General features: G+C 68.1%; 46 protein-coding genes and 1 pseudogene (1 of these 47 running past the window's edge). 14 read left to right on the forward strand and 33 right to left on the reverse strand.

All coding sequences use genetic code 11. The features are described 5' to 3' along the window. Positions 1-105: 105 nt before the first annotated feature. Positions 106-324: an ESPR-type extended signal peptide-containing protein gene (locus EAT51_RS19485; protein ID WP_130561922.1), complete on the reverse strand. Its 219-nt coding sequence runs from the start codon at positions 322-324 to the stop codon at positions 106-108. Positions 325-593: 269 nt separating this feature from the next. Further along, the gene (locus EAT51_RS19490; RefSeq protein WP_130518606.1) at positions 594-1,832 is read right to left on the reverse strand and encodes an EAL domain-containing protein; all 1,239 of its coding nucleotides are present in this window, start codon (positions 1,830-1,832) and stop codon (positions 594-596) included. Between the two features lie 308 nt (positions 1,833-2,140). Here EAT51_RS19490 and EAT51_RS19495 point away from each other — a divergent pair, with 308 nt between their 5' ends. Together EAT51_RS19495 and EAT51_RS19500 are read left to right on the forward strand one after the other, a co-directional pair. After that, the gene (locus tag EAT51_RS19495) at positions 2,141-2,734 is read left to right on the forward strand and encodes a recombinase family protein (RefSeq protein ID WP_130518608.1); all 594 of its coding nucleotides are present in this window, start codon (positions 2,141-2,143) and stop codon (positions 2,732-2,734) included. Positions 2,735-2,979: 245 nt separating this feature from the next. Then, positions 2,980-3,642: a recombinase family protein gene (locus EAT51_RS19500; protein WP_130518610.1), complete on the forward strand. Its 663-nt coding sequence runs from the start codon at positions 2,980-2,982 to the stop codon at positions 3,640-3,642. Positions 3,643-3,783: 141 nt separating this feature from the next. Here EAT51_RS19500 and EAT51_RS19505 read toward each other — a convergent pair whose 3' ends face one another. Genes EAT51_RS19505 through EAT51_RS19515 form a run of 3 tightly spaced genes read right to left on the reverse strand, consistent with a single transcriptional unit; the run spans position 3,784 to position 7,052 of the window. Beyond that, entirely contained in the window at positions 3,784-6,372 is a 2,589-nt protein-coding gene (locus EAT51_RS19505; protein ID WP_130561923.1) for a bifunctional aconitate hydratase 2/2-methylisocitrate dehydratase, read from the reverse strand. A 40-nt stretch (positions 6,373-6,412) separates the two neighbouring features. Continuing rightward, positions 6,413-6,811, reverse strand: a complete 399-nt coding sequence (locus EAT51_RS19510) for a type II toxin-antitoxin system VapC family toxin (RefSeq protein WP_130518614.1) — start codon at positions 6,809-6,811, stop codon at positions 6,413-6,415. 10 nt (positions 6,812-6,821) lie between these two features. Then, a complete protein-coding gene (locus EAT51_RS19515; protein ID WP_130518617.1) occupies positions 6,822-7,052 on the reverse strand; it encodes an AbrB/MazE/SpoVT family DNA-binding domain-containing protein in 231 nt (76 codons plus the stop codon). Positions 7,053-7,259: 207 nt separating this feature from the next. Here EAT51_RS19515 and acnA point away from each other — a divergent pair, with 207 nt between their 5' ends. From acnA to EAT51_RS19530, 3 genes are all read left to right on the forward strand, one after another. Beyond that, positions 7,260-10,028 carry an aconitate hydratase AcnA gene (gene acnA / locus EAT51_RS19520; protein WP_130518619.1) on the forward strand — a complete coding sequence of 923 codons (2,769 nt, stop codon included), beginning with the start codon at positions 7,260-7,262 and terminating at the stop codon, positions 10,026-10,028. A gap of 513 nt (positions 10,029-10,541) precedes the next feature. Then, positions 10,542-12,227: an AMP-binding protein gene (locus tag EAT51_RS19525; RefSeq protein ID WP_130518621.1), complete on the forward strand. Its 1,686-nt coding sequence runs from the start codon at positions 10,542-10,544 to the stop codon at positions 12,225-12,227. A 272-nt stretch (positions 12,228-12,499) separates the two neighbouring features. Next, on the forward strand, positions 12,500-13,375 hold the full coding sequence (locus tag EAT51_RS19530; RefSeq protein WP_130518624.1) for a crotonase/enoyl-CoA hydratase family protein: 876 nt from the start codon (positions 12,500-12,502) through the stop codon (positions 13,373-13,375). 95 nt (positions 13,376-13,470) lie between these two features. Here EAT51_RS19530 and EAT51_RS19535 read toward each other — a convergent pair whose 3' ends face one another. From EAT51_RS19535 to ndk, 17 genes are all read right to left on the reverse strand, one after another. Beyond that, a complete protein-coding gene (locus EAT51_RS19535) occupies positions 13,471-15,690 on the reverse strand; it encodes an ATP-binding protein (protein ID WP_130518626.1) in 2,220 nt (739 codons plus the stop codon). Between the two features lie 4 nt (positions 15,691-15,694). After that, positions 15,695-16,834, reverse strand: coding sequence for a response regulator (locus EAT51_RS19540; protein ID WP_130561924.1), 1,140 nt, complete (start codon positions 16,832-16,834; stop codon positions 15,695-15,697). A gap of 303 nt (positions 16,835-17,137) precedes the next feature. Continuing rightward, on the reverse strand, positions 17,138-18,655 hold the full coding sequence (lysS, locus tag EAT51_RS19545; protein ID WP_130518630.1) for a lysine--tRNA ligase: 1,518 nt from the start codon (positions 18,653-18,655) through the stop codon (positions 17,138-17,140). Between the two features lie 125 nt (positions 18,656-18,780). Further along, a protein-coding gene (gene prfB, locus EAT51_RS19550; protein ID WP_130518632.1) for a peptide chain release factor 2 occupies positions 18,781-19,906 on the reverse strand; the annotation gives its coding sequence in 2 pieces (ribosomal slippage) (positions 18,781-19,830 and positions 19,832-19,906; 1,125 coding nt in all). Between the two features lie 587 nt (positions 19,907-20,493). Then, positions 20,494-21,879, reverse strand: a complete 1,386-nt coding sequence (locus tag EAT51_RS19555; RefSeq protein ID WP_130518634.1) for an FAD/NAD(P)-binding protein — start codon at positions 21,877-21,879, stop codon at positions 20,494-20,496. A 127-nt stretch (positions 21,880-22,006) separates the two neighbouring features. After that, the gene (locus EAT51_RS19560) at positions 22,007-23,833 is read right to left on the reverse strand and encodes a monovalent cation:proton antiporter-2 (CPA2) family protein (RefSeq protein ID WP_130518636.1); all 1,827 of its coding nucleotides are present in this window, start codon (positions 23,831-23,833) and stop codon (positions 22,007-22,009) included. A 50-nt stretch (positions 23,834-23,883) separates the two neighbouring features. After that, complete coding sequence (locus EAT51_RS19565) at positions 23,884-25,104, reverse strand: low temperature requirement protein A (protein WP_130518638.1); 1,221 nt, start codon at positions 25,102-25,104, stop codon at positions 23,884-23,886. Then, a complete protein-coding gene (locus tag EAT51_RS19570; RefSeq protein ID WP_130518640.1) occupies positions 25,101-25,364 on the reverse strand; it encodes a hypothetical protein in 264 nt (87 codons plus the stop codon). The genes EAT51_RS19565 and EAT51_RS19570 overlap by 4 nt, the downstream gene beginning before the upstream one ends. A gap of 82 nt (positions 25,365-25,446) precedes the next feature. Continuing rightward, positions 25,447-26,541 carry a molybdopterin-synthase adenylyltransferase MoeB gene (moeB, locus tag EAT51_RS19575; protein WP_130518642.1) on the reverse strand — a complete coding sequence of 365 codons (1,095 nt, stop codon included), beginning with the start codon at positions 26,539-26,541 and terminating at the stop codon, positions 25,447-25,449. Between the two features lie 195 nt (positions 26,542-26,736). After that, complete coding sequence (locus EAT51_RS19580) at positions 26,737-27,951, reverse strand: molybdopterin molybdotransferase MoeA (RefSeq protein WP_130518643.1); 1,215 nt, start codon at positions 27,949-27,951, stop codon at positions 26,737-26,739. A gap of 4 nt (positions 27,952-27,955) precedes the next feature. Then, positions 27,956-29,356 (reverse strand): ribosome biogenesis GTPase Der, encoded by a 1,401-nt coding sequence (der, locus tag EAT51_RS19585; protein WP_130518646.1) that lies wholly within the window; start codon positions 29,354-29,356, stop codon positions 27,956-27,958. A 164-nt stretch (positions 29,357-29,520) separates the two neighbouring features. Further along, positions 29,521-30,708: an outer membrane protein assembly factor BamB gene (gene bamB, locus EAT51_RS19590; RefSeq protein WP_130518648.1), complete on the reverse strand. Its 1,188-nt coding sequence runs from the start codon at positions 30,706-30,708 to the stop codon at positions 29,521-29,523. Further along, the gene (locus EAT51_RS19595) at positions 30,708-31,349 is read right to left on the reverse strand and encodes a YfgM family protein (RefSeq protein ID WP_130518650.1); all 642 of its coding nucleotides are present in this window, start codon (positions 31,347-31,349) and stop codon (positions 30,708-30,710) included. Before EAT51_RS19595 ends, bamB begins: the two co-directional genes overlap by 1 nt. A 61-nt stretch (positions 31,350-31,410) precedes the next feature. Next, a complete protein-coding gene (locus tag EAT51_RS19600; protein WP_425478209.1) occupies positions 31,411-32,280 on the reverse strand; it encodes a RodZ domain-containing protein in 870 nt (289 codons plus the stop codon). Continuing rightward, positions 32,277-33,095 (reverse strand): type IV pilus biogenesis/stability protein PilW, encoded by an 819-nt coding sequence (gene pilW, locus EAT51_RS19605; protein WP_130518652.1) that lies wholly within the window; start codon positions 33,093-33,095, stop codon positions 32,277-32,279. Before pilW ends, EAT51_RS19600 begins: the two co-directional genes overlap by 4 nt. Next, positions 33,082-34,293 carry a dual-specificity RNA methyltransferase RlmN gene (gene rlmN / locus EAT51_RS19610; protein WP_130518654.1) on the reverse strand — a complete coding sequence of 404 codons (1,212 nt, stop codon included), beginning with the start codon at positions 34,291-34,293 and terminating at the stop codon, positions 33,082-33,084. The genes pilW and rlmN overlap by 14 nt, the downstream gene beginning before the upstream one ends. A gap of 7 nt (positions 34,294-34,300) precedes the next feature. Further along, the gene (ndk, locus tag EAT51_RS19615; RefSeq protein ID WP_130518656.1) at positions 34,301-34,726 is read right to left on the reverse strand and encodes a nucleoside-diphosphate kinase; all 426 of its coding nucleotides are present in this window, start codon (positions 34,724-34,726) and stop codon (positions 34,301-34,303) included. Between the two features lie 217 nt (positions 34,727-34,943). On the opposite strand from ndk, the gene EAT51_RS19620 reads away from it, so the two are divergent. The 3 genes from EAT51_RS19620 to EAT51_RS19630 all read left to right on the forward strand — a co-directional run bounded on the left by EAT51_RS19620 (position 34,944) and on the right by EAT51_RS19630 (position 39,397). Then, entirely contained in the window at positions 34,944-35,576 is a 633-nt protein-coding gene (locus EAT51_RS19620) for a TetR/AcrR family transcriptional regulator (protein WP_130518658.1), read from the forward strand. A 28-nt stretch (positions 35,577-35,604) separates the two neighbouring features. After that, entirely contained in the window at positions 35,605-38,025 is a 2,421-nt protein-coding gene (locus EAT51_RS19625) for a 3-hydroxyacyl-CoA dehydrogenase/enoyl-CoA hydratase family protein (RefSeq protein WP_130561925.1), read from the forward strand. A 163-nt stretch (positions 38,026-38,188) separates the two neighbouring features. Continuing rightward, positions 38,189-39,397 carry an acetyl-CoA C-acyltransferase gene (locus EAT51_RS19630; protein ID WP_130518662.1) on the forward strand — a complete coding sequence of 403 codons (1,209 nt, stop codon included), beginning with the start codon at positions 38,189-38,191 and terminating at the stop codon, positions 39,395-39,397. A gap of 313 nt (positions 39,398-39,710) precedes the next feature. On the opposite strand, the gene galU is transcribed toward EAT51_RS19630, so the two are convergent. The 8 genes from galU to cmk all read right to left on the reverse strand — a co-directional run bounded on the left by galU (position 39,711) and on the right by cmk (position 47,996). Then, complete coding sequence (gene galU, locus EAT51_RS19635; protein WP_130518664.1) at positions 39,711-40,610, reverse strand: UTP--glucose-1-phosphate uridylyltransferase GalU; 900 nt, start codon at positions 40,608-40,610, stop codon at positions 39,711-39,713. Continuing rightward, complete coding sequence (locus EAT51_RS19640) at positions 40,607-42,517, reverse strand: polysaccharide biosynthesis protein (protein ID WP_130518666.1); 1,911 nt, start codon at positions 42,515-42,517, stop codon at positions 40,607-40,609. The genes galU and EAT51_RS19640 overlap by 4 nt, the downstream gene beginning before the upstream one ends. Positions 42,518-42,524: 7 nt before the next feature. Further along, on the reverse strand, positions 42,525-43,496 hold the full coding sequence (locus EAT51_RS19645; protein WP_130518815.1) for an MraY family glycosyltransferase: 972 nt from the start codon (positions 43,494-43,496) through the stop codon (positions 42,525-42,527). Continuing rightward, positions 43,496-44,674 (reverse strand): lipopolysaccharide assembly protein LapB, encoded by a 1,179-nt coding sequence (gene lapB, locus EAT51_RS19650; protein WP_130518668.1) that lies wholly within the window; start codon positions 44,672-44,674, stop codon positions 43,496-43,498. The genes EAT51_RS19645 and lapB overlap by 1 nt, the downstream gene beginning before the upstream one ends. A gap of 6 nt (positions 44,675-44,680) precedes the next feature. After that, positions 44,681-44,962: a LapA family protein gene (locus EAT51_RS19655; RefSeq protein WP_130518670.1), complete on the reverse strand. Its 282-nt coding sequence runs from the start codon at positions 44,960-44,962 to the stop codon at positions 44,681-44,683. A 109-nt stretch (positions 44,963-45,071) separates the two neighbouring features. Then, on the reverse strand, positions 45,072-45,380 hold the full coding sequence (locus tag EAT51_RS19660) for an integration host factor subunit beta (protein ID WP_130518672.1): 309 nt from the start codon (positions 45,378-45,380) through the stop codon (positions 45,072-45,074). 81 nt (positions 45,381-45,461) lie between these two features. Beyond that, positions 45,462-47,153 carry a 30S ribosomal protein S1 gene (rpsA, locus tag EAT51_RS19665; RefSeq protein ID WP_130518674.1) on the reverse strand — a complete coding sequence of 564 codons (1,692 nt, stop codon included), beginning with the start codon at positions 47,151-47,153 and terminating at the stop codon, positions 45,462-45,464. A 162-nt stretch (positions 47,154-47,315) separates the two neighbouring features. After that, a complete protein-coding gene (cmk, locus tag EAT51_RS19670) occupies positions 47,316-47,996 on the reverse strand; it encodes a (d)CMP kinase (RefSeq protein ID WP_130518817.1) in 681 nt (226 codons plus the stop codon). 177 nt (positions 47,997-48,173) lie between these two features. On the opposite strand from cmk, the gene ykgO reads away from it, so the two are divergent. The 6 genes from ykgO to EAT51_RS19700 all read left to right on the forward strand — a co-directional run bounded on the left by ykgO (position 48,174) and on the right by EAT51_RS19700 (position 52,673). Next, positions 48,174-48,299, forward strand: coding sequence for a type B 50S ribosomal protein L36 (gene ykgO, locus EAT51_RS19675; protein ID WP_010342887.1), 126 nt, complete (start codon positions 48,174-48,176; stop codon positions 48,297-48,299). A gap of 101 nt (positions 48,300-48,400) precedes the next feature. Beyond that, entirely contained in the window at positions 48,401-48,727 is a 327-nt protein-coding gene (locus tag EAT51_RS19680; RefSeq protein WP_130518676.1) for a hypothetical protein, read from the forward strand. A gap of 122 nt (positions 48,728-48,849) precedes the next feature. Further along, positions 48,850-49,881 (forward strand): agmatine deiminase family protein, encoded by a 1,032-nt coding sequence (locus tag EAT51_RS19685; protein WP_130518678.1) that lies wholly within the window; start codon positions 48,850-48,852, stop codon positions 49,879-49,881. 109 nt (positions 49,882-49,990) lie between these two features. Continuing rightward, the gene (locus EAT51_RS19690; protein WP_130518681.1) at positions 49,991-50,875 is read left to right on the forward strand and encodes a carbon-nitrogen hydrolase; all 885 of its coding nucleotides are present in this window, start codon (positions 49,991-49,993) and stop codon (positions 50,873-50,875) included. A 22-nt stretch (positions 50,876-50,897) separates the two neighbouring features. Next, on the forward strand, positions 50,898-51,437 hold the full coding sequence (locus EAT51_RS19695) for a GNAT family N-acetyltransferase (RefSeq protein ID WP_130518683.1): 540 nt from the start codon (positions 50,898-50,900) through the stop codon (positions 51,435-51,437). Positions 51,438-51,440: 3 nt separating this feature from the next. After that, on the forward strand, positions 51,441-52,673 hold the full coding sequence (locus EAT51_RS19700) for a TraB/GumN family protein (RefSeq protein WP_130518685.1): 1,233 nt from the start codon (positions 51,441-51,443) through the stop codon (positions 52,671-52,673). Positions 52,674-52,710: 37 nt separating this feature from the next. Here EAT51_RS19700 and EAT51_RS19705 read toward each other — a convergent pair whose 3' ends face one another. The 3 genes and pseudogenes from EAT51_RS19705 to EAT51_RS19715 all read right to left on the reverse strand — a co-directional run. Further along, positions 52,711-55,791 (reverse strand): efflux RND transporter permease subunit, encoded by a 3,081-nt coding sequence (locus EAT51_RS19705; RefSeq protein ID WP_130518687.1) that lies wholly within the window; start codon positions 55,789-55,791, stop codon positions 52,711-52,713. An 82-nt stretch (positions 55,792-55,873) separates the two neighbouring features. Beyond that, entirely contained in the window at positions 55,874-56,743 is an 870-nt protein-coding gene (locus EAT51_RS19710; RefSeq protein ID WP_205953557.1) for an aspartyl protease family protein, read from the reverse strand. 179 nt (positions 56,744-56,922) lie between these two features. Further along, positions 56,923-57,671, reverse strand: a pseudogene (locus tag EAT51_RS19715) (efflux RND transporter permease subunit); its annotated part runs 2,656 nt beyond the window's last position; the annotation flags it as partial.

The raw sequence follows: 57,671 nt of genomic DNA on the forward strand, positions 1-57,671 counted from the left end.
GCTCGATCACCTGCTTCACCGCTTCGGCCTGGAACTCATCCGTGTACTGCTTGCTGTTGCCCATAAACACCTCGGTCATTGCCATCAATTATGGCAACCGGATGTCTACGAAAGGCTGGCCGGTCCACCCCCGGAAATGGTGACTTGCGCCAAGCCCTGCGAAATCCATCCTACGTAGGCAAGTGTGGCGAGCATCAGCACCCGCACCGGGCTGGACTTGCTGCCTTTGGATATCACACCAATGCGGCTACCACTGGCCAGTTCTGACGCCACCACGACCTGCGCGCGCGCGCGACTCCACACCTTGCGATAGATTTTGTTCACGACCCCTTCCCCCTGCTTAGTCCGTCAAAGTGACGCTGCACGTCCGCGACGTCAGCGTGGTTGCTCGAGCGAGGTTTGATGGCTCGCTCGGTTGCTACGAAAGCGACGCATCCATGCATGCGTGAACCAAACTGATGGGCCGCGCGTGGCCGTGGGCGTACGCCTCAGATGGCGTCTTTCGCCCGTGGGCTGAAGGCGTGAGGTGTGCGCGCTTGACGCGCTGATGTGAGAGGAAGTGCGCAGCGCGCCTTCCGATCGATTGGCTCGGCCTAGTCCCATGAGATCTGCTCGCAAGGCAGGCCGAGCACGACTGGCGGGCTGGGCAGAATGTGAGGCGCGGCGGCTTCGCCCTGCAGCCAATGGATGCCCGCCTCCCACGCGGCGTCCATCTGCCGCCGCGTCCCGATCCCTTCAGCGACGACCACGGGCGCGAATGCCGCCGCCATGGCCGCCAAACGCTCGAGCTGCTCGGCTGCGACCCGATTGACGACCGCGTCGTGCACCAGGTCAGCGCTGATCTTGATGACCGAAGGCCTGATGGCACGCACGAAATCCAGACGCGTGTGGCCCACGCCCAGATCGTCGATGGCAATTCGGCAACCCAGTGCCTTCAGGCGCCTGACCAAGGCGACCGCGCGGTCGAAGTCACGCAAGGGCGCGGTCTCGGTGATCTCGAAGGTCAGACGCGAGGCGACACTGGGCCTGACCCTGAGTCGGTCCAGAACGCTACCCCACCAGCCCTCGTCCGGGACGAGGCTCAATGAGGACAGATTGCAACCAAGATTCAGGTCCGGCTGAGACTCCAGCGCGAGGATGACCGCCGTAAGCACCGCCTGGTCAAACAGGCGGACCAACCCCAGGCGTTCGAGCGCCGCGACCAGTCTGCTGGTGGACAGCGGGACCTCGTCGCCAAGGGCGACCATCCGCAGCAACGCCTCCTGGTAGAGCGGAGCGGCGGTCGTCCCCAGCGTTGACGCGGACGAAAGCCGGGAGGCAAGTTGCGAGGAACTGACGATGGGCTGGAACACCAGATGCGCGCGCCGCTGCGCCAGGGCCTCGTGGAAGGCCAGCGCCGCTTCCATGTCCAGTTCGTAGCCCAAGCGCCAGGACCACCCGCACTGCGGCGGCAGCAGCAGCGGCGCGCTGCTGTGCCGGCATTCGATTTCCTGAAGCTGGAAATGGCCTCCATCCATTTGCCTTAGCCCCGCGCCGAGCGCCGCGCGGCTTACGCCGACGGCAAGCAGCGCGCGCTGCGGCCCGAAATCGAAAGGCGTGGCGCTGAAGGCGCGCTGCCACCGCTCCACCAGTGTTGTTTCCGAGCGATCTCGCTCACAGCCGTCGTCAGCCCGCACGGAAGGCGGCGCCACCAGGAAGCGCTTGTCATCCACGACCGAAACCGAACCGCCCCACGCGTGCGCGCACCGCTGCAGGGCGCGCAGCGCTGAAACGGCGAACTCCTCGCCGTACACCGCTGCCAGGTGATCGCGGTTGTAGAGCTCGATCAGCACGGGCTCCGCATAGTCCAGCGGCGCTCCTGCCGTTGGCCCCGTACCCACAAGGCGCTGCGCGTCAAGCTGGCCAAAAGTAGTGGGTGGGTACACAATGGATCGCTTGTGTGACGATCCGCACAGATGACGCAATTCGCTGTTATTTGCCCTGTTCAGCCTCGCAAATCACCCTGTGGCGATAAGGATCCGTTCTGTCAACACAAGGTGTGACCCCCGGCATACTTTGATCAGTCTTGTTCCATGGACAACGGACATTGCTGCTCGCCTTAGGGAAGCCACGCCTGCCTTCTCAAGGCGGTTCCCCCACCATGATCATTGGTTACGTCAGGGTCTCGACCGAGGATCAAAACCTCGATCTGCAGATCCAGGCCCTGCAGCGTCTGGGCTGCGCTCGCATCTATCAGGACCGCGGTGTCTCGGGCGCAACCCGATCCCGACCGGGTCTGGACAAATTGATGGCCCAGCTCAAACCCGGCGACACGTTGGCCGTGTGGCGACTGGACAGACTCGGTCGCTCGTTGCCGCATCTGGTCCAGATGCTCGAAGCGCTGGGCGATCGGGGCGTGGCCTTCCACTCCCTGACCGAAAACATCGACACCTCGACCTCAGGCGGGCGGCTGGTCTTCCATTTCATGGCGGCACTTGCCGAATTCGAGCGCACGCTGATCAGCGAGCGCACGCGGGCCGGGCTCGCTTCGGCGCGCATCGCAGGCAAACGCATCGGTCGTCAGCCGCTTCTCGATATCGGGCAGCTTCATGCGGCCGCGGTCCTGCGCGACGAAGGTCAACAGTCGTTGACAGAAATCGCGCGGGATCTTGGCGTCCATCCGCGCACGCTGCAGCGCGGACTGAGGAAGCTGAGCGCGTCGACGGATCGGGAGGGCATCGTTGGCATGCAGTAAATAACTCCGCGCCGATGTGGGCCGATAGACAGACTGAGCATCCGTATTCCGTGCGCGGATCCGGTTGACGGAGCTCAAAGCCCTGAACGCGCGTTTCGGCTTTGCTTGAACCTTGCTGTCGGCGATTTATTGGCACGGCTTATGCACGTGTCGCCCTGAAGGTTTTACCTACCAGGGCGCCTGGCGGCTTCTGTGTCCGCGCGCGTGCCTGCACCAGGAAGGACACTGAGGATTAGGATCCGATCATGATCGTCGGCTACGCGCGCGTTTCCACGCATGAACAGAATCTCAAGCTGCAGCTGCGGGCGCTGGAGGCCAGCGGATGCGCCGCAATTTTCTCGGACCAGGGCGCCTCCGGCAAACTCGCCACACGTCCCGGGCTCAGCCAGGCGCTTGAGGGACTGGAGCCTGGTGGCAAGCTGGTGGTCTGGCGACTGGATCGACTAGGCCGCTCGCTCGTGAATCTGGTCCGGTTGCTGGACGATCTGGGCCAGCGCGGCATCGGCTTTCAGTCGATCACCGAACACATCGACACCTCCTCCTCGGGCGGTCGCCTGGTGTTCCACATGATGGCGGCCCTGGCCGAGTTCGAGCACAACCTGATCAGCGAGCGCACGCGCGCCGGTGTCGCGGCCGCCCGCGCGGAAGGCAAGCGCCTGGGTCGGCTGCCCTCCTTGAGCCTGACGCAATGCCGGCAGGCCTGCCATCTGCGGGATCTGCACGCCTGGAGCACCAGGCAAGTCGCCGAACAGCTGGGGATTCATCGGCGAACGCTCCTGCGGCATATCGCGAAGGCACAGCAGTCCGGCCAGCTGTCTTACAAGGACGAACTCGTTTCACATGCGGACTGTCCCGTTTGCGCTTCAGGTGCGATTCCCTATTTCAGCGACTTGCGTGATCACCTTTAGCGGTCGGCCCGGTGCCTGAGAAGCGACCTGGTCTGGTGGATGAACTGAGCGTGCCGGGCCAAGGGACTGGGCTTGGACACCCCCTGCAACCAGAAAGCCCGGCGGATGCCGGGCTTTCTGGTGTCGCACTTCGCGAACGGATCAGGCGGCGGTCTTCTCGCCGGCCTGGTAATCCTCGATCTGGTCGAAGTTCATGTAGCGATAGATGTCCGCGGCATTGGCGTCGAGCACGCCGATGTCGGCCATGTACTCGGCCTTGGTCGGGATGCGGCCCAGGCGCGAGCAGATGGCGGCCAGCTCCGCCGAACCCAGGTACACGTTGGAGTTGCGCCCCAGACGGTTGGGGAAGTTGCGCGTCGAGGTGGAGAACACCGTCGCGCCCTCCTTCACCTGCGCCTGGTTGCCCATGCACAGCGAGCAGCCCGGCATCTCCATGCGCGCGCCGGCGGTGCCGAAGGTGCCGTAATGGCCTTCCTTGGTCAGCTCGGCGGCATCCATCTTAGTCGGCGGGGCGACCCACAGCTTGGTCGGGATGTCGCGCTTGCCTTCCAGCAGCTTGGAGGCCGCGCGGAAGTGGCCGATGTTGGTCATGCACGAGCCGATGAACACTTCATCGATCTTGGCGCCGGCCACTTCGGACAGGGTCTTCACGTCGTCCGGGTCGTTCGGGCAGGCCAGGATCGGCTCGTGCACGTCGGCCAGGTCGATCTCGATCACCGCGGCGTACTCGGCGTCGGCGTCGGCCTTGAGCAGCTGCGGATCGGCCAGCCAGGCCTTCATCTTGTCGATGCGGCGCTGCAGGCTACGCGGATCCTTGTAGCCCTGTTCGATCATCCAGCCCAGCAAGGTGATGTTGCTGTTGATGTACTCGATGATCGGCTCCTTGTTGAGGTGCACGGTGCAGCCGGCGGCCGAACGCTCGGCCGAGGCATCGGACAGCTCGAAGGCCTGTTCGACCTTCAGGTCCGGCAAGCCCTCGATCTCCAGGATGCGGCCGGAGAAGATGTTCTTCTTGCCCTGCTTGGCCACGGTCAGCAGGCCCTGCTTGATCGCATACAGCGGGATGGCGTTGACCAGGTCGCGCAGGGTCACGCCCGGCTGCAGCTTGCCCTTGAAGCGCACCAGCACCGACTCGGGCATGTCCAGCGGCATCACGCCGGTGGCCGCGGCGAAGGCGACCAGGCCCGAGCCGGCCGGGAACGAGATGCCCACCGGGAAGCGGGTGTGCGAGTCGCCGCCCGTGCCGACGGTGTCGGGCAGCAGCATGCGGTTGAGCCAGCTGTGGATCACGCCGTCGCCCGGGCGCAGCGAGATGCCGCCACGGGTGGAGATGAACTCCGGCAGGGTGTGGTGGGTCTTGACGTCCACCGGCTTCGGGTACGCGGCGGTGTGGCAGAACGACTGCATGACCAGATCGGCCGAGAAGCCAAGGCAGGCCAGGTCCTTGAGCTCGTCGCGGGTCATCGGGCCGGTGGTGTCCTGCGAGCCGACCGAGGTCATCTTGGGCTCGCAGTAGGTGCCCGGGCGCACGCCCTGACCTTCCGGCAGGCCGATGGCGCGGCCGACCATCTTCTGCGCCAGCGAGAAGCCCTTGCCGGTGCCGGCCGGCTGCTGCGGCAGGCGGAACAGGTCGGTGGCCGGCAGGCCCAACGCCTCACGCGCCTTGGCGGTCAGGCCGCGGCCGATGATCAGCGGGATGCGGCCGCCGGCGCGCACCTCGTCGAACAGCACCTCGGACTTCACCTTGAACTCGGCGATGACCTGGCCGTCCTTCAGCGCCTTGCCCTCGTACGGGCGCAGCTCGATCACATCGCCCTGCTCCATCTGCGACACGTCCAGCTCGATCGGCAAGGCGCCTGCATCTTCCATGGTGTTGTAGAAGATCGGGGCGATCTTGGAGCCCAGGCACACCCCGCCGAAGCGCTTGTTGGGGATGTAGGGAATGTCCTGCCCGGTCCACCACAGCACGCTGTTGGTCGCGGACTTGCGCGAGGAGCCGGTGCCGACCACGTCGCCGACGTAGGCGACCAGGTGGCCCTTGTCCTTGAGGTCCAGGATGGCCTGGATCGGGCCGCGCTTGCCGTCCTCCTCCGGCACGAACGGCGCGCCCTCGCGCTTGTTCTTCAGCATCGCCAGCGCGTGCATCGGGATGTCCGGTCGCGTGGTGGCGTCCGGAGCCGGCGACAGGTCGTCGGTATTGGTCTCGCCCGGCACCTTGAACACGGTCAGGGTCATGGAGGCCGGCACTTCCGGCTTGCTGGTGAACCACTCGGCCTCGGCCCAGCTACGCAGCACGGCCACGGCATTGGCGTTGCCGGCGTCGGCCTTTTCCTTGACGTCGTGGAAGGCGTCGAACACCAGCAGGGTCTGCTTGAGGCCGTCGGCGGCGATGGCGCCGACGGTGGCATCGTCCAGCAGCTCGATCAGCGGGTGCACGTTGTAGCCGCCGAGCATGGTGCCCAGCAGTTCGGTGGCGCGCTCGCGGCTGATCAGCGGGGTCTGCTCGCTGCCGAAGGCCAGCGCCGCCAGATAGCTGGCCTTGACCTTGGCGGCGTCGTCCACGCCGGCCGGCACGCGGTGGGTGATCAGGTCGACCAGGAAGTCGGCCTCGCCCGCCGGCGGGTTCTTCAGCAGCTCGATGACCTGCGCGGTCTGCTGGGCGGTCAGCGGCAGCGGCGGAATGCCCAGCGCGGCGCGCTCGGCAACGTGGTGGCGATAGGCTTCCAACATGTGCGACTCCGGTACGTAACGTGTGTGAAGAGGGAGCGGGTCAGACCCGCGGCGCGATCAGCTTCAATCCCTTGAAGTAGTCGCGGTAAAAGGCGTGGTTGTGGGTGATCAGCGCATCGCACTGCAGCAGCGCGTGGGCCCCGATGAGGAAATCGGGCAGCGCATGCGGCCCGCCGCCGCGCTGGCGGTAGCGGCGCTGCATCTCGCCGGCGCGCAGGGCCGACTTGGATTCCAGCGCGCTGAAATGGATGCCCATCTCCTCCAGCACCGTCAGCGCCTCGGCGCCGTTGCGCAGGGCGCTGCAGACCTCGGCCAGGGCGATGTCGCAGACCACGACCCGGCCGCTGGCCAGGCATTGGCGCAGGCAGGCCTCGGCCGCATCGGCCTGCGGGCCGTCGGTCAGCAGGTCCACCAGCACGGGCGAATCGATGGCGATCACAGGCGCAGGGTCAGCGCTTGGCCGGCTCGCGGGCGGCGCGCACGGCGGCCTCGGGCGAGTCGAAGCCGTCCAGCGCGAAGCGCCCACGGGCCTTGGAGATCGCATCGTCCACGCTCTTGCGCAGCACGATGCGGCTGCCGTCCAGCTCTACCTTCAGCAGCGTGCCCTTGGTCAGCCCCAGGGCATCGCGCACCGCCTTGGGCAGGGTGATCTGGCCGCGTTCGGCAACGGTGGCTTCCATGAGTGCACCTCTTGAAGTATGCACGGATTATACATACTTGGATCTCCATACCGATAGCGGAATCGTGCGCCGGCAGGCACACAGCAGGCCATCCGGACACTCCCCAGTCACGCCGGAAGGCCGATACTGAATAGCGAGGCCGTCATCGAACAGCCAGCGCCGGGCCACCAAGTCCTGGCGCAAGTCACCTCGAACAGGAGCCCGAGCATGAGCGATACCTTCAAGACCCGCAGCACGCTGGACGTGGCGGGAACCTCCTATACCTACTTCAGCCTTCCCAAGCTCGGCGAGCGCTTCGACATCGCCCGCCTGCCCTACTCCATGAAGATCCTGCTGGAGAACCTGCTGCGCGGCGAGGACGGCGTCAGCGTCACGCCCGAGCACATCGAGGCGGTGGCCAAGTGGGACGCCAAGGCCGAGCCGGACACCGAGATCGCCTTCATGCCCGCGCGCGTGGTGCTGCAGGACTTCACCGGCGTGCCTTGCGTGGTCGACCTGGCCGCCATGCGCGATGCGGTGGTCAAGCTGGGCGGCAAGGCCGAGCAGATCAACCCGCAGATCCCTTCCGAACTGGTGATCGACCACTCGGTGCAGGTGGACGTGTTCGGCAAGCCCGACGCGCTGGACCTCAACGGCAAGATCGAGTTCCAGCGCAATGCCGAGCGCTACAGCTTCCTGCGCTGGGGCCAGAAGGCCTTCAACGACTTCAAGGTGGTGCCGCCCAATACCGGCATCGTCCACCAGGTCAACCTGGAGCACCTGGCGCGCGTGGTCATGACCGCCGACAAGGACGGGGTCAGCTACGCCTATCCGGACACGGTGTTCGGCACCGACTCGCACACCACGATGATCAACGGTATCGGCGTGCTGGGCTGGGGCGTGGGTGGCATCGAGGCCGAGGCCGCGATGCTGGGCCAGCCGTCCTCGATGCTGATCCCGCAGGTGGTGGGCTTCGAGCTGACCGGCAAGCTGCCCGAGGGCGCCACCGCGACCGACCTGGTGCTGACCGTCACCCAGATGCTGCGCAAGCTGGGCGTGGTGGGCAAGTTCGTCGAGTTCTACGGCGAAGGCCTGCAGCACCTGCCGCTGGCCGACCGCGCCACGATCGGCAACATGGCGCCCGAGTACGGCGCGACCTGCGGCATCTTCCCGGTCGATGCCGAATCGCTGAACTACCTGCGCCTGTCCGGCCGCAGCGAGGACCATATCGCCTTGGTCGAGGCCTACGCCAAGGCCCAGGGCCTGTGGCACGACGCCAGCAGCCCGCATGCCCAGTACAGCGCCACCCTGCACCTGGACATGGGCGAGGTGAAGCCCTCGCTGGCCGGCCCCAAGCGCCCGCAGGACCGCGTCCTGCTGAGCGACATGCAGAAGAACTATCGCGACAGCCTGGCGCCGTTCGCCGAGGCGCGCGAGAAGAAGCGCACCAGCGACGCGCGCCAGGTGGACCGGCTGGCCAACGAGGGCGGCGGCGGCACCGCCGTCGGCGCGCACGAGTCGGTCAACGAGCCGGCCGCCAGCAGTGGCGCGGGCTGGGAGCTGAAGGACGGCGCGGTGGTGATCGCCGCGATCACCTCCTGCACCAACACCTCCAATCCGGCGGTGATGCTGGGCGCCGGTCTGCTCGCCCGCAACGCGGTGGCCAAGGGCCTCAAGTCCGCGCCGTGGGTCAAGACCTCGCTGGGCCCGGGCTCGCTGGTGGTCACCGACTACCTGAAGAAGGCCGGCGTCATGGACGACCTGGAGAAGCTCGGCTTCTACCTGGTCGGCTACGGCTGCACCACCTGCATCGGCAACTCCGGCCCGCTGCCGGAAGACGTCTCGGCCGCCATCGCCAAGGGCGACCTGGTGGTGACCTCGGTGCTGTCGGGCAACCGCAACTTCGAAGGCCGCGTGCACCCGGAAGTGAAGATGAACTACCTGGCCTCCCCGCCGCTGGTGGTGGCCTACGCGATCGCCGGCACGACCGACATCGACCTGACCACCCAGCCGCTGGGCAAGGGCAGCGACGGCCAGGACGTGTACCTCAAGGACATCTGGCCGACCAACAAGGAGATCGGCGACTTCATCGCCAAGACCATCGGCCCGGAGATGTTCAAGAAGAACTACGCCGACGTGTTCAAGGGCGACAGCCGCTGGAACAACATCGCCTCGCCCGACGGCGGCCTGTACCAGTGGGACGCCAAGTCGACCTACATCAAGAACCCGCCCTACTTCGACGGCATGTCGGCGCAGTCGGGCACCATCGACGATGTGCACGGCGCGCGCGTGATGGGCATCTTCGGCGACTCGATCACCACCGACCACATCTCGCCGGCCGGCAACATCAAGAAGGACTCGCCGGCGGGCCGCTTCCTGCAGGAGCGCGGCGTGCAGCCGGCCGACTTCAACAGCTATGGCAGCCGTCGCGGCAACGACGATGTGATGGTGCGCGGCACCTTCGCCAACATCCGCATCAAGAACCTGGTATTCGGCGGCGAGGAAGGCGGCAACGCGCTGTATTACCCCAAGGCCGGCGGCACGCCGGAAAAGCTGGCCATATACGACGCGGCGATGAAGTACAAGGCCGATGGCGTGCCGCTGGTGGTCCTGGCCGGCAAGGAATACGGCACCGGCTCCTCGCGCGACTGGGCGGCCAAGGGCACCAACCTGCTCGGCATCAAGGCCGTGATCGCCGAGAGCTTCGAGCGTATCCACCGCTCCAACCTGGTCGGCATGGGCGTGCTGCCGCTGCAGTTCAAGAACGGCGAGAACGCGCAGACCCTGGGACTGGACGGCTCGGAAGTGATCGACATCACCGGCCTGGATGACGGCACGTCCAAGACCGCGCAGGTCGTGGCGAAGAAGGCCGACGGCAGCGAGGTCACGTTCGAGGTGCGCGTGCTGCTGCTGACGCCCAAGGAAGTCGAGTACTTCCGCCACGGCGGCCTGCTGCACTACGTCCTGCGCCAGCTCGCCGCCAAGCAGGCGGCCTGACCTCGGAATCGATGCACCCGCTCCCGCGCATCCGCGCGGGAGCGTTCGAATCCGCGCAACCCTCTGCGCCACGGCCGCCCGTTCATGACATGCATGGCGCCGGTGGCCCATCAGACATCAGCGAGCACATCGTCGTTCCCGCGAACGCGGGAACCCATGGACTTCCGCACAGACAGTCAACGGCACTGGATGGTTAGACATGGGTCTGTCAAGAAGCACTTCCCGCGTGCGCGGGAATCCGGATCTGACCGGTCGCCCTTGAAACGACCGCGGCCGGCGCGCCAATGCTGCGCAAGCCCTGGACTTTCTTCTGCGCAAGACCGGTCCAAACCGCGCGCCATCGAGCGCCCCTTCAGCCCTCCGCGCCTGATCCCTCCGCCCTGACCATTCGGAAAGGTATGGAAAGATTCCGGTTTGCGGCGACTGCCGGTATGCTCATCGCGATTTTTCGGGGGAAACGCCGGATCGGCCGGCCGCGCCTCGACCCTAGCACCCTGGGAGGGGCTTGACACGATGACGCAGGAACGGCCCTGGTTTGCCAGCTATCCCGCAGGAGTTCCGCACGAGATCGACGTCGATGAGTACCGCTCGATCGTCGATGTGCTGGACACGGCCATCGCCACCTACCGCGACAAGCCGGCGTTCTCCAACTTCGGCAAGGTGCTGACCTACGCCGACATCGACCGCCTCAGCCAGCAGATGGCCAGCTACCTGCTGCATGAGCTCAAGCTCAAGCGCGGCGACCGCGTCGCGGTGATGATGCCCAACTGCCTGCAGTACCCGATCTCGATCTTCGGCATCCTGCGCGCCGGGCTGACGGTGGTGAACGTCAACCCGCTCTATACCGACCGCGAGCTGCACCACCAGCTGCACGATGCCGGCGTGTCGACCCTGATCGTGGTCGACAACTTCGGCGTCACCGCGCAGAAGGCGCTGGAAGGCAGCGGCGTGCGCCACGTCATCACCACCGCACTGGGCGACATGCTGGGCTTCCCCAAGGGCCCGCTGGTCAACTTCGTCCTGAAGTACGTCAAGAAGATGGTGCCCGATTACGAGATCGCCGGCGCCGTGCGCTTCAAGGACGTGCTGCGCCAGGGCAGCAGGCCGCTGCCCCAGCTGGACATCCAGCCCGACGACATCGCCTTCCTGCAGTACACCGGCGGCACCACCGGCGTGGCCAAGGGCGCGATGCTGACCCACCGCAACCTGGTGGCCAACATGCAGCAGGCCTCGACCTGGGTCGGCATCAAGACGCGACCGGGCGAGGAGTACATCATCACCGCGCTGCCGCTGTACCACATCTTCGCCCTGACGGCGAACTGCCTGGTCTTCATGAAGTGCGGCGGCCTCAACCACCTGATCACCAACCCGCGCGACATGAAGGGCTTCGTCAAGGAGCTCTCCAAGGCGCCGTTCACCGCGATGACCGGCGTCAACACCTTGTTCAACGGCCTGCTGAACACGCCGGGCTTCGACCAGATCGACTTCAGCCATCTGCGCCTGACCCTGGGCGGCGGCATGGCGGTGCAGCGCAGCGTGGCCGAGCGCTGGAAGAAGGTCACCGGCGTGACCCTGATCGAAGCCTACGGCCTGACCGAGACCTCGCCGGCGGCATGCATCAACCCGATGGACCTGGCCGACTACAACGGCGCCATCGGCCTGCCGGTGCCCTCGACCGACTGCTGCCTCAAGGACGACGACGGCAAGACCCTGCCCGGCGGCGACGACACGGTCGGCGAGCTGTGCATCAAGGGCCCGCAGGTCATGAAGGGCTACTGGAACCGTCCCGACGAGACCGCCAAGGTCATCGATGACGAGGGCTGGCTGCACACCGGCGACATGGCGCGGATGGACGCGCGCGGCTTCTTCTACATCGTCGACCGCAAGAAGGACATGATCCTGGTGTCCGGCTTCAACGTGTATCCCAACGAGATCGAGGACGTCATCGCCGGCATGCCCGGCGTGCTGGAAGTGGCCGCGGTCGGCGTGCCGGACGAGCACTCCGGCGAGGTGGTCAAGGTCTTCATCGTGCGCAAGGACCCGGCCCTGAGCGAGGCCGACGTCAAGACGTTCTGCCGCGAGAACCTCACCGGCTACAAGCAGCCGCGCCGGATCGAATTCAGGGACGAGCTGCCCAAGAGCAACGTAGGCAAGATCCTGCGCAAGGAACTGCGCCAACAGGAGAAAGCCGCGCGCTGAATGCGGCGGCGTGCGGTCGCCGGCGTCACGCCGGCGCGCCACACATTTCAGGAAGTGTGCGCCCGCCGCAGGCCGTCGGCGAGGGCCTCTGCGCGCTTTGGTGATGTCTATCACACTAAAAACGGACTTTCGCCCGGGTTACTCTAAGTCATTGAGTCACGGGCTTTTTTTGACGCATTTAACACTTGGTTCAGGTGTAGGATCGGCGTCGCCGCGGCCCCCGACGCGGCGACGACCCCCTTCTCTCTCACGCCCTTCAAGAGATCGCCGCCATGAACCTGATCGAAAAGCTCCAGCCGCGTCAGCGCACCTACTCCACCATCCGCACCGAAACCACCCACGAGGGCAACGCGCACTGGCTGTACATGCATGCCGACGCCGCCACCGGCGTGCGCCCGTGCTGCCGCAAGGACATGCTCGACGAGATGTGGGCGGTGATCAACCAGATCACCCTGCCCCCCTCGCAACGCGCCAGCGGCGCGCTGCGCCACTTCGTGCTGGCCTCGGACGCGGCCGCCTACAACCTGGGCGGCGATCTGAACCTGTTCACCCAGCTGATCCGCGAAGACAACCGCGACCAACTGCTGGCCTATGCCCAGCGCTGCGTGGAAGGTGTGCACCACCTGCACGTGGGCTTCGGCGGCGACGTGCGCAGCATCGCGCTGATCCAGGGCGATGCGCTGGGCGGTGGCCTGGAGATGGCGCTGGCCTGCCACACCATCGTGGCCGAGGAAGGCTGCGGCATGGGCCTGCCGGAAGTGCTGTTCGGCCTGTTCCCGGGCATGGGCGCCTACTCGTTCCTGTGCCGTCGCGTGGCGCCGCAGGTGGCCGAGAAGATCATCCTGGAAGGCCGCGTCTACAGCAGCGAGGAGATGTACAAGCTGGGCGTGGTCGATATCCTGGTGCCCAAGGGCCAGGGCGTGGCGGCCGTCGAGGACCTGATCCGCACCCAGCGCCGCATTCCGCATTCCTATCTTGCGATGAACTCGGCCCGCAACCTGGCCCAGGCCGTCAGCTACGACGAACTGCTGGAGATCACCAAGGTGTGGGTGGAAACCGCGCTGGCCCTGGGCGACAAGTCGCTGCGCACCATGGACCGCCTGGTCAAGGCGCAGACCCGCCGCGCCAGCCTGGACGTGGTGGCCTGATCAGCGGGAATGGATTCCAACCCGGCCACCGGCCGGGTTGGTCATTCCATCAAACCTGAAGACCCTGCGCACCCGTTGTCTCGGGCGCGGGATGATCAACGCTCGCCGCCATCGCGCGCCTTGCGGCGCTGCTGTGCACGCGCGGCCAGCGCCTCACGCCCCATGCGGAAGTGGCCGTCGAGCTGGTGCATGCGCTGGCGCCATTCGGCCAGCATCTGCCAGTCGGCCATGCGCATGAACTGACCGCTCTCCTCGGCCAGACGCGACATGCCCAGGTTGCCGGCGACACCCTTAAGCGCATGTGCGTATTCGCGCATGCGTTCCCAATCCGGCTGCTCGCCGGCGCGCAGCATGCCGTGGAAACAGGCCTCGGCGTCGTTGAGGCATTGCTGGACGAATTCCTGTTCGAAGGCCTCGCCCATGCCCAGCTGCAGCAGTTCGTCCAGCACGTGCGGATCGAACACCTCGGCCTGGCTCGCGCCGGCCGCCTCGTTGCCCCGCGCCACGCCAGGCTTGGCAGCCGTCTGCCGCAGACCACTGTTGCTGGCGATGTCGTTGAGCGCATCCAGCAGCTTGCTCGCCACCACCGGCTTGGCCAGGAAGGCGTAGGCGCCGGCCTGCTCGCAGCTGCTGATCGATTGCGGGGTGACATCGGCGCTGAGCACCAGCACCGGCGTGCGCGGCCCGCCGCCGGCCTGCATTACGCGCAGCTCCTTGAGCAGGTCCAGCCCGCTCATGCCGGGCATGTGCAGGTCGATGATGGCCGCGTCGTAGTCGGTCACCGCCAGGGCATCGAGCACCTCCTCGCCGCCGTTGACGCAGACCACGCGGTGGCCGGCCTTCTGCAGCAGGCGCTGCAGCACCATGCGGTTGGCCTCGTGGTCGTCGGCCACCAGGATCTGCATGCTGCGCACGCGCGCACGATGACGCAGGAAGGGGTCGGAGAAGGCGATGACATTCTCCGCGCGGACCTCCTGCGCGGTGCCCGCCTCGGCCCAGTCCTCGACCTCGTCGACGTCCTCGGCCAGCGCCGGCACCATCGGCGTCTCGCTGGGCACCACGCCGTCGAACGGCACTTCGACCCAGAAGGTGCTGCCCAGACCGACTTCGCTCTCGAAGCCGATGGCTCCGCCCATGGCCTCGGTCAGGCCCTTGGCGATGGCCGCGCCCAGGCCGGTGCCTCCGTAGCGACGGCTCAGGCTGACATCGGCCTGCTCGAAGGCCTCGAACAGCCGGTCCTGCAGCCGCGGCGGGATGCCCACACCGGTGTCGATCACCGTGAAGCGCAGGCGCACGCGCGCATCGATCGAGGGCACGGTGACGACCTGGATGCGCACGCCGCCGCGGTCGGTGAACTTGACCGCGTTGCCGACCAGATTGATCAGCACCTGACGCAGGTGGCGCGCATCGCCCATCAGCGTGGCCGGCACGTCGTCGGCGAAGTGGACGGTGTAGTCCAGCTTCTTGGCCTTGGCCTGCGGCAGCATGATGAAGCCCACATGCTTGACCAGCTCGCGCGGGGCGAACTCGCTGATGTCCAGGCGCAGCTTGCCGGCCTCGATCGCCGAGATGTCCAGCACCTCTTCCACCAGCGCCAGCAGGCTGCGGGCCGAGGCCTGGATGGTGTTCAGGCATTCGCGCTGCTCGGCGTCCAGGCGCGTGGTGGCCAGCACCTCGGTCATGCCCGACAGGCCGTTGAGCGGCGTGCGGAACTCGTGGCTCATGTTGGCCAGGAAGCGGCTCTTGGCCTCGCTGGCGCGACGCGCCTCGGCGCTGGCACGGGTCAGCTTGCGCAGCAGGTTGGAGAAGTACAGCGGTACCGCGGCCAGGCCGCCGATCAGGCCGATGCCCAGCTTCAGATTGGACAGCCAGTAGTCGGTCATCAGGACCGTGGTGGTGAAGCTGACCATCGCCATGGCCACGGCCAGGTACAGATAGTTGTTGCCATAGCGCATGCCGTTGCCGACGGTGACCCACATCACCACCACATACACCCAGCCCAGCGGCTCGCCCATCTGGATCATGCCGGCGGCCATCAGGCCGTAATCGGCGAGCATGCCGATGATCCGGCGCGTGTCCGAGCGCTCCGGACGCAGCCACATCCAGCCCAGCAGGATGCAGCCCAGGGTCAGGCCGCTGAGCACGATGGCCAGCACGCCCTCGTACTGTGCGGCCGGCAGCTGCGCGCGCACCGGCGGCAGCAGCACGTACATCAGGATCAGGCTGATCAGCGCGATCCGGACCAGGGCCTGGCCGTGTTCGTTGTCGCGACGCGCCGGCAGGCGCTCTTTGAACTGTTGCAGCAGGGCGGCCATGGGACTACTCCAATCCGGGGCGTGCTTGCAGCGTCGAATAACGGTCGCAGATCTGGTCCAGCCGCTCGCGGCCGCGGAACAGCGCGTCCACGCAGGCCGGGTCGAACAACCGCCCGCGCTGCGCGTAGAGATAGGCCAGCGCCGCATCGCGCGTCCATGCCGGCTTGTAGGGGCGTGCGGAGATCAGCGCGTCGAACACGTCGGCCACCGCCACGATGCGCGCCTCGATCGGGATCTGCTCACCGCGCAGGCCGTCGGGATAGCCGCTGCCGTCGAAGCGCTCGTGATGGCGCAGGGCGATGATCGCGCCGGTCTGGATCAGCCGGTTCTGGCTGCCGCTGAGCAGCTCATGGCCGATCTTCGGATGCCGGCGCATGACCGCCAGCTCCTCGGCGTCCAGCGGGCCGGGCTTCATCAGCACCGCGTCGGGGATGGCGATCTTGCCCATGTCGTGCAGGGGCGCGGCCAGCTCGATCGCGCGCACGTCCTCCTCGCCCATGCCCAGCTGCTCGGCCACCAGCGCGGCGATGCGCGCCATGCGTTCCAGGAAGGCGCTGGTGCCGCTGTCGCGGTACTCGATGGCGCGGGCCAAGCGCGAGAGCGTCTCGCGCTCGCGCTCCTCGACCTCGTGCATGCTCGACAGCAGGCGCTGCTCCAGCGACAGCGCGCGCTGCTTGACGTTCTCCGACTGCTGGCGCAGCTGCAGCAGGTTGCGGCAGCGGGCGCGCAGCTCGCGCGGGCGCACCGGCTTGACCAGGAAATCGATGACCCCGGCCTCCAGCGCGGCCTGGCGGATCGGCTCGTCGCCGACCACGGTGATCAGGATCACCGGGATGTCGCGGTGCATGGGCAGGCGGCGGAAGCGGCGGGCGAACTCCAGCCCGTCCATGCCCGGCATGCGGTAGTCCAGCAGCAGCAGGTCGGTGCGGTGCTGGCTGCACCACTCCAGCGCCACCTGCGGGTCGCCGAAGTCGTGCACCGCCAGCTCGGTGGCGATGTCCTCGATCACGTGGCGCAGCATGGTCCGCGCGGACGCCTGGTCATCGATGATGACGATGTTCAATTCGCTACCTGCGCCATTGGACCAGCGTTGCTGGTCCGTCGGGGAGGACACCGCAGTGAACACGCGGCTCGGGGTAAGCATGAAACACCACCTCTCGGGGGATTACGAGGCTGCCAGAATGTGAAGGAACCCCGCCGCATCGGGATTCCCGCCTCGAATCGCGGCGCACGCCACGGATCGAGACCTACTGTCAAGCATGAAGCATGCCACCGAACCCGAGTCGGATCTTTCGGCAAAAAACCGTCAATCCTTGATGGAAAGACGTCCAACCCGGTGGAAAGGGGCCAAATGCCGCCGTTTCGAGGCGTTTGGTCCGCGCGCAAAAAGTTTCCTATGCAACCAATCGAGACCCGGGCAGGCTGGCCTGCCCGGCTGCGTCACTTTTCAACCCTGGGTCTCGGGCCGCATGTAGGGGAACAGCAGCACGTCGCGGATCGAGGAGGTGCCGGTCAGCAGCATGACCAGGCGGTCGATGCCGATGCCCAGGCCGCCGGTCGGCGCCATGCCGTACTCCAGGGCGCGGATGTAGTCGGCGTCGAAATGCATGGCCTCGTCGTCGCCGCTGTCCTTGGCCTCGACCTGGGCGCGGAAGCGCGCGGCCTGGTCTTCGGGATCGTTGAGCTCGGAGAAGCCGTTGGCGATCTCCTTGCCGTTGATGAACAGCTCGAAGCGATCGGTGTAGCCGGCCTCGGTATCGCTGGCGCGGGCCAACGGCGAGACCTCGACCGGGTGATCGGTGATGAAGGTCGGCTGCACCAGGGTGTGCTCGACGGTGGCCTCGAAGATCTCCAGCAGCAGCTTGCCCCAGCCCCAGGACGGCTTGAACTTGATGCCAAGCCGCTCGCAGTGGCGCCGCAGGGCGTCGCGGTCGGTACAGTCGGCGGCGGTGATCTCCGGGTTGTGATGGCGCACGGCCTCGTCCATGCGCCAGCGGCGGAACGCCGGGCCCAGGTCGATCCGCGCGCCGTCCCATTCCACCTGCGTGGTGCCGAGCACGGTCTGGGCGGTATCGCGGATCACGCCTTCGGTCAGGTCCATCACCTCGTGGTACGTGGCGTAGGCCTCGTACAGCTCGAGCATGGTGAATTCGGGGTTGTGGCGCGTGGAGACGCCTTCGTTGCGGAAGTTGCGGTTGATCTCGTACACGCGCTCCAGGCCGCCGACGACCAGACGCTTGAGATAGAGCTCCGGCGCCACGCGCAGGTACAGCTGCAGGTCCAGCGCGTTGTGATGGGTGGTGAACGGCTTGGCCGTGGCGCCGCCGGGGATGTAATGCATCATCGGCGTTTCCACTTCCAGGAAGCGGCGCGCGTCGAGCCAGGCGCGGATGGCGCGGATGATCTTGCTGCGCTTGATGAACACCTCGCGCGACTCGGGCGTCACGATCAGGTCGACATAGCGCTGGCGATAGCGCTGCTCGACATCGCTCAGGCCGTGCCACTTGTCCGGCAGCGGCCGCAGCGACTTGGTCAGCAGGCGGATCGTGGTGGCCTTGATCGACAGCTCGCCGGTCTTGGTGCGGGTCAGCGTGCCTTCCACGGCGATGATGTCGCCCACGTCCCAGCCCTTGAACGCGGTATAGGCCTCGCCCAGCGTATTGCCCTGCAGGAACAGCTGGATGCGCCCGGACTCGTCCTGCACCTGGGCGAAGCTGGCCTTGCCCATCACCCGCTTGGCCATCAGCCGGCCGGCCAGCTTGACCTGGCGATCCAGCCCTTCGAGCACCTCGGCGGTGAAGGTCTCCGCGTCGGCGAACTCGGCCTGCAGATCGCCGGCATAGACCTCGCGCTTGAAGTCGTTGGGATAGGCGATGCCCTGCCCGCGCAGCGCGGTGAGCTTGCCGCGGCGCTCGGCGATCAGGCTGTTCTCGTCGGTGGGCGTGGTGGTGGGCTGGTCGGTCATGGGGTGAGGACTAAGGTTGGGAGAAGTGAGAAGTAAGAAGCGAGCGAGAGCAGGAGACGACGAGTGTGGCGGCAGGCACGGCCCGCCTCGACTCACGTCTCACGCCGCTCCACGCACTCCTGCCTTCAGGCGTCGACGCGCTTGGCGCCCGCGTCCAGGCCGGACTTGAGGCTGGCCTCGAGGAATTCGTCCAGGTCGCCGTCGAGCACCTTCTGCGTGTCCGAGCGCTCCACGCCGGTGCGCAGGTCCTTGATGCGGCTCTGGTCGAGCACGTAGTTGCGGATCTGGCTGCCCCAGCCGATGTCGGACTTGGTGGCTTCCAGCGCGTTCTTCTCGGCGTTGCGCTTCTGGATCTCGATCTCGTAGAGCTTGGCCTTGAGCATCTTCATGGCGCGGTCGCGGTTGGCGTGCTGGCTGCGCTCGGTCTGGCAGGCCACCACCACGCCGGACGGCACATGGGTGATGCGCACGGCCGACTCGGTCTTGTTGACGTGCTGGCCGCCGGCGCCGGAGGAGCGGTAGACGTCGGTCTTCAGGTCGGCCGGGTTGATCTCAATGTCGATGTTGTCGTCGACTTCAGGCGAGACGAACACGCTGGTGAAGCTGGTGTGGCGCCGGTTGTCCGAGTCGAACGGCGACTTGCGCACCAGCCGGTGCACGCCGATCTCGGTCTTGAGCCAGCCGTAGGCATAGTCGCCCTCCACGCGGAAGGTCGCCGACTTGATGCCGGCCACTTCGCCGGCCGAGGCCTCCATCAGCTCGACCTTCCAGCCGCGGCCCTCGGCCCAGCGTAGATACATGCGCAGCAGGATCTCGGCCCAGTCCTGGGCCTCGGTGCCGCCGGCACCGGCCTGGATGTCGACGAAGGCGTTGGTGGCGTCCATCTCGCCGGAGAACATGCGCTGGAATTCCAGCTTGTCCACGTCGCGGGCGAAGCGTTCGACATCGGCGACCACCGCGTTGGCGGTGTCCTCGTCGGATTCCATCTCGGCCAGTTCCAGCAGCTCGCTGGCGCCGTTGAGGCCTTCGGTCAGGTCGCGGATTCCGTTGACCGTGCGGTCCAGCTGGGCGCGCTCGCGGCCCAGGTTCTGGGCGCGCTCGGGGTCGTTCCAGATATCGGGGTTTTCGAGCTCGCGCTCGACTTCTTCCAGACGCTCACGCTTGGCGTCGTAGTCAAAGATACCCCCTGAGCGAGCCCAGCCGCTCGGTCAGGTCGGCGATGCGCTGGCGGACGGGATTGAGTTCGATCATGGGAGCGATGCGATGCGTGGCAATGGATAGCCCGCCATTCTAGCAAGACTGCCTTAGAGGCCTCTTTTCGGGTCTTCGCAGGAGTTCGAGCCTGGTGAACAGACTTCGGTGCCCCGCCTCCACCCGGCCGGCCGCAGCTCCTCGGCTCGATCCGCCAACCAGGGGCAATTCTCGGATGGAGCCGTGACCGCCTCATGCCTGTGTGGGAGCCGCCATGGCGGCGATGAGGCTCTACCGGTAAAGCCCCATCGCCGCCATGGCGGCTCCCACCTCCCACCTGTAGAGCGGAGCTTGCTCCGCTGCTCTTCGTTCCGTTCATGGGAAAGGCCCCAGCGGAGCAAGCTCCGCTCTACAGGCAGACCGTCGCGAGATTTGAGGAGACAGTTGCTCCCACAGGGATTGGGCCGGCATTCCGCAAGGACTGATTGCACCGGCCGCCGCTGCGGACCGTGCCGGCCCGTTCTCTGCCTAACCGGCCACATCGAGGCCAGCAGCTGATGGATCAAACCATTTCAACTTTTGACTAGAAGCCCCCTGACTTAACGCGCGCAGCAACGGGCCGGCGGGCGGTGGCCGCGACCCCTCGCTCAGACCGCCGCGCGCAGCGCCGGCTGTCCTGCGTCCGAGTCGACCGGCTGCGCCAGCAGCCGCGTGGCCAGGGTGCGGGCGGCGGCGCGCAGTTCGGGCACGGCGGTGATCTCCCACAGCTGGCCCCGCAGCAGCGGGCCCAGGCAGTACAGGCCCGGCACCGCACTGCCGGAACGATCGCGCACCTGCAGACGCTCGTCCACGTCCACGCCCAGGCCAAGCGGGTCCGCACCCAGCAGGCCTGCGTCGCGCAGGGTGGCCACCAGCGGATGGCTGGTGCGCTCGATGTCGGTATCCAGTCCCGTCGCCCGGATCAAGACGTCGAAATGCCCGACCCACGCGCTGGTCGCGCCACGCGGCCGGACCAGCGCCTCGACCTCGTGCGCGCCCAGCCGCGCGCGCAGCAGACGTCCGGCCAGCACCCGCAGCTGGCCGCGATCCTGCAGGGCCTGCAGCTGCTCGGCGACCTTGGGCGCCACCCGATGGCGCAGCGCCTCCCAGTGCGAGCGCAGGTGGCGCAGAAACCGGGCGCGGTCGGCCTGATCCAGTCCGCGCCAGAATGGCTGCAGATGCGGGCGCAGCGCATCGATCAGGCGCCGCCAGTCGTCCACCACCACGGAGAGCTGGCGCAGTGTGCGCACCAGTCCGCGCAGGTCGTGGTCGCGCAGGCTCTGCTGCACGCTCGGCGGCAGCTCGAGCGGCGCCCCGGGCGCCTCCAGATGGGGCAGCGGCATCAGGCCATGGCGCGAGAGCACCGTGATCGGCCCGCGATGGTCGCGCTGGCGCAGCGTCACCACCACATCGGCCATGGTCAGTCCGGTGCCGACGATCAGCAGCCGCGCGTTCGGCGCGATGGCGTCGATCGCCCCGTCCTGCCACGGCCAACCGATGTAGCGCCGGTCCACCGCCAGGCGCGGGCCGACGCCGGCCAGGCGCTGCGGCGGCAGCGCGCCCACGCACAGCACCACGCTGTCGCTGAGGAAGTCCTCGCCATTGCCCAGCAGCACGCGGAAGCCGCCGGGCACACGGTCCACCGCGATCACCTCTTCCTCGATGCGGGCGAAGTTCTGGGCCTGCGCCGTGGCCTGGTGCAGCTGGTCCTGCAGATAGTCGCCGTACGCCAGCCGCGGCAGGAATCCCAGCCGCCCGCCCTCGCCCAGCGCCAGCGCATCGGCGAACCCGGTCGGCGCGTCGGCGACCAGGCCCAGGTCCTTGGCGCGCGCATTGAGCAGGTGCTCGGGCCGCGCGGCACCATAGGCCACGCCGCGGCCGAAGGTCTCCGGCTGACCGACCAGCGTGACGCGGGCCTGTGGCCCGCCCTGGCGCAGCAGCTCCGCCGCGAGCGCGCTTCCACAGAAGCCGGCCCCGATCAGGGTGATGTGCATGGCGATTCTTCCTGTCTCCCAGCGGAACGCCCATCTGACCGCAGCCCGATGTGCCCGGTGTAAAGGAGGAGTTAGAAGCGTGGAAACGCTTTCTGCCGACTCGGCATGAGCACATGCCGCGTCGTTATCACGCGCTGGAGTCTTCGGCTTCGCCGCCGGCATCCAGACGCCGGCTCTCTCGGCGCGGCGCGGTGAACGGGGTCGGCGTGGCCGGTGCGGTATTGCCGATCAGCAGCGGAATGCCGGCGCGGACATCGCCGGCGGCGACCTCCAGATCGAAGCGCTCGGCGTCCAGCCGGCGCACTTCGCTGGCCGTGCGCGCCGCCACGTCCTCGTCCACGCCCATGGCCTCCAACGCGGCCTGGCCGAAGCGCACTGCCGATTCGAAGGTCTCGCGGATCTGGAAGTCCACTCCGGCCGCGACCAGCTTGAGCGAATGCTCGCGGTCGAAGGAGCGCGCCAGCACTCTGGCCTGGGTGAACTCCTGCTGGGCCAGTTCGACGATCAGGCTGGTGGTCTCCGGCCTGTCGGTGCAGATGGCGATCAGGCGCGCGGTGGACGCACCGGAGGCACGCAGCACGTCCAGGCGCGTGCCGTCGCCGAAGAACACCTTGAAGCCGAACTCCTCGGCGCTGCGGATCATGTCGATGTCGCTGTCGATGATGGTCACATCGATGTCGCGCGCCAGCAGCGACTGGCTCATGACCTGGCCGAAGCGACCGAAGCCGATGATCAGCACGCTGCCGCTCTGGTCGTGCACCGCCTCGATGCCCTCCATCGAGGCGGTCGCCTGCGGCATGAAGCGGCGCGCCACGAGCACCACCAGCGGGGTGAGCACCATCGACAGCACCACCACCGCGGTCATCGTCGCGCTGATGGTGGGGTCGATCAGGCCGGCGGCCAGCGCGGCGGCATAGAGGACGAAGGCGAACTCGCCGCCCTGCGCCATCAGCACCGCGCGGTCCAAGGCCTCGCCATGGCTGCTGTGGGTCAGGCGCGCGACCACATAGATGCACAGCGCCTTGGTCACCATCATCGCCACCACCAGCCCGGCGACGACCAGCGCGTTGTTGGCCACCACCGACAGGTCCAGCGACATGCCGACCGAGAGGAAGAACAGGCCCAGCAGCAGGCCGCGGAATGGCTCGATGTCCGCCTCGATCTGATGGCGGAACGTGGACTCGGACAGCAGCACGCCGGCCAGGAACGCGCCCATCGCCATCGACAGGCCGCCCAGCTGCATCAGCAGCGCTGCGCCCAGCACCACCAGCAGGGCGGCGGCGGTCATCACCTCGCGCGCCTTGGCCCGCGCCAGCAGCCGGAACAGCGGATTGAGCAGCCACAGCCCGGCGGCGATCAGCCCGGCCAGGCAGGCCACGCTGATGCCGATGGACATCCCGCGCGAATGCCCCCCGCTCTCGGCCGGCAGCGGCGAGAGGAACGCGACCAGCGCCAGCAGCGGCACGATCAGCAGATCCTCGAACAACAGCACCGCGACGATCTTCTGCCCATGCGGCAGCGCGATATCGCCGCGCTCGCCGAGCAGCTGCATGACGATCGCGGTGGAGGTGAGCACGAAGCCGGCCGCACCGACGAAGGCCACCGCCCCATGCAGGCCGAACAGCACGCCCACGCCGGTCAGCGCCGCGGTGCACAGCGCGATCTGCAGCGAACCCAGGCCGAAGATCTGCCTGCGCAGGCCCCACAGATGCGAGGGCCGCATCTCCAGCCCGATCACGAACAGGAACAGCACCACGCCCAGCTCGGCCACGTGCAGGATGGACTGCGGATCGTTGAACCAGCCCAGCCCGAACGGGCCGATGACCAGGCCGGCGGCCAGATAGCCCAGCACCGAGCCCAGGCCCAGACGGCGGAACAGCGGGACAGCGACCACCGCCGCGCCCAGCAGGGCGACCACGTTGACCAGTTGGCTGGATTCGGATTCGACGCTCATGCACCGAGTCTAACGGCGCATGTCAGCGCTGCAATGTGCGCCGTCGCGGATCAGTGTGTGCTGACCTGCTTGTCAGGCGGGCCGCCACGCGCGGCGGTTTCCAGCGACGCCGTGACGATCAGCACCACCGTAGTCAGCGCGTTCAACCACAGCAGCCCCAGCGACTGCGCCAGGCACGCCAGCGGCAGCAGCAACGCAAGCCCGATCAGATGCGAGAGCGGAAAGCGCCCATAGACCGCGCGCTTGTACAGCCCGTTGCCCGCCAGGAACAGCCCCGGCCCGGCCAGCATCACCAGCACGAAGGCCAGCGTCATGTGGCCATGCGGATGGGCGATCATCAGATCGTTGCCGACCGCAGTGACGATGACGCTGCCGACGATGGCCACGTGCAGATAGTGGAACAGCGCGCCGTAGCGGCCCGGATCGTCGGCCTGGACGATGACCTCGGTCGCATCACGCACGGCGATGTTGAAGTACAGCCACCACATGGCCAGGCTGCCGACGAAGGCCGTGGCGAAGGCGATCATCTCCGCCGCGTCCCAGGCCGGCGCATGGGCCAGCGTGGCGCCGGTGATCAGGATCGATTCGCCCAGGGCCACGATCACGAACAGCGCACAGCGCTCGACCAGGTGGCCGCCCTCGATGGTCCACTCGCGCGCGCTGTCCGACCGTCCCAGGCCGGGCACGGGAAAGCCGAACATCGGCGAGATGTACTCGCACGCCACCGCCAGGCCCCACGGCAACAGCCGCCAGCCCGGCTCGGCCAGGCCGCCGCCGATCCACAGCGCCGCGCACAGGATGGCCCAGGCCAGGATGCGGCTGAAGTTCGGCCCCAAAGGATGGTCGCCCAGCTGCAGGCGCAGGAACAGTGCCCGCCCCACCTGCATGACCGCATAGCAGGCGGCGAACAGCAGAGCGCGCTCGCCGAAGGCCTCCGGCAGTGCGGCGGCGAACAGCAGCCCCACGCCCATCAGCGCGAACAGCATCACCCGGATCGGCCGGGTCTCCGGGTCGAACCAGTTGGTCATCCAGCAGGTGTACTGCCAGCCCAACCAGACCGCGAACCACAGCAGCAGCGCCTGGGCCGCCCCCAGCAAGCTCAGATGCCCGAGCAGGAAGTGCGAGACCTGGGTGACGGCGAACACGTAGACCAGGTCGAAGAACAGTTCGGCGTAGCTGACCTTGGCCTCGCTGCCATCGCGCACGCGCAGCAGCGGATGCGGCGTGGTCGCGGCCGGGACATCGCGCACGGGCGCGTGCCCGTGGCTCATGGCCAGACGCCGCGACGCGGCAGCTTGAGCGCCAGCACCCAGGCCAGCGCGACCGGCACGAGGAAGATCAGCGCCTGGATCGGCGCCTCCTCTTCCAGCGTGTAGCCATGCGCCAGGCCAGTGCGCAGATTCCACAGCACCGCCAGCAGCCACAGCGCGGTGAAGCCGATCGCGCCCTGGCGGCGCAGGCGCGCCGGCATGCGCAGCAAGATGCCGAGCGCGATCAGCAGCCCGGCCACGATCAGGATCAGGGTACGCATGGGGTGCGGCGCGTCTCGGGCAGGAGGATGGCCGGCACGTTAGCGCAAGGCGGGCGCATGCCGCACCTCTTCGCCGGCCGCCTCAGGGTGCCGCGGCGCCGCACACCGGGCAGTCGGGATCCGGCGGCAGGGCCAGCTCGTGGAAGCGCATGCCCAGCGCGTCGAAGCCCAGCAGCCGCCCGGCCAGCGATTCGCCCAGGCCCAGCAGCAGCTTGATCGCCTCGGTCGCCTGCAGCAGGCCGATCACGCCGGGCAGCACGCCGAGCACGCCGGCCTGCGCGCAGTTCGGCGCCAGCGCGGGCGGCGGCGGCGCGGGGAACAGGCAGCGATAGCACGGCACCTGACCCCGCCGGCGCCCGGCGTCGAACACGCTCACCTGCCCTTCGAAGCGCTGCACCGCGCCGTATACCAGCGGCCTGGCCTGGCGCACGCAGGCGTCGTTGAGCAGATAGCGCGTGGCGAAGTTGTCGGCGCCGTCGATCACCACGTCCACGCCGTCGAGCAGCGTATCGACGTTGTCGGCCGTGACGCGCGCGGCCACCGCGTCGATGGCGATGTCCGGATTGAGCGCCTGCAACGTCTGCGCCGCCGAGCTCACCTTGGGCTGGCCGATGCGGTCCTCGCCGTGCAGGATCTGGCGCTGCAGGTTGCTGCGCTCGACCACATCGTCGTCGGCGATGCGCAGCCGGCCCACGCCGGCCGCCGCCAGATAGTAGGCGGCCGGCGATCCCAGCCCGCCGGCGCCGACGATCAGCACGCGCGCATCGCGCAGACGCTGCTGGCCGGCCGGGCCGACTTCCGGCAGCAGCAGATGGCGCGAATAACGCTCGGCGAAGCGCGCCTGCTCGGCGTCAACGAGCGGCATGACCAGGGGCAGACTGTCGGCGATCCAGCGCGTGGTGCCGCCCTCGACCGAGGCCACGCGCAGATAGCCGCGCTCCAGCAACGCCTGCGCGGCGGCGAGCGAGCGCGCCCCGCTCTGGCAGATCAGCAGGACCTCGCGCGACAGATCGGGCAGGTGCGTCCGCGGCGCGGCCTCCAGGACGGCGCGTTCGATGCCCAGCGCGCCTTCGGCCTGGCCCTGCGCGCGTTCGTGTACCTCGCGCACATCTATCAGCACCGCGCCGGCGGCCTGACGCGCGCGCGCCTGCGCGGGCGTGAGCAGTTCGATCTTCATCCCCAGGATTATCGTCGACGCCGTGTCATGCCGGCATCGGCGCCCCGAGCGCGTAGATCGCACGCCTGCTCGATGCTCGGTGGGCGCCACTGTCTCTTCCGATCACAGCACGCCCTCCCTGTAGAGCGGAGCTTGCTCCGCTGCTCTTCGTCCGGTGGGAAAGCCCCAGCGGAGCAAGCGGGGCCGCCCCAGCGGTCAGTATGGCAGCACCGTCACCGGCGTCCCCGCCGCGTAATCTCGCTCCCCCGCCTCCAGCACGATCAGCGCATCGCTGTCGGCCGCCCCGCGCAGCTGGTGCGAGGCCTCGGCCGGATTGGGTTCGACCAGCAGCACGCCCGTCTCGCCGCTGCGCAGCCGTCCGCGCAGGAACTCCAGCCGATCGTGCGTTTTGCGCCAGTCGCTGGCCAGGCAGGCGGTGAACCGCGGGCGCGGCTCCGCCCTGCCCTGCAGCGCATCGATCAGCGGCCGCCCCAGCGCCAGGAAGGTCGCCAGCACCGAGACCGGATTGCCCGGCAGACCGAGCATCAAGGCCCGCTCCAGCGCGCCGAACAGCACCGGCATGCCGGGCTTGATCCGCACCTTCCAGAAATGCACCTGGCCCTGCGCCTGCAGCAACCCGGGCAGCAGATCGCGCTCGCCGGCCGAGACCCCGCCGGCGGTGATCACCAGGTCGAACGCGCTGGCCGCATCGCGCAGCGCGGTCTCCACCCGCTGCGGATCGTCGGGCAGGCGCGGCCAGGCGACCGGCTCCAGGCCGAGCTGGCGCAGCAGGCCCATGAGCAGGTCGCGGTTGCTGTCGTAGATCTGCCCCGGCGCCAGCGGCATGCCCGGCTCGACCAGCTCGTCGCCGGTGGAGAACACGGCCACGGTCGGCTTCGGAAAGACCGCCAGGTCGGCATGGCCGAGCGCGGCCGCCAGCGACACGCGCGCCGGGGTCAGCACCTGGCCGGCCTCCAGCACCTGCGCGCCGGCCTGCACGTCCTCGCCGGCGCGGCGGATGTCGTGGCCCTCCTGAATCCCCGCCGGCACCGTGACGCGCGCGCCATCGACCTGGACCCGCTCCTTCATGACCACCGCATCGGCGCCGCCCGGCAGCGGCGCGCCGGTGGTGATGCGCGCACACTGGCCGGGCTGCAGCACCAGGCCGGCCTCGGGTCCCGCGAACTGCTCGCCGGCCAGCGTCAGCGCGGTCGGCGCCTCGGGCGAGAGGTCGGCGCTGCGCACCGCGAAGCCGTCCATGCGGCTGTTGTCGAACGGCGGCAGCGGGAACTCCGCGCCGACCACCTGCGCCAGCACGCGGCCATCGACGCGCTGGATCGCCAGCCGTTGCGGCGTGGCGCGATGCTGCGCACCGATCCGCGCCACGATCTCCAGCGCCTGCGCGTAATCGATGCGCGTGGGGAACGTCATGGGCTTACTTGCCGCGCTTGACGTGGCGGATCAGGCGCTTCTTCTTGGCGATCTGGCGCTCGGTCAGCACGTTCTTCTTGCCCTCGTAAGGGTTGGCGCCCTCGCGGAACAGGAAGCGCACCGGCGTTCCGACCAGCTTGAAGCGCTTGCGGAAGAAGTTCTCCAGGTAGCGCTTGTAGGACTCGGGCAGCACCTTCAGGCGTGTGCCGTGGACGATGAACGTCGGCGGGTTCTCGCCGCCCGGATGCACGTAGCGCAGCTTGGAGACATGGCCGCGGATGCTCGGCGGCGGGTTGGATTCGTAGGCGATCTCCAGCGCGGTGTTGACCTCGCTGGTGCTGAAGGTCTTGGTGGCCGAGGCATGCGCGCGATGGATGGCGCGGAACAGCTCGCGCAGGCCCGAGCCGTGCTTGGCCGAGATGCGCACGGCCTCGGCCCATTCGACGAAGCCCAGCTTGCGCGAGAGCAGCTGTTCGGCCTGCTGGCGCTGGTAGTCGGTCAGCCCGTCCCACTTGTTGACCGCCACCACCAGGGCGCGGCCGGCGTCGAGGATCGCGCCCAGCACGCTGGCGTCCTGGTCGGTCACGCCTTCGCTGGCGTCCAGCAGCAGCACCGCGACCTGGCACTGCTCGATGGCCTGCAGCGTCTTGACGATGGAGAACTTCTCCACCACCTCGTCCACGCGGCCCTTGCGGCGCAGGCCGGCGGTGTCGACCAGCCGGTACAGGCGGCCCTCGCGCTCCAGGTCCACTGCGATGGAGTCGCGCGTGGTGCCCGGCACCTCCGAGGCGATCATGCGCTCCTCGCCCAGCAGGCGATTGACCAGCGTGGACTTGCCCACGTTGGGCCGGCCGACGAAGGCGATGCGCATGCGCTGGGGGTCTTCGTCCAGCAGTTCGCCTGCGCCCTCGGCTGGGACGCGTTCGAGCACCTCCTCGACCAGTTCGTCCACGCCCTGGCGATGCGCGGCCGAGAGGGTCAGCACATCGGCGAAGCCGTAGCGCGCGAAATCGGCGCGGGCGGCCTCCTCGTCCACGCCGTCGATCTTGTTGAGCACCAGCAGGGTCGGCCGCGCGGTCTTGCGCAGCCAGGCCAGGATCTCGTCATCCAGCGCCGAGGCGCCTTCGCGCGCATCGACGATGAACAGCACCAGGTCGGCCTCGGCCGCGGCCGCGCGCGACTGGCGCGCGGTGGCGCCGGCCAGGCCCTCCTCGTCGCCGGCGATGCCGCCGGTGTCGACCAGCACGAACGGGGTCTCCGGCTGCAGCCGGCACACGCCGTAGTTGCGGTCGCGGGTCACGCCGGGCTGGTCGTGCACCAGCGCGTCGCGGGTGCGCGTGAGCGCATTGAACAGCGTGGACTTGCCCACGTTGGGGCGGCCCACCAGGGCGACGAGAGGCAGCATTGGAAACCAGACCTGGAAGGCGAAGAACGAGCGGGGGCCGGTGCCGGCGGCCCGCCGCACGGACCCGGCGGCGCGGCCATGGGCACGCGGCGAAGGCGGCACAGGATACGAAAACGGGGAGCCGGACGCATGTTCCGGCTCCCCGCGGGTCTTGCGTGGAAGGCTTACTTGATGCGGAACGCGGTCAGCTTGCCGTCGATGTTCTGGACCAGCAGCACGCCATCGGCGACCACCGGGGTGGCACGGATCGGGTCGCCGCCGGCGCGTTCGCGCGCGGCCAGCTCACCGTTGTCCAGGCGCAGCCAGTGCACGTAGCCGTCGTAATCGCCGACCACCGCGTAGTCGCCCTGCACCGCCGGCGCGGTCAGCGCGCGGCGCAGCAGCTTCTGGTTGGACCACAGCGAACCGCCGCTGGTCTTGTCCAGCGCCCACACCACGCCGCCCTTGTCCGAGAGCACGACGCTGGACGGGGCCAGGCCCAGGCCGGCCACGCCGCCCTTGTCGCGGCTCCACATCGGGCGACCGCTGGGTCCGTCGATGGCCAGGGTCGCGTTCTTATAGCTGGAGGCGTAGAGCGTGGTGCCGTCGATCACCGGCGGCCCGTCCACGTCGGCCATGCGGTCCAGCTCGGTGCGGCCCTCGGGCTGGCCCACGGTCTGGTCCCACAGCGCATGGCCGTCGTTGAGCGCCAGCGCGGTCATGGTGCCGTCGTCGTTGCCCACGAACACCAGGCCCGGGCCCAGCGTGACCGGGCCGTTGCCGCGCACGGTCAGCGCCGGCTGCTCGCGGTTCCAGAACCAGCGGCGCACGCCGTCGGTCACCTGGAAGCACAGCACCTGGCCGTCGTTGGCGTGCACCAGCACGTTGCCCTGGCCGATGGTCGGCGGGGCGATGATCTCGTTGCTGGCCTTGGCGGTCCACTTCTCCTCGCCCGTGGCCGGGTCCAGCGCGAAGAGCTTGCCCGACAGCGTGCCGACCACCACCAGCCCGTCGCCAGCGCCGACGGCCGAAACGCGCTCGTCCTTCATCTTGTGGTGCCACAGTTCCTTGCCGGTCTGCAGATCCAGCGCCTTGATCCCGCCCTCGATCGCCGCGGCGTAGACGTGGCCGTCGGCCACGGCCGGACCCTCGCGCACGCCGAGCAGCTTCTCGCCCTTGCCCACGCTGGTGGACCAGAGCTTGTCGACCTGGATGCTGGGCTCGAACTTCTCCAGCTTGACCGGCTCGGTGGCGGCCTTCTCGGCGGCCTTCTTGTCGTCGGTGAACCAGCCCTTGACCGTGCTGCAACCGGACAGGACCGCCACCAGCGCGACCACGGCGGCCGCACGCTTCATGTTCACAACCACTTTCATCAGATCGACTCCGCGGACCCGGGCGGCGTGCCGCCGGCGTTGGTGAGCTTGATTTCGACCATCTGGCGCTGCGGCGAGGCCACGTCCAGGCTGGTCAAGGCTTTCAGATAGGTCTCGCGGGCCTGGTCGCGCTTGCCCGCCAGGACCAGCGCATCGCCGCGCACTTCCAGCGCCGAGGCGCTGTCGTAGGAGGCCAGCAGCTTGATCGCCTCGTCCTGCTTGCCCGCGGCATTGAGCAGGCGCGCGGCGTGCAGGTCGGCGTACGGCTTGACCGGCGAATCGGCCTTGACCGCCTTGAGCGTCGCCAGCGCGGCGTCGTTCTGCTTGGCCTTGACCTGCGCCTGGGCCAGCTGCAGCAGCGCCAGCTCGGTGTAGATCGAATCGGCGTCGTGCTTCTGCAGCGCGGCGACCTTGTCCTGCGCGGCCTTCAGATCGGCGCCGCCGATGGCCTTCACCGCCTCGGCGTAGCTGGCATAGCCGGCCTGCGACTGCTGCTCGCGGTGCTGGCCGTACCACTTCCATCCAAAGATCAGCGCCAGCCCCAGCGCGATACCGCCGATAATCCCGGCGCCGTTGTTCTTGAGCCAATTGCGGACGCGCTCACTCTGCTCGTGCTCGTCCAGCAGGTCATCGATTGCCATGCGTACTCTCGCCCCGCCATTGCGCGGGGTCATCTAATTGCGACAGGTGGACCCTCGCGGGTCAGTCCTGAACCGGCGCGAGTGATCCGTCGGAGGATACCGCAAAGCGCGCCACGTTGGCCCGCTGATACGGCGTCAGGTCCACCGTACTCCCGGCTCGCTGAACCTGAACCGCGTTCGCATTGCCCAGTTTGACCCGGGCCACCTGCCCGGCCTGGAAGCTGCGCGTCTGGCCGGCCTTGAGCAAGCCGCGCTCCAGGCTCTGGCCATCGGGGCCCTGCACGTCGACCCAGCTGTCGCCGCTGAAGGTGAGCGTCAGCGCGGCGGCCGCCGGCGGGGTCTCACGGGTCAGGCGCGGGGCCATCGAGGCGGTGATCGGGGCGTTGTCGGGCTCGACCTGCGGCGCGGGCGCCGGGGCGGCCACGGGCGCGGCGGCGGTGACGTTGGAGGGCGCCAGCGGCGCCATCGCCTTGGGCACTTCGTCCAGCGAGGCGGTCTTCAGCGCCGGCTTGCCCGAATTGTTGGAGACCACCAGCCAGAACGGCACGGCGAAGAAGCACACCGTGATCACCACATACACCGCGCGGCGCGCGGTGGACTCCAGCACGCGCTGGTAGCGCGGGGTGTGGGTGCGGCTGACCAGTTCCACCGGGCGCACGGCCTGCAGCAGCGACTGGTCCAGGTAGGCGCCGATGTCCACGCCCAGGGCGCGGGCGTAGCTGCGTACGTGGCCGCGGACGAAGACAGGGGCGCCCAGCGCCTCCCAGTGGCCGGATTCGAGAATCTCGACCACCCTGGCCGGCACCTTGAGCCTGGTGCCCGCCTGGGCGACGGTCATGCCCTGCTGCTCGCGCGCCTGGCGCAGCAGCGCAGCGATCTGCGCCTGCTGCGCTTCGCCGGACGCGGGTTGGGTCGTGTTGCGATCCATCATGGTCTTGCACTATCCCCGGGACTTGCCGCAGCGGCTTGTGGGAACTCCGCCCGCAGACGCTGTCGATATCTCTCGGCGGCAGCCTTGTCGCCAAGCCTGTTCTCAATGTCAGCCGCAAGTTGTAACACGCTTGCGTCGACGGGTGCAGCCGCGATGCGCCGCTCGATGAAGGCGCGCGCGTCCATGTCGTGGCCGATCCGGTGTTCGTTGCGCGCCATCGACAGCAGCGCATAGGCATTGTTCGGGTCCAGCGCCAGCGCCTTGCGCAGGTCGCGCTCGACCCGCTCGTACTGGCCGGTCTGCAGGGCGCAGCCGCCGGCATTGGCCAGGGCCGCGGCCGGGGTCGGATAGCCCGGCGCGGCGATGGCGCGGTCGAACCAGACCAGCGCCTCGGCCGGATAGCCGTTGGCGCACAGCCAGGCCCCGTAGTTGTTCATCATGCCGCCGTCCCGCGGCGCCAGTTCGGCCGCCTGGCGGTAGTGCTCGCCGGCGCCCTTGGTGTCGCCGCGCGCGCCATCGACGATGGCCAGGATGGTGTGGGCCGCAGCGGACTTCGGGTTGGCGCGCAGCACCTTGTTCGACTCGCGCTCGGCGGTGTCCAGGTCGCCCACGCGCAGGCGCTGCTCGGCCATGCCCAGCGATTCGCTTTCCTCGATCCGCTTGCGCGTGGCCTTGTCGTCGCTGACGTGATAGTCGCTGGCCGGCGTCTGCACCGGCTTGACCCCGCCCTTGGGCCGCACGAAGGTCAGCCGCGAGCAGCCGGTCGCGGCCACGGCCACGAGCAGCCCGGCGAGCAGGAGGTTATGCGGCCGCATCGCCCAGGCCCTGCTCGCGCAGCTGGCGGTTGAACTCGGCCTGGCGCCGGGTGCGGTCCATGACCTGCCCCTTGAGCTGGCCGCAGGCCGCATCGATGTCGTCGCCGCGGGTGCGGCGCACCATCGTCAGCACCTGCGCATCGAGCAGGATCTTCTGGAACGCGCGGATCTGCGCCTCGTCCGAGCGCTCGTAGCGCGTGCCCGGGAAGGGGTTGAACGGGATCAGATTGACCTTGCCCGCCTCGCGCGACTGCATCTGGTTGCCGAACTGGCGCATCAGCCGCGCCAGCGAACGGGCGTGCTCGGGCTGGTCGTTGACGCCCTTCATCAGGGTGTACTCGAAGGTGATCGAGTCGCGCTTGGGGCTGGCCTTGAGATAGCGCGCACAGGCGGCCATCAGCTGCTCGACCGGGTACTTCTTGTTGAGCGGCACCAGCTGGCTGCGCAGCTCGTCCTGCGCCGCATGCAGGGAGACCGCCAGCGACACGTCGCTCTCGGTGGAGAGGCGGTCGATCATCGGCACCATGCCGGCGGTGGACAGCGTCACGCGCTTGCTGGCCAGGCCGTAGCCCAGGTCGTCGCGCATGATGCTCATGGCGCGCACGACGTTGTCGAAATTGGCCAGCGGCTCGCCCATGCCCATCATCACCACGTTGGTGAGGCGACGGATCTGCGCCGGCACGTTGCCCAGGTGGCGCGCGGCCACCCAGACCTGGCCGATGATCTCGGCCGTGGACAGGTTGCGGTTGAAGCCCTGCGTGGCGGTCGAGCAGAACTGGCAGTTCAGCGCGCAACCGACCTGCGAGGACACGCACAGCGTGCCGCGGGTCTTGTCCGGGATGTAGACCGTCTCGATGGCATTCTTGCCATCGGCGCCCATCGACAGCAGCCACTTGTGCGTGCCGTCGGCGGAGGGCTTGTCGAACACCACGTTCGGCACCACCACCTCGGCGTGCTGCTGCAGCTTGGCGCGCAGCGGCTTGCCCAGGTCGGTCATGCCGTCGAAGTCGGTGACGTAGCGGTGGTGGATCCACTTCATCACCTGGTGGGCGCGGTAGCGCTTCTCGCCGAGGGTCTCCTCGAAGAAGCGCTCCAGGCCGGCCCGGTCCAGGTCGAGCAGATTCTGCTTGCGCGCCGGCGCACCGGCGAGCGGCTCGCCGGTGGTGGTCACGCTGGGAATCGGCGCGATCTGGCTCATCGAAGGCTCAGCGCGAGACCACTTCGGTGGCGGCGAACCAGTACGCCACTTCGATCGCCGCATTCTCCAGCGAGTCCGAACCATGAGCGGCGTTGGCGTCGATCGAATCGGCGAAGTCGGCGCGGATGGTGCCCGGCGCAGCGTCCTTCGGATTGGTGGCGCCCAGCAGCTCGCGGTGCGCGGCCACGGCGTTCTCGCCTTCCAGCGCCTGGATCATCACCGGGCCGGAGATCATGAACTCGACCAGCGCGTTGAAGAACGGGCGGTCCTTGTGCACGGCGTAGAAGCCCTCGGCCTCGCGGCGCGACAGCTGCTTGTACTTGGCGGCCACGATTTTCAGGCCGGCCTTCTCGAAGCGGGCGTAGATCTCGCCGATGACGTTCTTGGCGACGGCATCGGGCTTAATGATGGACAGGGTGCGCTCCAGCGCCATGAGAGTTCTCCGAAGTTCGGGGCCAGGTCGACCCAAGTTGGCTTAAGAAAAAACCCGCGTGGAAACGCGGGCTTGAATTTGATTTCTGCGGCAATTCTAACGGATTGCAAGACCGCTTGCATCTGTCCGCAGGCGTCTTTGACGCACTGCAACATGACATCCGGATCGGGCTCGGCGCAAACTCAAACAAGCGTTTGATTCAGAGCCCCCCGTTCGCATGGTCACCGGCACCCAGTTCTCGACCAAGGACCGCATTCTCGGCGCCGCCGAGGAGCTGTTCGCCCTGCATGGCTTCGCCGGCACCTCCCTGCGCCAGGTCACCACCCGGGCCGACGTCAACATCGCCGCGGTCAACTATCACTTCGGCTCCAAGGAGAACCTGGTCAACGAGGTCTTCCGCCGGCGCATGGACGTGATGACCGCTGCACGCCTGGGCCAGCTGGAACAGGCCCTCAAGCGGCCCGGCGAGCTGGAGCCCATCCTGGCCGCCTTCGTCGAACCGGCCCTGGCCATGGCCCAGGACGGCCAGGGCGGCGGCGCCTTCGTGCGTGTGATCGCCCGTGCCTACGCCGAGAAGAACGACAACCTGCGCAAGTTCCTCTCCGACCACTACGGCCATGTCCTGCGCGAGTTCGCCAAGGCCATCGCCGCCTGCCTGCCGGGCCTGAGCAAGCAGGAGCTGTACTGGCGCCTGGACTTCCTGGCCGGCGCCCTGACCTATGCCATGGCCGACTTCGGCCTGATCAAGCGTCCCGCCGGCGTCACCGAAGCGGCGCATCGTGAACTGGCCGCCCGTGAACTCATCCGCTTCGCCGAGGCCGGCTTCCGCGCCGGCAGCGTTCAAGCGTAATTTCAATCAAAACAAAGGTTTGTTGAATATGTCTGAGAAACTGCTTGTACGCCGCGCCGCCGTGCTCGGCGCCGGCGTGATGGGCGCGCAGATCGCGGCCCACCTGACCAATGCGGGCGTGGACACGATCCTGTTCGACCTGCCCGCCAAGGAGGGCCCGGCCAGCGGCATCGTGCTCAAGGCCATCGCCAACCTGGGCAAGCTCTCCCCCGCCCCGCTGGCGGCCAAGGGCCTGGCCGAGGCCATCACCCCGGCCAACTACGGTAGCGACCTGGACCTGCTGCGCGGCTGCGACCTGATCATCGAGGCCATCGCCGAGCGCATGGACTGGAAGCAGGACCTCTACGCCAAGATCGCCCCGTACGTGGCCGACCACGCCGTGCTGGCCTCCAACACCTCGGGCCTGGGCATCAACAAGCTGGCCGAGGTGCTGCCCGAGCAGCTGCGCCACCGCTTCTGCGGCGTGCACTTCTTCAACCCGCCGCGCTACATGCATCTGGCCGAGCTGATCCCGGCCAAGGGCACCGACAAGGCGGTGCTCGAGGGCCTGGAGAGCTTCCTGGTCACCACGCTTGGCAAGGGCGTGGTCTATGCCAAGGACACGCCGAACTTCATCGGCAACCGCATCGGCGTGTTCTCGATCCTGTCCACCATCCACCACACCCAGGAATTCGGCCTGGGCTTCGACGAGGTCGATGGCCTGACCGGCCCGCTGGTCGGCCGGCCGAAGTCGGCCACCTACCGCACCTCCGACGTGGTCGGCCTGGACACCATGGCCCATGTCATCAAGACCATGGCCGACACCCTGCCCGACGACCCGTGGCATGCGTTCTTCAAGTCGCCCAAGTGGCTGGAGGCCCTGATCGCCAAGGGCGCGCTGGGCCAGAAGACCGGCGCGGGCATCTTCCGCAAGGTCGGCAAGGACATCGTGGTACTCGATCTGGAGCAATTGAAGAGTCTGGCCAAGGATGGCCAGGCTTCTGCGGAGGGATCCGCAGGTGCCTACCGCACGGCCGACCGTGGCGCCGCGCCGGAAGTGGTCGAGATCCTGAAGATCAAGAACCCGGCCGAGAAGTTCGCCAAGCTGCGCGAGAGCCAGCACCCGCAGGCCCAGTTCCTGTGGGCGACCTTCCGCGACCTGTTCCACTACAGCGCCTACCACCTGGCCGATATCGCCGAGACTGCGCGCGATGTGGACCTGGCCATCCGCTGGGGCTACGGCTGGTCGCTGGGCCCGTTCGAGACCTGGCAGGCCGCCGGCTGGAAGCAGGTGGCGCAGTGGATCGCCGACGACATCGCCGCCGGCAAGAGCATGAGCAGCGCGCCGCTGCCGAACTGGGTGTTCGACGGCCGCGACGGCGTGCACGGTGCGGAAGGCTCCTACAGCCCGGCCAAGGACGCCAAGCTGCCGCGCTCGGCGCTGCCGGTCTACAAGCGCCAGCGCTTCCCCGATCCGGTGCTGGGCGAGCAGTACCCGCAGGGCGAGACGGTCTACGAGAACGACGGCGTGCGCCTGTGGCACGACGGCGACGAGGTGGCCGTGGTCAGCTTCAAGACCAAGATGCACACCGTCTCGGACCAGGTGCTGGACGGGCTGCAGGAAGCCGTCGGCCGCGCCGAGCGCGACTTCAAGGGCCTGGTGATCTGGCAGCCCAAGGAGCCCTTCTCCGCCGGTGCCGACCTGGCCGGTGCGCTGGGTCTGCTGCAGACGGGCATGGTCGCCGAGTTCGAGGCGATGGTCGCCAACTTCCAGGCCACCAGTCAGCGCATCAAGTATTCGCTGGTGCCGGTCGTGGCCGCCGTGCGCGGCCTGGCGCTGGGCGGCGGCTGCGAGTTCCAGATGCACAGCGCCAAGACCGTGGCCGGTCTGGAGAGCTATATCGGCCTGGTCGAGGCCGGCGTGGGCCTGCTGCCCGCCGGCGGCGGCCTGAAGGAACTGGCCGCGCGCGCCTCGGCGGCCGCGGGGCCTGGCGGCGATGTGTTCGCCGAGCTGAAGAAGACCTTCGAGACCATCGCCATGGCCAAGGTCTCCAATTCGGCCGTCAATGCCCAGGAGCTGGGCCTGCTGCGTCCGACCGACAAGATCGTGTTCAACGCCTACGAGTCGCTGTACATCGCCAAGCAGGAGGCGGCGGCGCTGGCCGAGTCCGGCTATCGCCCGCCCCTGCCCGCGCGCCGCATCCAGGTCGCCGGCGACGTCGGCATCGCCACCTTCAAGATGATGCTGGTCAACATGCTGGAAGGCCGCTTCATCAGCGAATACGACTACGAGATCGCCACCCGCATCGCCACCGTGCTGTGCGGCGGCGAAGTGGATCGTGGCGCGGTGGTGGACGAGGACTGGTTGCTCAGGCTGGAGCGTCGCCACTTCGTCGAACTGGCCCAGCAGGAAAAGACCCAGGCGCGGATTGGGCACATGCTCAAGACGGGTAAGCCGCTTAGGAACTGAGATTGGGGATTTGGGATTGGGGATTCGTAAAAGCGAGTCTCCATACCCAACCACTCTCGCCTCCAACAAATTCATCCGCCGGGCAGATGCATTCGGACACCAGGATCCGCTCCAACGAATCCCCACTCCCGAATCCCCAATCCCGGCTCTCGGAGAAAGCCAAATGACCAAGCAGATCCAGGACGCGTACATCGTCGCCGCCACCCGCACGCCGGTCGGCAAGGCGCCCAAGGGCATGTTCCGCAACACCCGTCCCGACGACATGCTCGCCCACGTGCTCAAGGCCGTGGTCGCACAGGCGCCGGGCATCGACCTGGGCCGCATCGACGACGCCATCATCGGCTGCGCCATGCCCGAGGGCGAGCAAGGCATGAACGTGGCGCGCATCGGCGTGCTGCTGGCCGGCCTGCCCAACACCGTGGCCGGCCAGACCATCAACCGCTTCTGCTCCTCCGGCCTGCAGGCCGTGGCGCTGGCCGCCGACCAGATCCGTCTGGGCAATGCCGACCTGATGCTGGCCGGCGGCACCGAGTCGATGTCGATGGTGCCGATGATGGGCAACAAGGTCGCCCTGTCGCCGTCGGTGTTCAAGGACGACCACGTCGCCATCGCCTACGGCATGGGCATCACCGCCGAGAAGGTGGCCGAGGAATGGAAGGTCTCGCGCGAGGAGCAGGACGCCTTCGCCCTGGCCTCGCACCAGAAGGCCATCGCCGCGATCCAGGCCGGCGAGTTCGCCTCGGAGATTACTCCGTACGAGATCCACTCCTACCAGCCCAACCTCGCCGACGGCAACACTATCGCCCTGCGCAAGCTGCGGGTGGAACACGACGAAGGTCCGCGCCCGGACAGCTCGCTGGAAGGCCTGGCCAAGCTGCGCCCAGTGTTCCGCAACGGCCAGTTCGGCGGCAGCGTCACGGCCGGCAACTCCTCGCAGATGAGCGACGGCGCCGGTGCGGTGCTGCTGGCCTCCGAGCAGGCGATCAAAGACTACGGGCTGACCCCGCTGGCGCGCTTCGTCAGCTTCTCCGTGGCCGGCGTACGCCCGGAAGTGATGGGCATCGGCCCGATCGCGGCGATCCCCAAGGCGCTCAAGCAGGCCGGCCTGACCAAGGACCAGCTGGACTGGATCGAGCTCAACGAGGCTTTCGCCGCGCAGTCGCTGTCGGTGATCCGCGACAGCGAGCTCGACCCGTCCAAGGTCAATCCGCTGGGCGGCGCCATCGCCCTGGGCCACCCACTGGGCGCGACAGGTGCCATCCGCACCGCGACCATCGTCCACGGCCTGCGCCGCCGCCAGCAGAAGTACGGCATGGTGACCATGTGCATCGGCACCGGCATGGGCGCGGCGGGCATCTTCGAAGCGCTTTGAGACTGGCGGGGTACGCCTCGTCCGACGACAACGCCGTAGGCGCTGGTGGCAGCCGTGCGTGGAAGATCAGCAATAGTGATCAGCGGCGGTGATGGAGTTCGGGGTTGTTGTGGGAGCCGCCATGGCGACGATCGGGCCTTACCGGTAAAGCTTCATCGCCGCCATGGCGGCTCCCACGGCATCAGTTGGCAGCGAACGTTGCGCTGGTGAAATCGTCGGCTCGGGCCTCGCCGGAGGCTTCCGGATCTGGAAACGAAAAAGGCGGCCTGTGGCCGCCTTTTTCGTGGTCGCAGCTAGCCCGCGCGTAACGGACTCAGTCCTCGCGCACACCCAGTTCCTTGAGCGCTTCGCGCATCGCCTTGGCCGCCGCTTCGCCGATCTTCTCGCTGTGCAAGGCGTAGCTGATGGTCGCCTCGACCAGGCCGATGTGCGCGCCGCAGTCGAAGCGGGTGCCCTTGAAGCGATACGCATGCACCGGCTTCTGCTGGAGCAGCGTGGCGATCGCATCGGTCAGCTGGATCTCGCCGCCGGCGCCCGGCTTGGTGGCTTCCAGCAGCTTGAAGATGCTGCCATCGAGCACATAACGGCCGACCACGCCCAGGTTGCTCGGCGCATCGGCCGGCTTGGGCTTTTCCACCATGGCGGTGATCTTGCCGCTGCGGTCGTTGAACGCCTCGGTGGCCACGATGCCGTAGCTGTCGGTCTTGTCCGGGGCGACGTCCTGCACCGCGATCTGGCTGGCGCCGGTGGCCTCATGGGCATCGGCCATCTGCTTGAGCGCGCCGGCGCCGCTGCGGTTGACGATGAGATCGTCCGGCAGCATCACCGCGAACGGCTCCTCGCCCACGATCGGCTTGGCGCACAGCACCGCATGGCCCAGGCCCAGCGCCTCGGGCTGGGTGACGAAGATCGCGCGCACGCCATCGGGCAGCGGCTTGCGAACCTTCTCCAGCAGCTCGTGCTTGCCGGACTGCTCCAGGCGGTGCTCGAGCTCGTAGGCCTTGTCGAAGTAATCGCCGATGGCGTGCTTGTAGCGGTTGGTGACGAAGATCAACGTATCGCAGCCGGCCTCGACCGCCTCATCGACGGCGTACTGGATCAACGGCCGGTCGATGATCGGCAACATCTCCTTCGGCACGGTCTTGGTGGCCGGCAGGAAGCGCGTGCCAAGTCCGGCGACGGGGAAGACTGCCTTGCGAATACGTTGGGTCATCGGTGGTTCCTGGCCTCTCGAGTAGGGAATTGGACGACGGTGTTCATGGCCTCGTGCTCCGGCGCCGGGATGAACTCCGGGATCGCCGCATGCAGCACGCGGCGCATGGTTTCATCATCGTAATCGGCGACAGCTTGACGCAGCTGTTGCAATGCCCGCGTGACAGCCTCGAGCGAGACGTCGCGGGCGCGGGCCTCGAGGATCTTCGAATGCGCGGTCGGCCGGTACAGCTCCTCGGCATGGAACAGCGTCTCATGCAGCTTCTCGCCGGGGCGCAGGCCGGTATAGGTGATGGCGATGTCGCGCCCGGGCTGCTTGCCCGCCAGGCGGATCATCTGCTCGGCCAGGATGCGGATCGGGATCGGCTCGCCCATGTCCAGCGTGTAGATCGAAGCATGCGCGGCGCTGGCGGCGGCCTGCACGATCAGCTGGCATGCCTCGGGGATGGTCATGAAGTAACGGGTGACGTCCGGATGGGTCACCGTGACCGGGCCGCCGGTGCGGATCTGCTCGCGGAACAGCGGCACCACCGAACCGGCCGAGTCCAGTACGTTGCCGAATCGCACCGTGGTGAAACGCGTGCCGCCGCCCCGCTCGTCCAGGCTCTGGCAGGTCATCTCGGCCAGGCGCTTGCTGGCGCCCAGCACGTTGGCCGGGTCCACCGCCTTGTCGGTGGAAATGAAGACGAAGGTGCCGACCTTGGCCTCGCGGCAGGCGCGCGCCATGGTCTCGGTCACCAGCACGTTGTTGCGGATCGCCTCGCGCAGCTGGCCTTCGAGCAGCGGCACGTGCTTGTAGGCGGCCGCGTGGAAGACCGCGTCGGGCTGGACGATGGCCAGCGCGCGGCGAATCGCCGCCGGATCGCCGCAGTTGCCCAGGAACGGGATCACTTCCAGATCGGGGAAGGCCTTGGTCAGCGCCTGGTGCGAGCGGATCAGCGCCCATTCGCTGATTTCCATCAGCGCGATGCGGGCCGCACCGTGGCGCGCGCACTGCCGGCACAGCTCCGAGCCGATCGAACCACCGGCGCCGGTCACCAGCACCGTGCGGCCACCCAGCCAGCCGCGGATCAGCTTCCAGTCCGGGGTCACCGGCTTGCGGCCGAGCAGGTCGTCGATCGCGACCTCCTTCAGCTCGCCCGGCATCGAGCGGCCTTCCAGGATGTCGACCAGACGTGGCACCGTGCGGAACGGCAGCCCGGCGTTCTCGCAGATGCCGACCACACGCTGCATCTGCGAGGCGTCCAGCGAGGGCATCGCGATCACCACCAGGCGCGCGGCGGTTTCGCGCGCGATGTTGGCGGCATCGTCCAACTTGCCCAGCACCGGCACGCCACGCAGCTTGGTGCCCTGCAGCTTCTCGTCGTCGTCCAGCAGGCCGACCGGCTCCCAGGCGCCACTACGGCGCAGGTCGCGCAGCAGCGCCTCGGCGGCGCGGCCCGCGCCCAGGATCAGCACGCGCTTGGCGCGCACATCGACCGCGTCGGCGACCTGATGGTCCTTCCAGGCCCGATAGAGCAGCCGCGGCAGGCCGAGCAGGCCGACAAGACCGAACGGGTACAGCAGCAGCGCCGCGCGCGAGACCGCGTCGATGCGGTTGTAGATCACCAAGCAGATGGCGATGGCGAGCAGGCCGATCAGGCCCGCCTTGAAGATGTTGGCCAGGTCAGGGACGCTGGCGAAGCGCCACAGGCCGCGATACAGGCCGACGCGCCAGAACACGATGCCCTGCGCGATCAGGACGATGGCGCTTTCGGTGGACCACCACGGCAGCGGCGGCGCGCCCGGCACCATGGCGTAACGCAGCCAATGCAGTCCGTGCCAGCACAGCCACACCATCAGCAGGTCGTGGCACACGATCGCCACGCGCGGCACGGTGACCGAGAGGCGCGAGCGCCAATTCTTCATGCAGTCCTCATCCCTGGAATCCGGTCCTGGCCTGCAGCCGCACCCAAGTCCATGAGGCGAAGGCAAAGCAAGTTGCTGCGATCACCAGGGCGGACCATCCGTCCCAGTGCCATGACATCACCATCATGATCGTAGCGGTCAGCGTGAAGATGGCACAAGCGGCTGTCACCCTGGTATGCCCCAGACGACGGGCGGTGCGCTGGTAGGCGTGCGTGGTATGCGGCTGCCACCACGGCTCGCGAGACAGTACACGACGTGAAAGGGTGAAACCCGCGTCAACGCTGAACATGGTCAGCGGCAGCAGCACCAGGATCGGCGAGGCAGCCTGCGCGGCGGCCACCGCTGTAAGCGCTGCCAAGGCGTATCCCAGCGCACCGCTGCCGACATCTCCCAGGAAAATGCGCGCCCGCGGAAAGTTGAACGGGAGAAAACCCAGACAGCCCGCGCACAGCGTCAGCGCCAGCAGGGACCAGCCCGAAGGCAGCACCAGCGCGAACCCGGCCGCGGCGATCGCGGCCTGGCTCGCCGCCAGCCCGTTGATGCCGTCCATGAAATTCCAGATGTTGATCAGGCTGGCGGCCAGGACGAAGCCGGCCACGACCAGCCAAAATGCATACCCCAGCCGCCATAGCGCGATCGCCAGCAGCACGGCCGCGATCAGGTGGATGGAGAAGCGCAGCCGCGCCGAAAGCGGGCGATGGTCGTCCAGCCAGCCGATGCCGGCGACCAGGGCGAAGCCCACCGCGAACAAGACAATGGGTGTGCCCTGCCCGGCGTCCGCGTTCCAGGCCTGCCAGACGCAGCCCAGCACCACGACCGCCACGATGGCGATCCCGCCGCCGCGTGGGGTGGCGATCTGATGACTGCGCCGCTCGCCCGGGGCATCCATCAGCCCGCGCCGTAGCGCGTAGAGGCGCGTCAACCCGGTCAGGAGCGCGGCAAGCGCGGCCAGACCCACGCCATAGGCCAGGACCGGCATCAGACGACGGCGTAGTTCAGCAGCGGCTTGACCGTGCCCCACTCCTTGCAGCTCGGACATTGCCAGTGGTGGGTGCGCGCGCCGAAGCCGCAGCGCGTGCAGCGATAGCTGGGATTGCGCACCAGCAGCTGGTCGGTGATGTGCTTGAGGTCGTGCAGCGTGGCGTCCGCATCGGTGCCCTCGGACAGGGTCAGGTCGATCAGCGCCGCCTCGCCGCGCACCGAAGGCCGGTCCTTGAGCTGGCGCGCCAGGTAGACGCGCGCCTGGTGCAGGCCATCGTGGCGCTCGACCAGCCGGGTCAGCGCCAGCACCGGCGCGATGCCGCGGTAGTGCTCGCACATCTCCGACAGGAAGGCGCGCGCGCCCGGCACGTCGCCCACCTGCTCGTAGCTGGCCAGCAGCCCGGGCAGGATTTCGGGCAGGTAGTCCGGGTCGTGACGCGCGGCGCGCTCGAAGGCGCGGATCGCGGCCTCCGGGTGGCCGGCCTCGACCTCCAGGCGCCCTTCCAGGATACCGGCGCGCACGCTCTTGGCGTCGGCCTGATAGGCGCGCGCGACGGCGGCGCGCGCGGCCTCGACGTCATTGGCCGTGCGATAGCGCTCGGCCAGCTCGCACTGAAACATCGCCACCAGCTTGCCCATCGGCTCGCCGGTGACTTCCTCATAGCGCGTGGCGTTGTCGATCGCCTTCTCCCAGTCGCGTTCGGCCTGGTAGATGCTGATCAGGTGACGCAGCGCCTGTGGGGCGCGCTGGTCGATGCGCGCCAGGTCGGTGAACACCGTCTCGGCGCGGTCGAGCAGGCCTGAGCGCATGTAGTCCTCGCCCAGCGCCAGCAGCGCCTGCACGCGCTGCGCGTCGGTCAGGTCGTTGCGCTGGACCAGCCCCTGGTGCAGGCGGATGGCGCGATCGACCTCACCGCGGCGGCGGAACAGATGGCCCAGGGCGACCTGCGTCTCGAAGGTCTCCTTGTCCAGCTCGGCCACATGCAGGAACAGCTCGATGGCCTTATCGTTCTGCTCGTTGAGCAGATAGTTCAGGCCGCGGAAGTAAGTGCTGGACAGGTGGCTGACCTGGGTGACGTTGTGGCGCTGGCCGCCACGACGGCCGATCACCCAGCCCACCAGTGCCGCCAGCGGCACGAACAGGATGAACCAGAACCACTGGTCGAGGAATTCCATCGGGGGTCAGACTCCCGGACCCGGCGGCACCGCGTCGTTACGCGTGGCAGGGGCGCTGACGCGACCGGCCTTGCGCAGGCGTGCGTACAGCGGCCAGGCCACGGTGGCCAGCACGATCAGCGCGCCGATGCACACGCCGGCCAGCAGCGAGACGATGATGGCCGCGCCCGAGCCGGTGGAGATCTGCGTGACCAGCAGGTTGAGCGTGATGGGCTGGGTATTGAGGATGCCGATGATGAGCCCGATGGCCAGACAGACCAGGGCAATGATCAGGCGAACGATATTCATGGGATCCCTCCAGGAGGCGAATGGCGCCTAGCTTAGCCGAGGCAGCCAACTGGGGAAGGCTGGGCGTAAGCCCTTGTTGCGGAAGCGACGCTACGGCGCGAGTGGCGCGCTAGTCGCTGCCGATTTCTTCGATCGGGGCCACGGTGCTGACGCGTTCGCGCAGCTCCTTGCCCGGCTTGAAATGCGGGACATGCTTGGCCGGCAGGGCCACGGCGTCGCCGGTCTTGGGGTTGCGCCCCATGCGCGGCGGACGGTAATGCAGGGAAAAACTGCCGAAGCCACGGATCTCGATACGCTCGCCGCGGGTCAGCGCGCTTCCCATCATCTCCAGCAGCGACTTGACCGCCAGGTCGACGTCGTCCGGCTTCAGGTGCGGCTGTCGGCGGGTCAGAATCTCGATCAGTTCGGATTTCGTCATCGGCTGCGGGGTGCGCGTTGGGCATGACCATGGCCGGCCCGGACGAACCGGGCCGGCATGGTTTTCAAGCGTGTTGCGGGATTACTCGGACTTGCCGCCGTCCAGCTGCGCGCGCAGCAGCGCACCCAGGCTGGTGGTACCGGTGGCGGCCTCGGCGGCGGTCTTGTTGTACTCGGCCAGCGCCTCGGCGGTTTCCGCCTCGTCCTTGGCCTTGATCGACAGCTGCATCGTGCGGCCCTTGCGGTCCATGCCGATGAACTTGGCCTCGACCTTGTCGCCGACCTTTAGGTGCTGGCTGGCATCGTCCACGCGCTCGTGGCTGATGTCGCGGGCCGAGACATAGCCCTCGATCCCGTCGGCCAGCTCGATCGTGGCGCCCTTGGAATCGACTTCCTTGACGGTGCCTTCGACCTTGGAGCCCTTCGGATGCGAGGCCATGTACTGGCCGAACGGATCCTGCTCCAGCTGCTTGACGCCCAGGCTGATGCGCTCGCGCTCCGGATCGACGGCCAGCACCACGGCGTCCAGCGTGTCGCCCTTCTTGAAGTTGCGGGCGATGTCCTCGCCGGTCGAGTTCCAGCTGATGTCCGACAGGTGGATCAGGCCGTCGATGCCGCCGTCCAGGCCGATGAAGATGCCGAAGTCGGTGATCGACTTGATCTGACCGGACACCTTGTCGCCCTTCTTGTGGATGGCCGCGAAGGTCTCCCACGGATTGGCGGCGACCTGCTTCATGCCCAGCGAGATGCGGCGACGCTCTTCGTCCACGTCCAGGACCATGACCTCGACCTCGTCACCGACCTGCACGACCTTGGACGGATTGACGTTCTTGTTGGTCCAGTCCATCTCGGACACGTGCACCAGGCCTTCCACGCCCGGCTCGATCTCGACGAACGCGCCGTAATCGGTGACGTTGGAGACCTTGCCGAACACGCGGCTGTTGGACGGATAGCGGCGGGCGATGTTGTCCCACGGATCCTCGCCCAGCTGCTTCAGGCCCAGGCTGACGCGGTTGCGCTCGCGGTCGTACTTGAGCACGCGCACTTCCAGCTCCTGGCCGACTTCCACCACCTCGGACGGATGGCGCACGCGCTTCCAGGCCATGTCGGTGATGTGCAGCAGGCCATCGATGCCGCCCAAGTCGACGAACGCGCCGTAGTCGGTGAGGTTCTTGACCACACCCTTCAGCACCACGCCTTCCTGCAGCTTGTCCATCAGGGCCTCGCGCTCCTCGGAGTGCTCGGACTCGACGACGGCGCGGCGGGAAACGACCACGTTGTTGCGCTTGCGGTCCAGCTTGATGAGCTTGAACTCCAGCTCCTTGCCTTCCAGGTAGCCGGGATCGCGCACGGGGCGCACATCGACCAGCGAACCGGGCAGGAACGCGCGCACGTCCTTGATGTCGACGGTGAAGCCGCCCTTGACCTTGCCGCTGATGCGGCCGGTGATGGTCTCGTTCTTCTCCAGGGCTTCTTCCAGCTCGTCCCACACCATGGCGCGCTTGGCCTTCTCGCGCGACAGGACGGTTTCGCCAAAGCCGTTCTCGAGCGAGTCGAGCGCGACCTTCACCTGGTCGCCCACACCCACGTCGATCTCGCCGGCGTCGTTACGGAACTGTTCGATCGGCACGATGCCTTCGGACTTCAGGCCGGCGTTGATCACCACCACGTCGTTGCGCACCTCGACCACGGTGCCGACGACGATGGCGCCCGGCTTCAGCTTGGCCAGATGGGTCTGGCTCTGCTCGAACAGTTCTGCAAATGATTCGGTCATTGTTGATTACTCAGTTGGACACACGGACAGGTGCTCACCGCCTGCGCGGCCTCGCCCCTGTCCACCCGTTGCGGCACCAAGGTCGGCTGCCGTGTGTTGGTTGGTTGGATGACCACCCCGGCCGACATGGACGAGGTGGGGTTGATGTCTGCCGCGATCGACTCAGGCGGCGGGCGATGGCACCAGGGCCAGCACCCGCGTCACGACGGTCTCGATGTCCAGGCCGGTGGTGTCGATGAGGACGGCGTCTTGCGCCGGCCGCAGCGGCGCCACCGTGCGCTGGGCATCGCGGGCGTCGCGCGCGAGGATCTCGCGCAGCAGACCGTCGATTGTGACTGAAACTCCCTTTTCTTTCAACTGCTTATAGCGACGCTCGGCCCGCTCCTCGGCGCTGGCGGTCAGGAACACCTTGTAGGGGGCGTCCGGGAAGATGACCGTGCCCATGTCGCGGCCGTCGGCGACCAGGCCGGGCGCGGTGCGGAACGCCCGCTGGCGCTCCTTCAGCGCCGAGCGCACCTCGGGGATCGCGGCGATCGCCGAGGCCACCGTGCCGGTGGTCTCCAGGCGCAGTTCGTCGGTGGCGTCCACGCCGTTGACCAGCACCCGCATCTCTGCGCCGTCCTGGTCGCGGAAGCTGACGTGAGTGTCGAAAGTGCAGCGCACCAGCGCGGCGGCGTCGGACAGGTCCAGGTCGGCCCAGCTGGCCGCCACGCCGACCGCCCGGTACAGCGCGCCCGAATCCAGGTAGTGCCAGCCCAGCCGGGTCGCGGCCAGGCGGCTGACGGTGCCCTTGCCCGCCCCGGACGGACCATCGATGGTGAGAACGGGGACGGAGGCTGTCATCATGGGGCGGCTCGGCAGGGGAAACGCCGCATTATCGCCGACGCGCGCCTCCTCGCCGGCACCCTCCGCAGCGGACGCGAAGAAATTTCCGGCCAACTGCTTGAATCGACTCGGAAAGCCAGGCTAGAATGGCGGGCTTAGTAGGTTCCATCCCATTCCACGCCGAGGTTTTACGTCATGAAGGTCCTGTCCTCCCTGAAGTCGGCGAAGGCCCGTCACCGCGACTGCAAGGTGGTCCGCCGTCGTGGCAAGGTCTTCGTGATCTGCAAGTCCAACCCGCGCTTCAAGGCCCGCCAGCGCTGAGTTCCAGCGCTGTACGGTGCACCGGAAACCGCCCTTCGCCGGGCGGTTTTTTGTTGCGGTCGCTCTGCTATAAAGACGACCTTACCTGGGGGAACCTCGTGATGAAGCCTCGCATGCGCCTGCTGTCCCTGATTGCCCTGGCTGCGCTGGCCGGCCCGTCCGGCGCGGAGACCCTGCTGGTCGACCGGGCGCGCGATCCGGCCTCCAACCTGCCCGTGCGCGGGCTGACCACCAGCCAGGTGGAAGCCAGGTTCGGCGCGCCGCAGCAGCGCCTGGACCCGCGCGGCGGGCAGAAGCGCCAGTGGCCGACGATCAACCGCTGGGTCTACCCCAACTTCACCGTGTACTTCGAGAAGAACAAGGTGATCGACGTGGTGACCAACAAGGCCAGCCCCGGCGAGATCGGCCCCAAGCCGCCGATCCGCTGAAGCCGGTTCACGCGCGGCCTGCGATGCGCGGGCCGGCTTGCGGTCATCGCCCCGACGCGAGCACCGCATAATCAAGCAAGACCTGCCGGTGTGCGATCCCGGCGCAGCTGATGGAAAACCCGATGACCAATGTCCGTTTCCCCGCGGAGTGGGAACCCCAATCCGCGATCCTCATCGCGTGGCCGCATGCCGGCACCGACTGGGCCGCGCGCCTGGAATCGGTTGAGGAGACCTATATCGCGCTGGTGGCGGGCATCACCCGCTTCGAGCCGGTGGTGATCTGCGTGGCCGACGCGGACCTGCAGGTCTACGCCGAGGCGCGCCTGCGCTCGGCGCGCGTGGACATGGACCGCGTGCGCTTCGTCGAGGCGCCGTACGACGACACCTGGCTGCGGGATTCCGGCCCGATCAGCCTGCGCAGCGGCGAGGGCTTCAAGCTGATGGACTTCCGCTTCACCGGCTGGGGCGGCAAGTACGAGGCCTCGCTGGACGACCTGCTGGTCGGCGCGCTAGCCGGGGCCGGCGTGTTCCGCGATGCCTACGTGCAGCGCGTGGACTTCGCGCTGGAGGGCGGCGGCATCGAGACCGATGGCGCCGGCACCCTGCTGACCACCTGGCGCTGCCTGCACGAGCGCCATCCCGATGCCACGCGCGGGCAGATCACCGACACGCTGAAGACCTCGCTGCAACAGGAGCGTGTGCTGTGGCTGGACCATGGCTATCTGGAAGGCGATGACACCGATGCCCACATCGATACCCTGGCCCGCTTCGCACCGGGCGATGCCATCGTCTACCAGGCCTGCGACGACGCCGGCGATGCGCACCACGCCGAGTTGACCGCGATGGGCGATGAGCTGGCCGCGCTGCGCACGCCCGATGGCGCGCCCTACACACTGTATCCGCTGCCGTGGGCGCAGCCGATCCTGGACGACGGCCGTCGCCTGGCCGCCAGCTACGCCAATTACCTGATCCTCAACGACGCGGTGCTGATGCCCGCCTACGGCGACCCGGCCGATGGCCCGGCCGCCGAGGTGCTGGCCAAGGCCTATCCTGGCCGGGAGATCGTGCAGATCCCCTGCCGTCCGCTGATCTGGCAGAACGGCAGCCTGCACTGCGTGACCATGCAGCTGCCCGAAGGCCTGCTGGCCGCGTGAACCTGCGCCGTGCGGCTCGCGCCCGGCCGCGTGAGCGGCCTTGCGCGGGCGCAGGGCGTCCCACACATCCGCGTTACCATTCCTCTCCCCCTGCTGTCGCACTGCCGCCATGACCCGTCGCACCCTGCCCGTTGCCCTGATCCAGGAAAAGAACCACGGCGACGCCGAGGCCAATCTGACCGTGATCGAGCAGCGCGTGGCCGAGGCCGCCAAGCGCGGCGCCAAACTGGTGCTGCTTCAGGAGCTGCATAACGGCGCCTATTTCTGCCAGCACGAGTCGGTGCACGAGTTCGACCTGGCCGAGCCGATCCCGGGCCCGAGCACCGCGCGCCTGGCCGAGCTGGCCAAACAGCACAAGGTGGTGCTGGTGAGCTCGCTGTTCGAACGGCGCGCCGCCGGGCTGTACCACAACACCGCGGTGGTGTTCGACGCCGACGGCAGCACGGCGGGCAAGTACCGCAAGATGCATATCCCGGACGACCCGGGCTTCTACGAGAAGTTCTACTTCACCCCGGGCGATCTGGGTTTCAAGCCGATCGATACCTCGGTCGGCCGCCTGGGCGTGCTGGTGTGCTGGGACCAGTGGTACCCGGAAGGTGCGCGCCTGATGGCGCTGGCCGGCGCCGACCTGTTGCTCTACCCCACCGCCATCGGCTGGGATCCGGACGATGCGCAGGACGAGAGGACCCGCCAGCGCGACGCCTGGGTACTGAGCCATCGTGGCCACGCCGTGGCCAATGGCCTGCCGGTGCTCAGCTGCAACCGCGTCGGCCACGAGGCCTCGCCGCTGGGCGCCTCGGGGATCGATTTCTGGGGCAATAGCCATGTGCTGGGGCCGCAGGGCGAGTTCCTGGCCGAAGCCGGCGGCGAAGCAGAGATCCTCAGCGTCGAGGTCGACCTGCAGCGCAGCGAGCACGTGCGCCGCATCTGGCCGTTCCTTCGCGACCGCCGCATCGACGCCTACGGCGACCTGACCCGCCGTTACATCGATTGATGGCCCAGCGCGCGCCGTCCGCATGAACGCCGCGCTGCCGCGCATCCGACCCGTGCGCGTCGAGGACATGCCGGCGATCACGGCGATCTACGCCGCGCAGGTCGCCGGCGGCGTGGCCACCTACGAATACGACCCGCCGGACGTCGACGAGATGCGGCGCCGCATGCAGGCGCTGCTGGATCAGGGCTATCCGTATCTGGTGGCCGAGTGCGACGGTCGCGTCGCCGGCTACGCCTACGCCGGCAGCTACCGCGCCCGCAGCGCCTACCGCTTCACCGTGGAGAACACGGTCTACGTGGACACGGCCTTCCACGGCCGGCGCATCGGCAGCGCGTTGCTGCAGGCGCTGATCGAGGCCTGCACCGCGCGCGGCTTCCGCCAGATGATCGCGGTGATCGGCGACTCGGCCAACGCCGCCTCGGTGCGCTTGCACGAGCGCGCCGGCTTCCGCACCGTGGGCGTCTTCCAGGGCATCGGCCGCAAGCACGGCCGCTGGCTCGACCTGCTTCAGATGCAGCGCGCGCTGGGTGAAGGCGCTGCTGGCGCTCCTTTCGACGAGTAATCCATGACCGATTCCGATTCCACCGCCCTGCCCGCCACGCCTGCGCACGAGGAGGCGGCCGAACAGCCGCAGCGCGTGGTGCAACGCGATGGCGTGCGCTACACGCTGCTGGGCACCGCGCACGTGTCCAAGGCCAGCGTGGAGGCCGTGCAGCAGGCCATCGACAGCGGCGCCTACGACGCGGTGGCGGTCGAACTGGACGCCCAGCGCCTGCAGGCACTGAGCGATCCGGACGCGCTGGCCAAGCTGGATCTGGTGCAGGTGATCCGCAAGGGCCGCGTGGCGCTGTTCGCCGCCAACCTGGCGCTGGCCGCCTACCAGCGGCGCCTGGCCGAGCAGCTGGGCATCGAGCCCGGCGCCGAGCTCAAGCGCGCGGTGGACGTGGCGCGCGCGCGCGGGCTGGCCGTGCACCTGATCGATCGCGAGGTCGGCCTGACCTTCAAGCGCGCCTCGGCCAAGCTGGGCCTGTTCGGCAAGCTCAAGCTGGGCGCCGGCCTGCTCGGCGGCCTGTTCGCCTCCGACGAGGTGGGCGAAGCGGAGATCGAACAGCTCAAGCAGGGCGACATGCTCGAGGCCAGCTTCGGCGAGTTCGCCAAGGAGAGTCCGGCCCTGTACGAGGCGGTGATCGCCGAGCGCGACCGCTACATGGCCGCCAGCCTGCGCGAACAGGCCGGCGGCGCGCGCGAAGTGCTGGCCGTGGTCGGCGCCGGCCATCTGCAGGGCCTGGCCAGGCATCTGGCCGAGGACCAGGCCGACCCGGCCGTGGTGCGCAGCGAACTGGAATTCGTCCAGCCCAAGCGCAAGCTGCCCTGGATCATGATGCTGCTGAGCATGCTGGTGCTGGGCGGCATCGTCTGGGGCTTCTACAGCGGCGGGCTGAAGGTCGGCAGCACGCTGCTGGTGCAGTGGCTGCTGCTGACCGGCGGCCTGGCCGGACTGGGCTGCCTGGCCGCGGCCGGCCATCCGCTGAGCATCCTGGCGGCGATCGTCGCCGCGCCGCTCAAGCCGTTCCGCCCCGGCCTGCCGGCCGGCGCCTTCAGCGCACTGGTCGAGGTGCACCTGCGCAAGCCGGCCTACGGCGACTTCCTGGCGCTGCGCGACGATGCGCAGACGCTCAAGGGCTGGTACCGCAACCGCGTCTGCCGCGTGGTGCTGACCTTCATGCTGACCAACCTGGGCAGCATGGCCGGCTTCTGGATCACCGGCGTGCTGGTGGCGCGCAAGCTGCTGGGCTGAGGCGCCGCCCGGCGACGGACGCCGACCGGCACGGCGCTCAGGCCGTGCCGACCGCCGCCTCCTGCGGCACGCCGCGGGCGCGGCGCACCAGCCGGCCCATGCCGGCGCGCAGGTCGTCCAGGATCGCGTAGATCGTCGGCAGGAACAGCAGGCTGACCACGGTCGAGAACGCCAGGCCGCCGGCGATGGCGCGGGCCATCGGGAAGTACGGCGGGCCGTCGCCGCCCATCTGCGTGCCGCCCATGGCGATGGGCACCATCGCCAGGATCGCCGTGCCCATGGTCATCATGATCGGGCGCAGGCGCTCGCGGCTGCCTTCCACCAGCGCGTCGGTGCGGCTCAGGCCGCCGCGGCGCAGCGTGTTGATGTGCTCGATCATCACGATGCCGTTGTTCACCACCACGCCCATCAGCACAAGGATGCCGATGAAGGACATCACGCCGAAGGCGGTGCCGGTGAGCCAGAACAGCCAGAACACGCCGAAGATCGAGAACACCACGCCGGACATGATCGCCGCCGGGAACAGCAGCGACTCGAACACCGCTGCCATCACCAGATAGATCATCAGCAGCGCGATGACCATGTTGAACAGCATCTGCTGCATGGCCTCGCCGTCGTCCTGGTAATCGCCGCCGTCGAAGGTGTAGTGGTAGCCGGCCGGGAAGGCCATCGACTTGAGCACCGCCTCCATCGCCTCGCGGCCCTTGGGCGCGGTGACCTGCCCGGCCAGGTTGGCGGTGATGGCCAGCGTGGTCTGGCGGTTGCTGCGCGAGATCTGAGAGGCCGACGGCGCCATGTCGATGCTGACCATCGACATCAGCGGCACGCTGCGCCCGTCCTTGGCGCGCACCATGAAGCCCTCCAGGTCGGCGATGGTCGACTGCTCGGCGCCGGCGAAGCGCAGGGTCACCGGCACCTCGGTATCGCCGCGGCGCAGCTCGCGCAGCTTGCCGCCGCGCAGGGCGATGTTGACGAAGCTCGCCACGTCCTGGGCCGAGAAGCCGAACGCGGCGGCGCGTTCGCGATCCACGTGCACCTTCAGCTCGCTGCTCTGGTCGCCCGCGTCGATGCGCACATCGCGCAACTCGGGGCGGCTGGCCAGCGCCGGCAGCACATCGCGGGCGATCTCCTGCAGCACGGCGGTCGAATCGCCGGTCAGCTGCACCTGCACGCCGTTCTTGTTGCCGCCGCCGTTGCCATTGCCGCTGCCCATCACGATCTCGGCGCGCGCCGACTTGGGCATGCCCTTGCGCAGCAGCTCGACCCGGCGCTTGGTCTCGTCCGGATCGGTGGTGTCGAACTTGACCGAGCTCGAGGCGCCTTCGCTCTCGCTGAACCACGAATAGATCTGGGTGATGCCCAAGGCCTTGCGCTGGCTTTCCAGGTACTGCTCGGCGCGCGCGACTTCGGCCGACATCTGATCGCGCGTGTAGGAACCGCGGAACTGGTACAGCACCGAGGTCTCGCCTGCCTGCCCGCCGCCGAACATGTCCATCTCGGTCAGCTTCATCGGCACCAGGCTGGCGGCCACGATCAGCACGATGCCCAGCACGCTCCAGCCGCGGTGCTCCAGCGTCCAGCGCAGCAGGCGCGCATAGCGGCGCTGCAGCCACGGGATCAGGCCGCGCTCGGAGCGCAGCAGCGGCGGGGTCTTCATCCGCGCCGACAGCATCGGGATCAGGCTGATCGCCACCAGCCAGGAGGCCAGCAGCGAGACCGAGATGGTCACCGCGATCTGCGCCATGAAGATGCTGATCTGGTTGGTCTCACCGAACAGGTTGGGCACGAACACGATGCAGTGGCATAGCGTGCCGGCCGACAGGGCGATGGCCACGTGCCTGGTCCCGAGCAGCGCGGCCTTGACCGGTTCGCCCGGCATCTTCTCGCGCTCCTGGAAGATGCTCTCCACCACCACCACGGCGTTGTCGACCAGCATGCCGACCGCCAGCAGCAGGCCCATCATCGTCAGGATGTTGAGCGTGACCCCGGCGAAGTACATGAAGCCCAGGGTCATCACGAAGCAGATCGGGATGGCCAGGGTCACCATCAGCGTGGACGGCCAGTGGCGCAGGAAGAAGAACAGCACAGCGATGGACAGCAGCAGGCCGATCGCGCCGGCCTCGGCCAGTTCCAGCAGCGAGGAGGTGACGTTCTCGCCCTGGTTCTCCATCACCTTGATCTGCACGTCGGACAGCTCGGGCTGGGCGCGGATCGCGTCCACCTCGGCCAGCGCGTCGCGCGAGACCTGCACCAGGTTGGCGCTGCGCTCCTTGTAGATGTCCATGCCCACGGCCGGCTTGCCGTCCAGGCGGCGGCCGTAGTCCATGCGCGAGGGCTTGAGCTGCACGCTGGCGATGTCGCCCAGGCGCAGGCCGCTGTCAGCGATCACCAGCTCGCGCAGCTGCTGCAGGTCGGCGACCTCGCCCATCGGCTGCACGCGCAGGCGCTGGCCGTGGTCGTCGATCTGGCCGGCGGAGATCGAGAAGTTGGCCGCCTGCAGGCGCGTGGTCAGGTCGTTGAGATTGAGGCCGTGTGCGCTCAGGCGATCCGGCGCGATCGCCACCTCCACCTCGTTGGGCGCCGCGCCGGAGATCTCCACGCGCGCCACGCCGGGGATGCGCTCCAGCCGGCGCTTGAACTCGCGCTCGATCATGTCGTACGAGGCGGTCATGTCGCGATCGCCGGCCAGGCGCACGCGCAGGATCGGCTGGTCGCTGCTGGACCACTTGAACACCGAGTAGCGCTTCAGATCGTCCGGCAGGTCGCCGCGGATCGCGTCCAGGCGCACGCGCGCGTCGGAGGCGGCGATGGCGATGTCGCGGTCCCAGTCGCTGAACTCGATGAAGATGCTGGCCGCATCGGCGGTGGCGGTGCCGCGCAGACGCTTGATGCCTGGCATGATCGCCAGCGCCTCCTCGGCCGGGCGCAGGATGTTGCGTTCGACCTCCTCCGGCGTGGAGCCCGGATACGGAAGCTGCACGAACAGGAACGGCGCGGAGATGTCCGGGAAGGCCTCCAGCGGCAGCCGCACCGCCGCGATCGCGCCGATCACCAGCAGCGAGACGAAGCACATCACCGTGGTCACCGGCCGGCGGATGCTCAGCGCAGCGATGCTCATCCTTCACCTCGGCCACAGGCGTGGGGTCCCCGCGCGGGACCGGGGCGTCCAGGCAGGACTGGAGACAGGCGAGCGCGCGGCATCATGGCGTGCACACCGCCACGCGCATCGCGCGCTGGTCGATCATCAGCACGCTGTCCTTCAGGGCCAGTGCGCCGACCAGCAGCTCCGGGTAGCGATCGGACACCCGGGCGTCGAGATCGCGCAGGACCAGCCCACCGACCTGGACCGGCCCGTGCACGGTCGCCTTGCCGAGTTCGATCGCGGTGTGGCTCAGCTGGCCCGAACCGGCCTCGGCCAGCGGACCGGCCTCGATCTGATCGTAGAGCGCCTTGGGCAGCACCAGCGCCACGTTGGCGCCGGTATCCAGATTGCCCTCCAGCTGGCGCTCGCCGATCCGCACGGGGACGCGGAACGGCCGGGTGTAAGACAGCACGTCCGCCCGATCGCCGGGCAGCGACAAGCTGCGGCTGAAGGACAGCATCCGCGCCGGGTAGTCGATGATCAGCAGGCCGTTGGCGAAGAACTCGCGCGCGAGGATGCCGTCGAAGGCGGCTTCGTCCTTCAGTTTAGCGCGATAGTCGCGCGTGATCGCCTCGATGCCTGCGCGGCGCAGGCCGTCCAGCTCGAGCTTGTCGATACGGACCGTCTGCGCCACCGCGGTCTGCACGCCGTCCGAATTTCCGGACTGGCCCGCAGCGGGCAGATGCAGGCTTTCCGTCAGGCGCGCATCGGCCCGAGCCAGGCCGCTGGCGCCGGTGTCGACGGCGAAACGATAGCCCGAGCGGCCGTTGACCTTGGCGCGGACATAGATGCGCCCGTCCACCGTTTCGAAGGGCACATGGACCAGCAGCTGGTCGCGGGCGGCAGAGGCCAGCGAAGGACAGGGATCGCCCTCGCCCGCAGGCAGCTGTGCCCACCCCGCGCCGCTGAGCATCATCAGCCCGGCCAACAGCGGAAGCGTGCTGAGACTAGGCCAGTGGCGAGGCGTTCGAGAAGCTCTGAACATGCTGTGACTCCAAGGATGGGGATGGGGGATCGGGCGCGGCAGGGATCGGCGATGGCGAGGCGAGCTCAGGACGCCACGACCGCCGCTTCCGCGCCCGGCTCGTCCACCGTGCGCACCGCGCCGCGCCGGTCCAGCAGGTCGTAGACGACCGGGATCACCAGCAGGGTCAGCAGCGTGGACACCAGCAGGCCGCCGATCACGGTGATGGCCATCGGCGCGCGCACCTCGGCGCCTTCGCCGGACGCCAGCGCCAGCGGCAGGAAGCCCAGCAGCGTGCACAGGGTGGTCATCACGATCGGCCGCAGGCGCGAGCGCGCGCCTTCCACCAGCGCCCGCCGCTTGGCCATGCCGGCCGCACGCAGCTGGTTGACCGAATCGATCAGGATGATGGCGTTCTTGGTCACCAGGCCGACCAGCAGGATCAGGCCGATGAACACCACCACCGACACCGGCGAGCCGCTCAGCTTCAGCGCCAGCACCGCGCCGACCAGCGCCAGCGGGATGGTGAACAGGATGACGAAGGGATGCAGCAGCGACTCGAACTGCGAGGCCATCACCAGATACACCAGGAACACCGCCAGCCCGAAGGCGAACAGCAGCGAGCGCACCGAATCGCCCAGCTCCTCGCCCTGCCCACCGATATGCATCGACACGCCGGCGCCCAGCGGATGCGCGGCGGCCAGCGCCTGCACCTCGCGCACCGCACCGCCAAGGTCGATGTCCTTCAAGCCGGCCGAGACGATCGCTACGCGGCCCTGATCGGCGCGATGGATCTCGCTGGGTCCGGTGGTGGCGATGACGTCGGCCACCGCGTCCAGGGTGACCGGCCGGCTGCTGGAGGGATTGACGATCAGCCGGCGCACGTCCTCGA

Source organism: Pseudoxanthomonas winnipegensis, assembly GCF_004283755.1.
GTDB classification, from domain to species: domain Bacteria; phylum Pseudomonadota; class Gammaproteobacteria; order Xanthomonadales; family Xanthomonadaceae; genus Pseudoxanthomonas_A; species Pseudoxanthomonas_A winnipegensis.

Coding starts and splice junctions, on each gene's coding strand:
- EAT51_RS19495 (WP_130518608.1), top strand. CDS start 2,141: ATGATCATTGGTTACGTCAGGGTCTCGACCGAGGATCAAAACCTCGAT.
- EAT51_RS19500 (WP_130518610.1), top strand. CDS start 2,980: ATGATCGTCGGCTACGCGCGCGTTTCCACGCATGAACAGAATCTCAAG.
- EAT51_RS19505 (WP_130561923.1), bottom strand. CDS start 6,372: ATGTTGGAAGCCTATCGCCACCACGTTGCCGAGCGCGCCGCGCTGGGC.
- EAT51_RS19515 (WP_130518617.1), bottom strand. CDS start 7,052: ATGGAAGCCACCGTTGCCGAACGCGGCCAGATCACCCTGCCCAAGGCG.
- acnA (WP_130518619.1), top strand. CDS start 7,260: ATGAGCGATACCTTCAAGACCCGCAGCACGCTGGACGTGGCGGGAACC.
- EAT51_RS19525 (WP_130518621.1), top strand. CDS start 10,542: ATGACGCAGGAACGGCCCTGGTTTGCCAGCTATCCCGCAGGAGTTCCG.
- EAT51_RS19530 (WP_130518624.1), top strand. CDS start 12,500: ATGAACCTGATCGAAAAGCTCCAGCCGCGTCAGCGCACCTACTCCACC.
- EAT51_RS19535 (WP_130518626.1), bottom strand. CDS start 15,690: ATGGCCGCCCTGCTGCAACAGTTCAAAGAGCGCCTGCCGGCGCGTCGC.
- EAT51_RS19540 (WP_130561924.1), bottom strand. CDS start 16,834: ATGCTTACCCCGAGCCGCGTGTTCACTGCGGTGTCCTCCCCGACGGAC.
- lysS (WP_130518630.1), bottom strand. CDS start 18,655: ATGACCGACCAGCCCACCACCACGCCCACCGACGAGAACAGCCTGATC.
- EAT51_RS19555 (WP_130518634.1), bottom strand. CDS start 21,879: ATGCACATCACCCTGATCGGGGCCGGCTTCTGTGGAAGCGCGCTCGCG.
- EAT51_RS19560 (WP_130518636.1), bottom strand. CDS start 23,833: ATGAGCGTCGAATCCGAATCCAGCCAACTGGTCAACGTGGTCGCCCTG.
- EAT51_RS19565 (WP_130518638.1), bottom strand. CDS start 25,104: ATGAGCCACGGGCACGCGCCCGTGCGCGATGTCCCGGCCGCGACCACG.
- EAT51_RS19570 (WP_130518640.1), bottom strand. CDS start 25,364: ATGCGTACCCTGATCCTGATCGTGGCCGGGCTGCTGATCGCGCTCGGC.
- moeB (WP_130518642.1), bottom strand. CDS start 26,541: ATGAAGATCGAACTGCTCACGCCCGCGCAGGCGCGCGCGCGTCAGGCC.
- EAT51_RS19580 (WP_130518643.1), bottom strand. CDS start 27,951: ATGACGTTCCCCACGCGCATCGATTACGCGCAGGCGCTGGAGATCGTG.
- der (WP_130518646.1), bottom strand. CDS start 29,356: ATGCTGCCTCTCGTCGCCCTGGTGGGCCGCCCCAACGTGGGCAAGTCC.
- bamB (WP_130518648.1), bottom strand. CDS start 30,708: ATGAAAGTGGTTGTGAACATGAAGCGTGCGGCCGCCGTGGTCGCGCTG.
- EAT51_RS19595 (WP_130518650.1), bottom strand. CDS start 31,349: ATGGCAATCGATGACCTGCTGGACGAGCACGAGCAGAGTGAGCGCGTC.
- EAT51_RS19600 (WP_425478209.1), bottom strand. CDS start 32,280: ATGATGGATCGCAACACGACCCAACCCGCGTCCGGCGAAGCGCAGCAG.
- pilW (WP_130518652.1), bottom strand. CDS start 33,095: ATGCGGCCGCATAACCTCCTGCTCGCCGGGCTGCTCGTGGCCGTGGCC.
- rlmN (WP_130518654.1), bottom strand. CDS start 34,293: ATGAGCCAGATCGCGCCGATTCCCAGCGTGACCACCACCGGCGAGCCG.
- ndk (WP_130518656.1), bottom strand. CDS start 34,726: ATGGCGCTGGAGCGCACCCTGTCCATCATTAAGCCCGATGCCGTCGCC.
- EAT51_RS19620 (WP_130518658.1), top strand. CDS start 34,944: ATGGTCACCGGCACCCAGTTCTCGACCAAGGACCGCATTCTCGGCGCC.
- EAT51_RS19625 (WP_130561925.1), top strand. CDS start 35,605: ATGTCTGAGAAACTGCTTGTACGCCGCGCCGCCGTGCTCGGCGCCGGC.
- EAT51_RS19630 (WP_130518662.1), top strand. CDS start 38,189: ATGACCAAGCAGATCCAGGACGCGTACATCGTCGCCGCCACCCGCACG.
- galU (WP_130518664.1), bottom strand. CDS start 40,610: ATGACCCAACGTATTCGCAAGGCAGTCTTCCCCGTCGCCGGACTTGGC.
- EAT51_RS19640 (WP_130518666.1), bottom strand. CDS start 42,517: ATGAAGAATTGGCGCTCGCGCCTCTCGGTCACCGTGCCGCGCGTGGCG.
- EAT51_RS19645 (WP_130518815.1), bottom strand. CDS start 43,496: ATGCCGGTCCTGGCCTATGGCGTGGGTCTGGCCGCGCTTGCCGCGCTC.
- lapB (WP_130518668.1), bottom strand. CDS start 44,674: ATGGAATTCCTCGACCAGTGGTTCTGGTTCATCCTGTTCGTGCCGCTG.
- EAT51_RS19655 (WP_130518670.1), bottom strand. CDS start 44,962: ATGAATATCGTTCGCCTGATCATTGCCCTGGTCTGTCTGGCCATCGGG.
- EAT51_RS19660 (WP_130518672.1), bottom strand. CDS start 45,380: ATGACGAAATCCGAACTGATCGAGATTCTGACCCGCCGACAGCCGCAC.
- rpsA (WP_130518674.1), bottom strand. CDS start 47,153: ATGACCGAATCATTTGCAGAACTGTTCGAGCAGAGCCAGACCCATCTG.
- cmk (WP_130518817.1), bottom strand. CDS start 47,996: ATGACAGCCTCCGTCCCCGTTCTCACCATCGATGGTCCGTCCGGGGCG.
- ykgO (WP_010342887.1), top strand. CDS start 48,174: ATGAAGGTCCTGTCCTCCCTGAAGTCGGCGAAGGCCCGTCACCGCGAC.
- EAT51_RS19680 (WP_130518676.1), top strand. CDS start 48,401: ATGAAGCCTCGCATGCGCCTGCTGTCCCTGATTGCCCTGGCTGCGCTG.
- EAT51_RS19685 (WP_130518678.1), top strand. CDS start 48,850: ATGACCAATGTCCGTTTCCCCGCGGAGTGGGAACCCCAATCCGCGATC.
- EAT51_RS19690 (WP_130518681.1), top strand. CDS start 49,991: ATGACCCGTCGCACCCTGCCCGTTGCCCTGATCCAGGAAAAGAACCAC.
- EAT51_RS19695 (WP_130518683.1), top strand. CDS start 50,898: ATGAACGCCGCGCTGCCGCGCATCCGACCCGTGCGCGTCGAGGACATG.
- EAT51_RS19700 (WP_130518685.1), top strand. CDS start 51,441: ATGACCGATTCCGATTCCACCGCCCTGCCCGCCACGCCTGCGCACGAG.
- EAT51_RS19705 (WP_130518687.1), bottom strand. CDS start 55,791: ATGAGCATCGCTGCGCTGAGCATCCGCCGGCCGGTGACCACGGTGATG.